The organism is Massilibacteroides vaginae (assembly GCF_900178525.1).
In the GTDB taxonomy this organism is placed as follows: Bacteria; Bacteroidota; Bacteroidia; order Bacteroidales; family Tannerellaceae; genus Massilibacteroides; species Massilibacteroides vaginae.
Genome location: NZ_FXDJ01000007.1, coordinates 346,029 through 403,699 on the forward strand (window position 1 = coordinate 346,029; position 57,671 = coordinate 403,699).

The 57,671-nt window shown below is 39.9% G+C and carries 34 protein-coding genes (2 of these 34 cut by a window edge); 13 read left to right on the forward strand and 21 right to left on the reverse strand.

Annotated features, from left to right (window positions below):
- The 4 genes from B9Y81_RS04460 to B9Y81_RS04475 all read left to right on the forward strand — a co-directional run.
- Window positions 1-2,665, forward strand: the 3' portion of a protein-coding gene (locus B9Y81_RS04460; protein ID WP_085535792.1) for a SusC/RagA family TonB-linked outer membrane protein. The gene continues 545 nt to the left of window position 1, outside the view; the window shows 2,665 of its 3,210 coding nt (coding positions 546-3,210); its start codon lies beyond the left edge, outside the window; its stop codon occupies window positions 2,663-2,665.
- A 13-nt stretch (window positions 2,666-2,678) separates the two neighbouring features.
- Window positions 2,679-4,214 (forward strand): SusD/RagB family nutrient-binding outer membrane lipoprotein, encoded by a 1,536-nt coding sequence (locus B9Y81_RS04465; RefSeq protein WP_085535793.1) that lies wholly within the window; start codon window positions 2,679-2,681, stop codon window positions 4,212-4,214.
- Between the two features lie 408 nt (window positions 4,215-4,622).
- Window positions 4,623-7,814, forward strand: coding sequence for a SusC/RagA family TonB-linked outer membrane protein (locus B9Y81_RS04470; RefSeq protein WP_085535794.1), 3,192 nt, complete (start codon window positions 4,623-4,625; stop codon window positions 7,812-7,814).
- Between the two features lie 15 nt (window positions 7,815-7,829).
- Window positions 7,830-9,434 (forward strand): RagB/SusD family nutrient uptake outer membrane protein, encoded by a 1,605-nt coding sequence (locus B9Y81_RS04475; RefSeq protein WP_085535795.1) that lies wholly within the window; start codon window positions 7,830-7,832, stop codon window positions 9,432-9,434.
- A gap of 79 nt (window positions 9,435-9,513) precedes the next feature.
- Here B9Y81_RS04475 and B9Y81_RS04480 read toward each other — a convergent pair whose 3' ends face one another.
- From B9Y81_RS04480 to B9Y81_RS04490, 3 genes are read right to left on the reverse strand one after another with little or no spacing between them, the layout of a single operon-like run.
- Window positions 9,514-10,974 carry a TolB family protein gene (locus B9Y81_RS04480; RefSeq protein ID WP_085535796.1) on the reverse strand — a complete coding sequence of 487 codons (1,461 nt, stop codon included), beginning with the start codon at window positions 10,972-10,974 and terminating at the stop codon, window positions 9,514-9,516.
- 6 nt (window positions 10,975-10,980) lie between these two features.
- Window positions 10,981-12,738, reverse strand: a complete 1,758-nt coding sequence (locus B9Y81_RS04485; RefSeq protein ID WP_085535797.1) for a DUF6057 family protein — start codon at window positions 12,736-12,738, stop codon at window positions 10,981-10,983.
- Window positions 12,735-14,183 (reverse strand): ATP-binding cassette domain-containing protein, encoded by a 1,449-nt coding sequence (locus tag B9Y81_RS04490; protein ID WP_085535798.1) that lies wholly within the window; start codon window positions 14,181-14,183, stop codon window positions 12,735-12,737. The genes B9Y81_RS04485 and B9Y81_RS04490 overlap by 4 nt, the downstream gene beginning before the upstream one ends.
- Before the next feature lie 801 nt (window positions 14,184-14,984).
- Between B9Y81_RS04490 and B9Y81_RS04500 the strand changes: the two genes are divergently transcribed.
- The gene (locus tag B9Y81_RS04500; protein WP_085535800.1) at window positions 14,985-18,257 is read left to right on the forward strand and encodes a SusC/RagA family TonB-linked outer membrane protein; all 3,273 of its coding nucleotides are present in this window, start codon (window positions 14,985-14,987) and stop codon (window positions 18,255-18,257) included.
- A gap of 11 nt (window positions 18,258-18,268) precedes the next feature.
- Window positions 18,269-19,825, forward strand: a complete 1,557-nt coding sequence (locus B9Y81_RS04505; RefSeq protein WP_085535801.1) for a RagB/SusD family nutrient uptake outer membrane protein — start codon at window positions 18,269-18,271, stop codon at window positions 19,823-19,825.
- A gap of 95 nt (window positions 19,826-19,920) precedes the next feature.
- Here B9Y81_RS04505 and B9Y81_RS04510 read toward each other — a convergent pair whose 3' ends face one another.
- The 6 genes from B9Y81_RS04510 to B9Y81_RS04535 all read right to left on the reverse strand — a co-directional run bounded on the left by B9Y81_RS04510 (window position 19,921) and on the right by B9Y81_RS04535 (window position 32,247).
- Window positions 19,921-23,367: a DUF1080 domain-containing protein gene (locus tag B9Y81_RS04510; RefSeq protein WP_085535802.1), complete on the reverse strand. Its 3,447-nt coding sequence runs from the start codon at window positions 23,365-23,367 to the stop codon at window positions 19,921-19,923.
- Between the two features lie 20 nt (window positions 23,368-23,387).
- Window positions 23,388-24,644, reverse strand: coding sequence for a Gfo/Idh/MocA family oxidoreductase (locus tag B9Y81_RS04515; RefSeq protein WP_085535803.1), 1,257 nt, complete (start codon window positions 24,642-24,644; stop codon window positions 23,388-23,390).
- 153 nt (window positions 24,645-24,797) lie between these two features.
- The gene (locus tag B9Y81_RS04520; RefSeq protein WP_085535804.1) at window positions 24,798-26,567 is read right to left on the reverse strand and encodes a RagB/SusD family nutrient uptake outer membrane protein; all 1,770 of its coding nucleotides are present in this window, start codon (window positions 26,565-26,567) and stop codon (window positions 24,798-24,800) included.
- Between the two features lie 12 nt (window positions 26,568-26,579).
- Entirely contained in the window at window positions 26,580-30,062 is a 3,483-nt protein-coding gene (locus B9Y81_RS04525; protein ID WP_085536002.1) for a SusC/RagA family TonB-linked outer membrane protein, read from the reverse strand.
- 160 nt (window positions 30,063-30,222) lie between these two features.
- Entirely contained in the window at window positions 30,223-31,188 is a 966-nt protein-coding gene (locus B9Y81_RS04530) for a FecR family protein (protein WP_095996244.1), read from the reverse strand.
- 264 nt (window positions 31,189-31,452) lie between these two features.
- Window positions 31,453-32,247, reverse strand: coding sequence for an endonuclease/exonuclease/phosphatase family protein (locus B9Y81_RS04535; RefSeq protein WP_085535805.1), 795 nt, complete (start codon window positions 32,245-32,247; stop codon window positions 31,453-31,455).
- A gap of 505 nt (window positions 32,248-32,752) precedes the next feature.
- On the opposite strand from B9Y81_RS04535, the gene B9Y81_RS04545 reads away from it, so the two are divergent.
- The 3 genes from B9Y81_RS04545 to B9Y81_RS04555 all read left to right on the forward strand — a co-directional run bounded on the left by B9Y81_RS04545 (window position 32,753) and on the right by B9Y81_RS04555 (window position 36,325).
- Window positions 32,753-33,682: a cation diffusion facilitator family transporter gene (locus tag B9Y81_RS04545; protein ID WP_085535807.1), complete on the forward strand. Its 930-nt coding sequence runs from the start codon at window positions 32,753-32,755 to the stop codon at window positions 33,680-33,682.
- Between the two features lie 105 nt (window positions 33,683-33,787).
- On the forward strand, window positions 33,788-36,034 hold the full coding sequence (locus B9Y81_RS04550; protein WP_085535808.1) for a monovalent cation:proton antiporter family protein: 2,247 nt from the start codon (window positions 33,788-33,790) through the stop codon (window positions 36,032-36,034).
- Between the two features lie 114 nt (window positions 36,035-36,148).
- Entirely contained in the window at window positions 36,149-36,325 is a 177-nt protein-coding gene (locus B9Y81_RS04555; protein WP_085535809.1) for a histone H1, read from the forward strand.
- A 77-nt stretch (window positions 36,326-36,402) separates the two neighbouring features.
- Here the strand turns inward: B9Y81_RS04555 and B9Y81_RS04560 are convergent, their stop codons facing one another.
- The 6 genes from B9Y81_RS04560 to cysQ all read right to left on the reverse strand — a co-directional run bounded on the left by B9Y81_RS04560 (window position 36,403) and on the right by cysQ (window position 44,723).
- A complete protein-coding gene (locus B9Y81_RS04560) occupies window positions 36,403-37,404 on the reverse strand; it encodes a M28 family metallopeptidase (protein WP_085535810.1) in 1,002 nt (333 codons plus the stop codon).
- A gap of 209 nt (window positions 37,405-37,613) precedes the next feature.
- Window positions 37,614-37,775 carry a hypothetical protein gene (locus B9Y81_RS15265; RefSeq protein WP_176221444.1) on the reverse strand — a complete coding sequence of 54 codons (162 nt, stop codon included), beginning with the start codon at window positions 37,773-37,775 and terminating at the stop codon, window positions 37,614-37,616.
- 188 nt (window positions 37,776-37,963) lie between these two features.
- On the reverse strand, window positions 37,964-38,740 hold the full coding sequence (locus B9Y81_RS04565) for a Cof-type HAD-IIB family hydrolase (protein WP_085535811.1): 777 nt from the start codon (window positions 38,738-38,740) through the stop codon (window positions 37,964-37,966).
- Window positions 38,741-38,846: 106 nt separating this feature from the next.
- Window positions 38,847-42,407, reverse strand: coding sequence for a pyruvate:ferredoxin (flavodoxin) oxidoreductase (gene nifJ, locus B9Y81_RS04570; protein WP_085535812.1), 3,561 nt, complete (start codon window positions 42,405-42,407; stop codon window positions 38,847-38,849).
- A 33-nt stretch (window positions 42,408-42,440) separates the two neighbouring features.
- Window positions 42,441-43,619, reverse strand: a complete 1,179-nt coding sequence (locus B9Y81_RS04575; protein WP_085535813.1) for an ATP-binding protein — start codon at window positions 43,617-43,619, stop codon at window positions 42,441-42,443.
- A gap of 273 nt (window positions 43,620-43,892) precedes the next feature.
- On the reverse strand, window positions 43,893-44,723 hold the full coding sequence (cysQ, locus tag B9Y81_RS04580) for a 3'(2'),5'-bisphosphate nucleotidase CysQ (RefSeq protein ID WP_085535814.1): 831 nt from the start codon (window positions 44,721-44,723) through the stop codon (window positions 43,893-43,895).
- 143 nt (window positions 44,724-44,866) lie between these two features.
- On the opposite strand from cysQ, the gene glyA reads away from it, so the two are divergent.
- From glyA to B9Y81_RS04600, 4 genes are all read left to right on the forward strand, one after another.
- A complete protein-coding gene (gene glyA / locus B9Y81_RS04585) occupies window positions 44,867-46,147 on the forward strand; it encodes a serine hydroxymethyltransferase (protein WP_085535815.1) in 1,281 nt (426 codons plus the stop codon).
- A gap of 126 nt (window positions 46,148-46,273) precedes the next feature.
- Window positions 46,274-48,625 carry a family 20 glycosylhydrolase gene (locus B9Y81_RS04590; protein ID WP_085535816.1) on the forward strand — a complete coding sequence of 784 codons (2,352 nt, stop codon included), beginning with the start codon at window positions 46,274-46,276 and terminating at the stop codon, window positions 48,623-48,625.
- Between the two features lie 259 nt (window positions 48,626-48,884).
- Window positions 48,885-49,631, forward strand: coding sequence for a 2,3-diphosphoglycerate-dependent phosphoglycerate mutase (gpmA, locus tag B9Y81_RS04595; RefSeq protein WP_085535817.1), 747 nt, complete (start codon window positions 48,885-48,887; stop codon window positions 49,629-49,631).
- A gap of 183 nt (window positions 49,632-49,814) precedes the next feature.
- Complete coding sequence (locus B9Y81_RS04600) at window positions 49,815-52,319, forward strand: glycoside hydrolase family 2 TIM barrel-domain containing protein (RefSeq protein ID WP_085535818.1); 2,505 nt, start codon at window positions 49,815-49,817, stop codon at window positions 52,317-52,319.
- An 84-nt stretch (window positions 52,320-52,403) separates the two neighbouring features.
- Here B9Y81_RS04600 and glmM read toward each other — a convergent pair whose 3' ends face one another.
- The 6 genes from glmM to B9Y81_RS04630 form a co-directional block, all read right to left on the reverse strand.
- Window positions 52,404-53,792 carry a phosphoglucosamine mutase gene (glmM, locus tag B9Y81_RS04605; RefSeq protein ID WP_085535819.1) on the reverse strand — a complete coding sequence of 463 codons (1,389 nt, stop codon included), beginning with the start codon at window positions 53,790-53,792 and terminating at the stop codon, window positions 52,404-52,406.
- An 18-nt stretch (window positions 53,793-53,810) separates the two neighbouring features.
- Window positions 53,811-54,377 carry a BamK family beta-barrel-assembly machinery protein gene (locus B9Y81_RS04610; protein WP_085535820.1) on the reverse strand — a complete coding sequence of 189 codons (567 nt, stop codon included), beginning with the start codon at window positions 54,375-54,377 and terminating at the stop codon, window positions 53,811-53,813.
- Window positions 54,378-54,433: 56 nt separating this feature from the next.
- The gene (locus B9Y81_RS04615; RefSeq protein ID WP_085535821.1) at window positions 54,434-55,483 is read right to left on the reverse strand and encodes a DHH family phosphoesterase; all 1,050 of its coding nucleotides are present in this window, start codon (window positions 55,481-55,483) and stop codon (window positions 54,434-54,436) included.
- A 39-nt stretch (window positions 55,484-55,522) separates the two neighbouring features.
- Complete coding sequence (locus tag B9Y81_RS04620; protein ID WP_085535822.1) at window positions 55,523-56,791, reverse strand: ComEC/Rec2 family competence protein; 1,269 nt, start codon at window positions 56,789-56,791, stop codon at window positions 55,523-55,525.
- 24 nt (window positions 56,792-56,815) lie between these two features.
- Window positions 56,816-57,466, reverse strand: a complete 651-nt coding sequence (rpe, locus tag B9Y81_RS04625) for a ribulose-phosphate 3-epimerase (protein WP_085535823.1) — start codon at window positions 57,464-57,466, stop codon at window positions 56,816-56,818.
- A 72-nt stretch (window positions 57,467-57,538) separates the two neighbouring features.
- A protein-coding gene (locus B9Y81_RS04630; protein WP_085535824.1) for a LysR family transcriptional regulator crosses the window boundary here: on the reverse strand, window positions 57,539-57,671 show its final stretch. Its footprint extends 767 nt past the window's final position; the window shows 133 of its 900 coding nt (coding positions 768-900); its start codon lies off the right edge, out of view; it ends in the stop codon at window positions 57,539-57,541.

The following is a 57,671-nucleotide window of genomic DNA, read 5'->3' on the forward strand; positions in this document are numbered from 1 at the left end:
TGATGGTATGCCAATAGCATCAACACCTGAGTTAGATACAGGTAGTTCTGTAACGGGAGCAGATTATGCAGGTCGTGCTGTTGACATCGACCCGAATGATATTGAAAGTATCAACATCTTAAAAGGTCAAGCAGCCTCTGCGTTATATGGAATGCGTGCATCAAATGGAGTTATTATTATTACAACAAAAAGTGGTAAAGGTGTAAAAGCGGGTAAACCTCAAATAACATTCACCTCTAACATTTCTTTCGACAAGCCATCAACAAAGTTTGAGTATCAAAAAAAATATGCTCAAGGCACCAATAGTGGTGGATTCAATCCAAACGCATCAACCTCATGGGGACCGCTTATTTCAGAATTAGCAAATGACCCAACATACGGGGGAAATACGGATAATAAATACACTCAACAATTTGGAAAGAAAGAAGGACAATACTATGTTCCTCAACGAGAAAAAGCGGGATTAGACCCTTGGGCTACGCCTCAAGCTTATGATAATATTAATGACTTCTTTGACACTGGAGTCACATGGAGTAATAACATTAATATAGCTCAGGCTATGGAAAAAGGACACTACTCTTTTTCCATTGGTAATTCAACACAAAATGGTATAGTACCCAACACTGGCATGGATCGATACAATGCCAGGATAGCTGCAGAAACACAATTGCACCAAAACTGGAAAACAGGATTTTCCGGAAATTTTGTGAGCTCAACAATCAAAAAATCAACCGGAGCAAACAATGGGTTAGTTGCAACATTATATGGAGCACCAGCAAGTTATGATCTGGCAGGAATACCAAACCACATAGAAGGCGACCCATATACTCAAAATACATTTAGAGCGACAAGTGGTTTTAACGGTCCGTATTGGAATGTTGAACATAACAAAAACATAGAAAAAAACCAACGCTTCTTTGGTAATGCTTTCGGTAATTACACAACAAAATTGAATACAGAAAATCATAAATTAGATATTAAGTATCAATTAGGGGTAGATTCATATTCGTCTGGATACAGTGATATTTTCGGATATGGACATGCTAATAAAAAAGGAGAGATTAACGAACGCAACATTTCTGTTGTGGAAGCGAACTCACTGCTAACAGCTATCTATACCTGGAATATTAATTCCGATATGGTTTTAGATGTTATGGTAGGTAACGAATTAGTTCAGAAGAAAAGAAAGATGGTTAGGGCTCAAGGTCTGGACTTCAATTTCCCAGGTTGGAATCATATGGATAATGCAACAACACAAAAAAGTTTTTCAACATTTAAACATAGGAGAACTGTTGGTAATTTCTATAATGTATCTTTTGCTTATGCTAATATGATTTACTTTAACACAACCGGACGTCAAGACGTAGTTTCTTATATGCCTCGTAACAATAGAACTTATTTCTATCCGTCGGTATCCTTAGGTTGGATTCTTACAGAGTTTGAGCCTTTAAAAAACAATATTTTAACTTATGCTAAAATCCGTGGTTCTTTTGCAGAAGTAGGTATGGGTGAAGATTATTATGAGTCATATTATACTCTACCTACTTATAGTGGAGGATTTTTTAGTGGAACTCCAATCATGTATCCGTTAAATGGCATTTCAGCTTATACACAAAGTTTAACTGTTTATGATCCGAAATTAAAGCCTCAAAACACTCGTTCGTGGGAAATTGGTACAGATTTAACATTCTTCAATGGTCTATTTTCCATCAACTACACCTATTCAAGACAAAATACAAGTGATCAAATATTTGCGGTCCCTATTGCCAGATCAACAGGTTCTGCTGAGCTTATCACAAATGGCGGTAAAGTTCATACGGATGCACATGAGGTCACTTTAGCAATTAATCCTATTAGCACCAAAAACTTCAAATGGGATTTTGCCTTCAACTTCTCTAAAATCGATAATTATGTTGATGAATTAGCCGAAGGTGTAGAAAGTATTATGTTAGGAGGTTTCGTTGATCCTCAGGTACGTTTACAAAAAGGAGAAAAATTTCCTATTTTATATGGAACTACTTTTGAACGTAATGATGAAGGTCAAATTGTCGTTGATCAAAATGGATTACCAACTCGTGGTCCAGAAGGTAAAATAGGAGATATCGCTCCTGATTTCAATCTTGGATTCAACACAAATTTTGAGATATTCAAAGTTAAAATAGCTGCAACTTTTGATTGGAAATGTGGCGGGCAAATGTATAACGGTACATATAATACAGCGAATTACTATGGTACAACAAAATATTCACAGGAGCTTCGCGATAAATCACAATTTTTCTTCGATAAACCAGCTGTTAAGCTAAATCCTGATGGATCGTATTCTCCTAACGACATCCCCGTAAAAGCTCCAAAAGAGAACCAGTATAATGAGCATAGTAATGCTTATTATTATCTAGATGCAATGAGCGGCATTTCTGAGGCTGGAGTTTTTGATAATGATTTCATTAAACTTCGTGAAATATCAATCAGCTATCCGGTTTGGAATAAAAACGGCATTAACGTAAACATAAGCACTTTTGCTCGTAATATTCTTATTTGGACAAAACTGAAAGGTGGATTAGATCCGGAATCATCTCAAGGAAATAATAATATGGCTGGAGGATTCGAACGTTTCTCGTTACCGGGAACAGCAAGCTATGGCCTTGGAGTTAATGTAAAATTCTAAATATTTAAGCAAAATGAAAATCAAAAATATAACAAAAAATATTCTTAGTGTTATTGTTGTAGGTTTTCTATCTAGTTCTTGTTCAGAAGATACAATGGACAGAATTAACAAAGATAGAGATCATACAACAGACGTAAGTGCTAGATATATCATCTCAGATGTTATGACAAAAACTGCATTCAGTTCAGTCGGAGGAGATTTCAATGCCTATTTCTCTATTTATATTGAACATGAACTGGGAACGCATAATCAGTTTTTAAGAGCAGATATGAGAAATGGAGAGCCATCAAGTTCAAGCACATTTAATAATACGTGGGGATCTACCTATCAGTCTCTTAAAAATGCAAAAAACGTAATAAGCAAATGTTCTGAAGGTGGTTTAGAAGAAGGTAATAATATAACACTTGGTGTTGGACAGATATTAGCAGCTTATAACCTCGCAATTCTTACTGATATGTATGGAGATGTACCTTGGAAAGAAGCAGGAGATTATACCATCACAAAAAATCCAGTGATTGACAAACAAGAAGTCATTTATCAAGATATTCTAAAATATATTGATGATGCAATTGTAAATCTTCAAAAAAGCGATTTGAAAGGTATGGCGACACAAGACTTGATCTACGGAGGGAAAGCTAATTTATGGTTAAAAACTGCTTACGCTTTGAAAGCACGTTATACAATGCGTTTATTACATAAAAGTTCAAATGTACAGGCTAATATGGAAACGGTTTTAGATTGCGTATCTAAATCTTTTACGTCTTCTTCTGAGCAATGTTCTTTTGACGTCTTTGGAGGTTCACAATACAATCCTGTTTGGGGAATAAACTCAGCTCGTGGAGGACTTGGTGCCAGCAAAAGTATGTTTGACCGCTTAGTGACTTTGGATGACCCAAGAATCGGACGCTGTTTTTGGGATCCAGAAACAGAAGAAATATTCCCATCTGCCACAGCTAAAGGCATTAACATCAAACCGAATGGAGGAGGATTTGAAAGCCAGTTAGGCTTTACAACATCAGTTTTCATTGCTGCGACCTATGCCCCAATTCATTTAATTAGCTATCATGAGATGTTATTCCTAAAAGCAGAAGCTTTAGTGCATCTTAACAGATTAGATGAAGCAAACAAGACACTTAGGGAAGCTGTAATTTCAGGATTTGCAAATATGGAAAATAATGTTCAAGAAGCAATTAATGGAATATGGAAACTTAAATCATCAACAAACCCAGTTACAGCAGAAGATGCGGCTCAATATTATGATGAGAAGATTGCACCTCTATTTTCTGCTAATGCTTTGAAGACGGTTATGATCCAGAAATATATTGCATTTTGGGGTTCTAATGGAGAATCAACAGAAGCATATAATGATGTTCGTCGTATGAAAGCTATGGGTAATGACTTTTATGAATTGCAAAACCCCAATAAATTCCCTTTACGTGCTCCCTACGGAAATGGTGATACAACCACAAATCCGAATGTAGAAGCAGCATATGGGGATGGCAAATATGTGTACACAGAACCTGTTTGGTGGGCTGGTGGAAACCGCTAATCAACAACTACAAAATTAATAAAAGGCTATCTCATCAACACAAATGAGATAGCCTTTTTCACATCTAACAGTTAGATATACATTCCCTCATAAAGACAGCTTCCAACTGGAAGCAAAACTACATTTAGAATAAACTTCGCCCCAAACAAAAACTTTCTGTCACATTTCTATCTATCTTTTGATCAATTTATTTTATCATAGTGTTATCTTTAGTTGTTTTTTTAAATATTATATTTATTTTTGCATTGGAATAAGTTTTAGAAAAGAACTTTTATAGAATAGCACTTATTTTTTGTATTTAGAATTTATTTGACTTCTACGAACTCAGCTAATCTTAGCATTCTGCCCTAGAACTTTATATCGGAACTTTATTTATTACTATAGGTTAAATTAATCAAGTGTGTGTTTATGATGAAAAAGTTGACTTATCTTTTGCTATGCCTCTTTATGAGCATAGGATTAGTTAGCGCTCAAACAACTGCGGTAAGAGGTGTTGTAATCTCTGCAGAAGACAATGAGCCAATTATTGGTGCCTCCATTTTGGCGAAAGGCACAACAGTAGGAACTGTAACAGATCTCGATGGAGCGTTCTCTTTGAATGTGCCAAGTTCCGCTAAAACTCTCGTTATTTCTTATATTGGTATGATTACACAGGAAGTTGCTGTGTCATCGAATGTAAGAGTGTTATTGCAATCGGATACGCAAAATCTGGATGAAGTGGTGGTAACCGCGTATGGTACTACAACCAAAGGTGCTTTCACCGGTTCGGCATCTGTGCTAAAAGCCGAAAAAATCGAAGCTCGCCAGGTTTCCAACTTGTCAAATGCGTTAACCGGTACGGTTGCAGGGGTGCAAGTATTAAGTGATAACGGACAGCCGGGTACTTCTGCCAAAATTCGTATTCGTGGTGTTGGTTCTATTAATGCAGGTATGGACCCATTATATGTAGTGGATGGTATTCCTTTTGACGGAGACCTATCTTCTATTAATACACAAGACATCGAATCTATGACTGTATTGAAAGATGCTGCTTCTACTGCACTTTACGGTGCTCGTGGTGCCAATGGTATTATCATGGTAACAACGAAAAAAGGGAAATCCGGCAAAGCTACGGTTAACTTTGACGCGAAGGTAGGTTCTAACAGTCGTGCAACAAAGAACTACGATGTGATGAGATCTCCACAGATGTATACCGAAGGAATTTATCAGGCTATTTACAATGCCAACATTGGTACAGGCACTCCGGAATCAACCAACGCTAAGGCGAATAACATCTTATTCTCTAAAGGAGGTGGTGGATTTGGTTATCCGATCTACACGGTTCCTACCGGTGAAAAAGTTATCGGCATGGATGGCAAACTAAATCCAAACGCTGTTTTAGGTTATAACGACGGAACTTATTATTACACTCCTGATAACTGGGAAGACGAATCATTTGTTAACAACATGCGTCAGGAATATAATGTCAGCGTATCAGCAAGCTCTGATAAAATGAACTTCTACGGTTCTTTTGGCTACTTAAATGATCAGGGTATTATTCGTAATTCAGGGTTTGAGCGTTATGCAGGTCGTCTGAAGGGTGAATACAAAATCACAGACTGGTTCAAAGTGGGAGGTAACTTTGGTTACACATACTCAAACAGCCGTGCTCCGGGCGATCAGGATGCCTTTGCTACAGCGTCTTCAGGAAACTCATTCTTTATTGCTAATAATATGGCTCCGGTCATTCCAATGTATGTAAGAGGAGCAGACGGAAATATCATGCTTGATAAAGGTCGTCCGGTTTATGATTATGGAGATGGGAAAAGCACTAAAGGCAATCGTAATTTCATGTCTATCTCAAATCCTACGGGAGATTTAGTGTATAATAAAGAAATGTATCTGAGTGACATTATGAATTTCACCTGGTTTGGAGAATTAACGCCTATAGCAGGATTAACCCTAACCGCACGTTATGGTCTAAATATTGACAACACACGTTATAACTCATTAGGAAATTCAAAATACGGACAAAGCGCATCTTATGGAGGTACTGCTTATCAACAGCACGAGCGTCTATATGGATTCAACCAACAATACATTGGTAATTATCAATTCACCATTGAAGATGATCATCATGTAGATGTTACTTTAGGATACGATGGTTATGAGTTTGAAAGCGCTTTAGTAGAAGCTTCCGGACAGAATTTATATAATGCCAATTCATATTATATAAATAACACAATCGACCAACGCAAGTCTTATGGTTCTGCTCAAAGATATTCTACAGAAGGATTCTTGGGTCGTGTAAATTACAACTACAAAGACACCTATTTCGGAAGTGTTTCTTTTCGTCGTGACGGATCTTCCCGTTTCAGCAAAGACAATCGCTGGGGTAGTTTCTATTCCGCAAGTGCTGCATGGATGATCTCGAATGAAGACTTTTTAAAAGAACAGACTTGGTTGAATATGTTAAAGCTTAAAGCATCATTTGGTCAACAAGGTAATGATGACTTACGTTATGACAACGCTCGCCAAACCAGAAACTACTATCCTTACATCGACCAGTTCAGAGTAACAGGTGCAAATGGTATTTTTGCGGACGGTACGTTATATTATAAAGGAAATCCGGACATTACCTGGGAGACATCTACGTCTTACAACATTGGTGCGGACTTCTCAGTATTAAACAATCGCTTGTCCGGTACAATCGAATATTTCGGACGTGAATCTAAAGATATGCTTTATAACAAACCAGTTGCTCCATCTTCAGGTTATTCTGCTATCCCTATGAATATCGGTTCAATGCGTAACACAGGATTAGAAACAGAACTTGTTTATCAGATTGTGAAAAACAAAAATATATCTTGGGACGTAAACCTGAACGCGACATTCATTAAGAATAAGATTTTGGAATTACACCCAGACCTTGGTGGTCAAATGATAACCGGCACTCGCATTTATGAAGAAGGTGAATCAATGTACCGTATGTATCTTGTAAAATACGCAGGGGTTGATCAGGAAACAGGTGAAGCTTTGTACTTTGCAGGCAAAGACGATGAAGGCAAACCTATCACAACAAATAACTGGTCTACTGCCAGCAATTTCAAAGAAGGTACAGATGATTTATTGCCAACAGTATATGGAGGATTCGGTACATCTTTAAATGCTTATGGATTTGATTTCAACATCCAATTCTCTTACCAATTAGGGGGTAAAATCTATGATAGCGGTTATGCGGCATTAATGCACGGAGGTTCTTCTTCTAATAGCGGACGTAACTGGCACATGGATATACAGAATGCCTGGACTCCATTAAACACAAACACAAATGTTCCTCGCTTAAAGACATCAGATCAATATTCAAACAGTCAATCAGACAGATGGATTACAAGTTCTGATTATTTATCTCTTAATAATATTGCTTTAGGATATACACTACCTAAAAGCTTAACGGAGAAAATGACAATAAGCAGAATACGTGTTTATGTTGCAGCAGACAATATTGCTGTATTCTCTGCCCGTCAGGGATTAGATCCACGTCAGAGCTTTACCTCTTCAACAACCTCACTTTATACTCCAATCCGCACTATCTCAGGCGGTGTAAGTGTTACGTTCTAAATTATACAGTGATATATGAAAACATTAAATAAATATATATTAGTCGTAGTATCAGCCTTGATGCTGAATAGTTGTGTCGATATGGACACATTCCCAGAGGGCGACATCATTACCTCTGATCAAAAAGGAGACGTAGTCGCTAACGACCCAAGCAAAGCAGAAGCTGGTGTTACTGCTATTTTTGCCCAATTCAGTTCGTATATGACTGCGATTCCGGCAAGCTCCCGGCATAATGACTTTGGTTATCCGGCGATTATGCTTTTCACAGAATCCAACGGAATCGACTACTTAAGTAGCGACAACGGATACAACTGGACAGGAAACAGCCTCGACTTCAGTGACCGCAACTTTGCAGGAAATGAATCAAAAATTGTATGGAACACTTTATATCAAATGATATATGTAACAAACAACGTAATTGGTAGTATTGATCCTGCAACAGAAGACCCAACAGCTCAATTTTATTTAGGACAAGCTCTTGCTGCCCGCGCGTTCGACTATTGGGTGCTTGCACAACTTTATCAATTTAACTACACAGACCATAAGTCTGCTCTTTGTGTACCTCTCATCACAGAAGAAAACGCACAAACAGCACCGGTTGATGGTGTTAAGCGTTCAACAGTTGAAGAGGTTTACACACAAATCACATCAGACATCAATCAGGCTGTTGAGTTATTAACTAACGCGGAACAAGCCGGTAAAAAACGTAGAGATAAACGTTACATCAACTTAAGCGTTGCTTATGGTCTTCGTGCTCGTATTAATTTAACCATGGAGAAATGGGCAGAAGCGGCAAGTGATGCTAAGCAGGCTATTAGTTTATCAGGAGCAACACCTTACAGTATTAGCCAAGTTTCTGTTCCAACCATGTCTGATTCAAATGATGCTTCTTGGTTATGGGGTATTATTATTGCAGAAACAGACCGTGTTGTTACTTCCGGTATTGTAAACTGGCCTTCACATAATGGTTCTTTAAGCTACGGATACGCTAACTTTAGTGGTAGTCATCAGATTAATAAAAAGCTATGGAATTCTATTCCTGAATCAGACGTACGAAAAGGATGGTGGTTAGACACAGATACACTTTCTAAAAACCTGGACGAAGACTATCAGGCATTCGTTGAAGAAAATGGTTATGCACCTTATACGCATGTTAAATTTGCACCCTATAATAATGAAGTTGGAACTTCAACCAATGCAAATGATATTCCTCTTATGCGTGTAGAAGAAATGTACCTGATCCAGGCTGAAGCTGAGGCAATGAGTGGAACCGGCAATGGAAAGACCACTTTAGAAAACTTCGTGAAAACTTATCGTGATCCGGAATATGTTTGTACAGCATCATCACCGGCCGAAATTCAGGAAGAAGTTCACCGCCAACGCCGTATTGAACTTTGGGGAGAAGGATTAGCTTGGTTTGATATTATGCGTCTGAAGAAATCCATTGATCGTCGTGGTGCAGGTTATCCTGATGCAACAATGGTTTTCAACATCCCGGCAAAATCTGATATTATGCTATGGAGAGTTCCGGAAATAGAGATTAATGCAAATCCGTTATTAAGTCCTTCAGACAATAATCCATCTGCACCATTCCCTACTCCTGTTGCTGATATTGATTGATAGGTAATTCATAAACCTCATACAACCCCAGGGTTATTCTTCTCCTTTACAGCGAAGAGCAACTCCGGGGTTTTTCTTTTTAATGAAGTGATCCTTTAAACTTAACATCAACCCCGGGGTCATTCTTCGCTTTTAAGGCGATGGAGCGGCCTTGGGGTTTTACTTTTCCGGTGATGAGTTCGGGGATATTGTAGGATTTCATGAAACGGTGGTAATAGTCGGGGTCTTTCTGTGGTAGAAGGAAAGGTTTTCCGGCTTGTCCGTTTTCATTGATGTAGGCGAAATAAGGGCGGGTATACAGACCGTCTATGCGGCGACTGCTGAATACGATCCAACGGCTGTTGCTACTCCAGGAATGATAGCTTTCCACATCGTTACTGTTTACTTCGTTCATTGCGCGGGTGGTACCGTTTTTTAAATTGATCAGGTATAAGTCGGCGTCTTTATGCCAGATAGAAAAATTACCGTACCCGGAAAGGGTATAAAGTAAATGGTTCCCGTCCGGAGATACGCGTGGGAAAGACGCACTTCGTCCGTCAGTACCGGCATTGTAAAGCGTATCGACCGTAGAGCCAAACGTTCGATTGTCCGGATCAAAGGATACGGAGCAAAGGCTATATTTTATCTGCTTGAATTCGGTTACGGGATAAGGTTCTGCAGAACAGAAAAACAAGGTTTTGCCGTCAGGTGAAAACGTAGGAAACGTTTCCCAGCGTTCTTTAGCGAAAAGCACAGGTGAAGTAACGATTTCATGCGTTTCCGTATCATAGACTACTACATCCGATTCTTCATCAAACACCTCTACCCTATTCCGGTCGTTCAAATGAAAAGCTTGTTTTGTGGCGTTCACAGAGAAGGCAACGTAACGCCCACCCGGATGCCAGGAAGGGTAAACTAAACTTGAAATCGTTTGATCCGTTTTCGTATTCAGTTTCTCTATTTTGTCTCCGTCTATCAGGATCGTGCCGGGATAAGTTTCACGCATGTGGAAAAGCATTTTATCCGGATTTTGCATACAGAACGAATGGCAGTTCATACAGTTGTCACCGGTCATTTTATTCTCCATAATAGGTGTCTGCGTATGACTTTCCAGGTCTCGCTGATAAATGCCCATCTGATTCCAGAGTTCATAACCCGGCTCAATCAAACGGTAAGCAATATAAGGATCAATCGGTTCATCTGCCACATACATAGCAAAAGGGGCATAGATTTTCCATCCATTTTTCTCGTTCTCATAAACAGTTACATCGATCTTCTTTCCGGCGGATTTTTCTAATAAAGCGCGCCATTTCTTTTTAGGAATAGTTATCTTTCCGTTTGTACCACCAACTATAAGTTCCGCTTCTCCGGATTTGAAAAGTACCCGTAGTTTCTGTTTGCTATCGACCAGTTTAAAGTTGAGCGGAGCAATATTGCGAGGAATCGTAACATCCATATAGTCGGGAAACACAGCTGGCAAGGACTCTACTTTCACACCTTCGGGCAACGAATTTGTACAAGCAGTCAGTATAATAAAAAGAAAGAAAATGACAGTTCTCATAATCAGTTATTTAAACATAAAATAAAACCAATAGGTATTTCCATAATCACGCGCCATCAGTTGCGGCAAAGCCTGGTTGTTCTTATTCGCAAGGATTGATTTGCGGTACTGCCCAAAGCGGTCGATCACAGCTTGTCCAACCCTATACTTAGCCCATTCTTCGGGCATCTTTTCCGAGAGGATAATAACCGCTTCCTGAAATCCGTTTGGCAAAACCGGCAATACGTCAGTGCCGTAATACGTTTCCAACAAAGTCTTAAAGCCTTCCAGATCCTTTGCCAACAGGAGCAGACCGCCCAGGTATTCGATCGGATTCCGATTGGCAGGATAATGTTCAGCCAAATTAATCAAATCCCGATCTAAACCATTTGTATTGGAAAGGTAACTATCCACAAGCAGTCCACGTCGTTTTTCTCCCAGTAAATGATCCTCCTCTACCGCCGCATCGTTATATAAAAACCGACGTTGTTCACGGGCCCATTTCTTATAATAAGCGGTTTGCTCTAATAAATCAATATATTTGCCGGCAACTTTGTATTCGCCATAAATAATATTCGTTTCAACAAGACGTTTCAACATACGCGGATTTCCGCTTCCCAACACGCTGACAGATGCTTCAAAAGCCATCTCTTGTGCCAGGGCGACATTACCAATCGAATAATAAACGTCACTTAATAATACTGAAATAGAAAAAGTCTTATTCCATTTAAGCAACAAGCCGTCAACCCCTCGCTGATCGTAAAGAAACATCCGCTCGGCCAATTGGCCTTTCTCGGCAAGCGCCAAGTTCAGGTAGCAAATATACAGGTAGTTGGTCATGCTTCCCCGGGATTCGTTTATCACTTCATCCCATTGTCCGGTACGAGAAAAATAATCTAATTTTTTCACATGCTGTGCTTTCTCATCACCATATTCCCGTAAACCCCAACCTGCAAAAAGCAATACGAAAACAAACGGCAGAGTAAGTTCAGCGAGTTTAAAAAACAACTTCTTTTCTTTTACGGGCTTTAGCCATAATGCGACAGCATACAATAAGATCAACAGGATATACGAAAAGTAAATCAGACTCTTTGGTTGCAATCGGGTATGGTAAAACATATCCGGCAGAAAGATCAACTTATACTCTCCAATCAAAGCAAACCGCACACTCATCTCGCCCAAAATCCCTGCCAATAACACAAGCAGAAGCGACCAATACCGAAGAGGTTTTCCGGTTCCGAATTCATATAAGACCATCAACAGTGCGTATAAGACAAATACCGAGCCGCAGCACCAGAAAAGACAGGATACAACCACCAGGTTATATGCAAACCGGAAACGGTCATTTTTAATAACCAAACCTCCCCATGCAGCGATCAGCATCAATAGAAAAGCAACGGTTCCCGCCGGTTTATAATTAAAATCGAAATGAAGAAAAAACAGGCTTAACGCCGGTATACAAGCCAGTAGCAACCAGCTATATCCCGAATTGATCTGACGTAAAAGGGCATTTATCAGTAAAGCAACAAGTGCGATCAACGCGGTGGTTATCGCAGCACCTGCATAGGGAAACATATAAAACTGAATCAGAAACTCCCCCACCATATTCGCCAATCCACCCGGAACAGCCAGGTGAGGCATGATATAATCAAGAGAAGACCGAAACATAAAGTTTTGCTCGATAAAAAAGAAATGATAACGATACTCTTGCTGCAGGAAAACAAAAAGAGCGATCACTAACAAAGAAAACAAAGCCCATACAATATATTTCCTCTTTTCTTTCATTGGTTTTTCTTTAGTATAAAATGTTTATCTACACAAGCCGGAAGTTCTTCCGGGTAATGTGTTACAAAAATAAGCGTTTTTCCGGGCTGCGCACAATATTGCTCTATAATACTCACCACTTGTTGCTTACGCGAAGCGTCCAGTCCATGCAGCGGCTCATCGAGCACTAACAGATCCGGATTTTTCACAAAAGCACGTGCCAGCAACACAAGTCGCTGCTCACCGGAAGACAGGGATAAGAACAGGCAGTCGCTCAAATGAGCTATCCGGAATACTTCCATCCATTGTAACGCAACGGCAGACTGTTCATTCGTACACTTGCGGAAAAGTCCCACCGAATCGAAAAAACCGGAGCCTACCACCTGCAAAGCCGGCACATTCTCATTATAATATAAGTGCATTTCGGGCGAAACATAGCCGATTCTTCGCTTAATATCCCAAATACTCTCCCCCGAGCCACGTTTTTTGTCAAACAGGTAAAATGTATTGGCATACGACTGTGGATTATCCGCGCAAACCAAACTCAGCAGGGTGGATTTACCCGCACCATTTACGCCGGACAACGACCACTTTTCGCCGTTTCCGATTTCCCAATTCAGTTCACTTAATATTGTGCGACTGCCATAGCGGATCGAAACATTTTCCATCCGAAGCGTCACTTCGTGATCGGCAGTTTCGTTTATACAGGCCGGGAAAGACCGCAACCCCTCCCCATTGGGAAATAAACGTTCCCTCAATTCACCGTTCGTCAGGAAATCTTCACGACCCACTGACGGAAAACAATTTCTGTCTTTCAGCGGCAGCACATGCGTAATAAAATCCGGCAAATCTTTCGGATCAGACAAAAGCAAAATCACTTGAGTCTGCCTCAGCGCAACCACATCTTTCAACAATTCTGTCAATAAAGAGCGTGACGACACGTCCAGTCCGATATAAGGATTATCCAGTATCAGCAAATCGGGCAATGTTAGCAAAGCCCGTATAACCAACAATTTACGCAACTCTCCACTTGAAAGATAAATAAGCCGTTTTTCCAGCTGCTCCTCAAAACCAAAATAGGCAAGCAATCGCCTTATATCGTTCGATATAGCATCCTTCCCTCCTATCAAATCCGCCACAATCGCGCTTTCTTCCGCTTCAGAAGAATGCCATCTTTGCTGATAAAAAGCATTACGCGTATCGGTAAGCGAATAAATATCTTTAAAAGCAATACATTTAACCGACGTTTCACCCCCATTTTTTCCCGGAAGTTCAATATGCCCGCTCTTCAAGGCATGCTTTCTTTGCAGAAAATCAGCCATCAACGTCTTTCCGGCACCATTCGGACCAACAACAGCCCATTGCTCTCCCGACCGAATCATCCAACTCACCGGATGTTTGAAACTCAACTCCGGCAAACGAGGCACAATCTCACTTAAATTTACAATCAGACCTTGTTCATCCATAAATATCACTTAAATAGAACAAAGTTAACAGATTATTCGGATCAGCGGATTTCCCCCGTTGATAATCCTTCTCCCCGTCATCTCGACCCTCCCCTCCCTGTCATCTCGATCCTTCTCTCTTTGTCATCTCGACCGGAGTGGAGAGATCTCTGCATGGGGCTTCGTTTAATAATAGTCAGACGGGATGAGATCCTTCGACAGGCTCAGGATGACAATGTGTTGGGATGAGATGTTTCGGCAGGCTCAGGATGACATGCAAAACAAGATGATTTTTTGTGCCTTTTTTTACATTACTATATAAAAAAAAGATATCCTTTATTTTTGAAAAGATATCCTTTATTTTTCGAAAAATAACCTTTATGTTTTTCGACGGATACATACCGCTGATTATCAACAACATACAAACACCGCTAAAAAACGAAAAAACAAGCCTTTTTTTCAGCTCAAAATGAAGATAAAACAGCGGTTTTCTACCGGAAATTTCACTTTATTTTCAATTTCTGCTTAAAAGCATATTTTACTAAATATTCACCTACCATAACCTAATATCTGTTAATTTTCATATATTTAAAAAAGTGACATTTAGACACATTTACAGCCTTTTATTGCAAGTTAGAAAGGACTAAAACTATCCTTGTGTTGTTTTATATATATTTTAAATTATATTTGTCAATTCAAGACTCGACAAAACATGAGTTTTAATCATCTTAATATTACAAATTGACTAAATACTGTTATTTTATCACTATACTTTTTTTTTAAATTATGTTACAATATGTCACACTATAAAAACGCCTGTTTATGAAAATGAGAATTATTTTTTTATTTGTTTGTCTTTTCACTAATATACTTTTAATTAGTAGCCAAACAGTAACAGTTAAAGGAGTGGTTATATCCAAAGAGGATAATGAACCAATCATCGGAGCCACAGTTCTGGTCAAAGGAACATTGACAGGAACTACAACAGATAATGACGGAATGTTTTCACTTAACGTTCCGAATAATGAGAAAACTTTAGTTATTTCATACATTGGCATGGTAACCAGGGAGGTAGCGGTAGCGCCAAACTTACAAATCATACTTAATTCTGACACGCAGGCTTTGGATGAGGTTGTAGTCGTAGCCTACGGGCAGCAGCGCAAAGAGGCTATTACCGGTGCGGTGGCTAACATCAAAGCCGAATCGTTCGAAAGACGCCCTATTGCTTCGGCAACGGCGGCATTAGAGGGGCAGGCTCTTGGTGTACAGGTTAACAACGCTTACGGAGAACCGGGTAATGAATCTTCGATTCGTATTCGCGGTTTTAACTCAATCAACGGCAGCAATTCCCCGCTATTCGTGGTCAACGGAGTGCCGATGGGAGGCAACATTGGGGATATTAATCCGGTTGATATTGAATCGATTACTGTATTAAAAGACGCTTCTTCTTCCGCACTCTATGGCAATAAGGCTGCTAACGGAGTAATTCTTATCACAACGAAAAGCGGCAGGTTGGGCGAAGAAAGTGTGCAGATTCAGGCCTCTGTCAACCAAGGGATATATCAGCGCGGAATAAAAGAGTACAAACGATTGTCGCCATCGCAATACATGGAGGCTTACTGGCAAGGCAGACGGAACGCAATCTACACCGAAGGTCTTGCAAAAGGGAAGTACAATAGCTACGACGAAGCCAATGGCGATGTTCTTGAAGCGGTAATCGACGGAATTGGCGAAGATTATAACATATTCAACAAACCCTGGAACGAGTTGTTTGACGCAAAAGGAAAGCTTTCTGCCGGCACGCAGGTACTGGGAGGATATGCCGATGATCTGGACTGGTATGAAGGTTTAGAAAGGAACGGGCAGCGCGGACAATACAACTTAAGTGCTCGTGGTGGTTCAAAAAAAGCCCTCTATTATATGTCATTAGGTTATCTGAATGAGGAAGGATTTCTGAAATATTCGAGTGGTGAGCGAATTACGGGTAACTTAAAATTAGACGTTACCCCAACGAACTGGCTTAAAACGGGATTAGCCATCAACGCGTCCAGTCAGGAGTATAACAAAATGACCGGATCGGCAACAGACAACTCATCGTCTTTCATTAATCCGTTCTATTTTTCACGTAATATCGCCCCTATCTATCCCGTGCATTTGCACAATCCGGAAACAGGAGAATACATCCTCGATGGTAATGGTAATAAAAAATATGACGGAGGTACAAACAGAAAGCAAAGCGGCAACCGCCATATCTTGTGGGAAACTGAATTAAATAAAGACAAAACCTTCAGAAACACAACCGACGGAATTGCTTATGCCGACATTATGTTACCTCAGAACATAACCTTTTCGCTTAAGGGAAACCTGAACAGTCGAAACACATCAAACAAGACATATAACAATTCAGAGATTGGGGATGGTGCCGGCAAAGGACGCATGAAGCAAGTAGAATACCGTTACAGAAACTATCTTATTCAGGAATTGGTGAACTGGAAGCAAACTTTTAATCAACTCCACCATGTTGACGTATTGCTTGGACACGAAAATTATAATTACAAATATCAATATACGTATCTATACAAAACGGATGAGAAATTTGCCAACATCATGGAGTTAAGCAATTTTACAACCATGACTTCAATGGATGGTTATCAGAATGGCTATAAAACAGAAGGCTATTTCGGTAGGGCGGCTTACAATTACGACGATACTTATTTTGCGGAAGTTTCAATCAGACGTGATGGTTCTTCCCGGTTTTACAAAAAGAATAGATGGGGAAACTTTTGGTCGGTAGGAGGAAGCTGGGTGCTTTCTAACGAAAAGTTTATCCAAAAGGCCAACTGGATTAATTACCTGAAATTACGCGCCGCGTACGGAATGGTAGGTCAGGACTCAGGTGTTGGGTATTATGGTTGGATGGCACTTTACGCATCTACACAAAACGGAGGAAATGGAGCCTATTATAAAAGTCAGAATGAAGCTAAAGATATTAGTTGGGAAAAAGCAAAATCGCTGAGTGTAGCGGTAGAAGGTAATTTTTTCAAAAGATTGAATGTTAATCTGGAATATTTTGAAAAAACTTCCGAAGATTTGCTTTTTGATGTTTCATTGCCTTCGTCGATCGGCTCTTTGGGAACCGGAAAAGATCACACAGGAAGACCAACTATTACTAAAAACTTTGGTTCTGTATCGAATACCGGAGTGGAAATAGGGATGGATGTTGATGTTATACGCAACAAAGACTGGAAATGGAACATCGGTGCTAATCTAAACTTAATAAAAAACAAAGTATTAAAACTGCCTGAAGAGTATGGGGAAGACGGATATATTTCCGGAACGAAGAAATACATGAAAGGACATAGCATTTATGATTTCTGGCTATATCAATTTGAAGGAGTAGACCTAAGCAACGGGCGCTCGCTCTATCAGCTGAATGACCTGGACTACTATATCCCGGATGCGGATTATAAAGGTATTGGTGCTAAACAGGCCGACGATACCAGAACAGAATTAACCGGTGATTACACCATTATAGATGGAAAAGCATACGTATATAATACGACTTACAGTAAAAAGGATTGGAGCGGCAGCGCGATTCCGGATGTATACGGCTCTTTTACAACGTCGGTCAGATTTAAAGATTTTCAACTATCAGGTTTGTTTACCTTCCAGGTGGGAGGAAAAATGTTAGATTATTCCTATCAGGGATTAATGGCAATCGGAGCAACTCCATCCGCGCTACATGCCGATTTGTTGAAATCGTGGGTTCCGGAACAAGCCTCTACAGGAATAGATCGCAACGGAATTCCGGCATTAAACACTTCGCATAGCTCGTACAGTAATGCTACTTCAAGCCGCTTCCTGATCAGTTCGGATTATTTCAACGTTAAAAATATAACATTAAGCTATAGTATACCCAAAGTAATTTTAAGCAGATTCGGATTAAAGTCTCTTGTGCTTTCAACGAGTGTTGAGAATCTTGTAATGTTGAACAAACTTCAAGGTTTAAATCCACAGCAATCCTGGAACGGAATAAATGACAACGGCTATGTGCCTGCCCGTGTGTTTACTTTTGGTGCAAATATTAACTTCTAAAAAACAAGAAAATGAAAACTACAATAAAATTAGTAATACTGATGGCGTTAACTCCTTTTCTGTTTTCTGCCTGTGCGGACGACTATCTGAATACTATCCCAACAGCGTCTACTTCAACCGAAACGGTTTTTCAGGATACAAAAGCCGCGAAAATGGCTGTAAACGGTATGGCCAGATTAATGGTTAACCAATACAATGGTTTCAGTCAGGTTTTCTGCGGAGAAGGAACGATTAAGTTTATTTGCGGAGAGTATATGGGTGAAAACTTTTCAAGACCTAATATGTCCAGTGGATCGTATGACCTGATGAACGGTTCATTGTTGGATCGCAACACAAGCAATTACATCAAATTTCCATGGAGCTACTATTATATGCTTATCGGAAACGCGAACATGATAATAGCCAATATCGACAACGCGGCAGGTGAAGAGTCTGAACGTAAATTCATCAAAGCGCAGGCACTAAGTTACAGAGCCTATTGTTACGCTCAGCTTGTTCAGTTTTATTGCTATCGCTGGGCAGACAGTAATGGAGGAACATCGGTAACCAACCTTCAGGATGGATTAATATATCGTACGGAAGAAAACATGGATGTGAAAGACATCGCTTTAGTATCTTCCGGTGAGATATACAAATTAATTTACGCTGATCTGGATCAGGCAATCAATCTGTTTTCCGAAAGCGGAATAAAACGTAATGACGTTTGGGAACCAAACATTAATGTGGCATTTGCTATTTACGCGCGTGCGGCAATCACCAAACAAGATTATAGTAAAGCAAGGGATATGGCAAACAAAGCTCGTGCCGGTTATCCGCTAATGAATAATGCGGAATACACATCCGGTTTCAGCAAAGACAACGAGGAATGGATATGGGGAAGTTATGGAGGAGACGAACAAACACTGCACTTCTACGGATTTCATTCATACATGGCCTACGATGCTAACACAAGTGTTGTTAGAAGTTATCCGGTATGTATGAGCAAAACATTATACGAAAGAATTCCTTCTACAGATATCAGGAAGAATATGTTTCTTGATCCGGGAGACAACAGCTACAGTCAGACCGTAGGGACCGTGAATAAGGAGTTTGCGGAAATTGTTCGCAGCGAGCATCCTACTATGTTAAAATCTCATCAGGTAGCGGCCTATCATAGTTTTAAGTTTAGCATTGGTGGTTCTATCGGGGTAGGTTATATTAATCATTTCCGTTCTTCCGAAATGCTGTTGATCGAAGCAGAAGCAAGTTATTTCAGCGGAGATGAAGCCGAAGCACAAAAGTTATTAAACCAACTTACCCGGGACAGCAAACGGGATGAAGCCTATAATTGCACAGCCACCGGAGAAGATCTGCTAAAAGAAATTAAATTCTATCGTGCCGTAGAATTGTGGGGAGAAGGCTTTGACTGGCTCGACAAGAAGAGATATAATGAACCGATTGTTCGTCTTTCATTCAAGGATGGAGGTAATTTCGGTTCTTCTACCGCGGTTAAACGTGAGGTCGATTATAAAAACAAATGGACTTACGTTACACCTCTTGTAGAAAGTGAAAACAACAACGAGTTATAATTAATTCACAGAACAAGAAAATGTCCTAAAAGCACCAGATAAACAAGGTGCTTTTAGGACATTTTTCTTTCGTTAAGAAGCAAAAGCGGGTTGTTTTACTTCAACTCTTTAATTCGTATATTCCTAAACTTAACCGGAGAACCATGTCCGAGGAAACCGATATGGCCTTTTTTGTTGAAAAGACCGGGATGCTCTTTCTTATCGGCAGTACCGTTTTTCACAGCATCACGGATATTTCCATCAAGGATCACATGTCCGTTCAGGGTAATTTTAATATTATCGCCATTTGCTACCACTTCCTGATAGTTCCATTCGCCAACAGGTTTCAAGTGACCACGTTCGGCAGGGATAATTCCGTAAACAGAACCGTGATATTGATAAATAGCAAGGTCTTTATATACCGGATGCTCACTGTCTAATATCTGAAGTTCCATACCTACATAAGCAGCATCTCCCTCCATCGGTGTACGGATACCTAATCCATTATTTGCAGCCGGTGTCAACTGAAACTCAAAACGGAAAATGAAATTTCCATATTCGTCTTTGGTATACAGGTTACCGCCGAAACTTTTGCTCGGTATCATAGATATCGTACCGTTTTCCAGCGTATAATCTACTGTATTCCCTGTCCAGGAATGCATATTTGTTCCATCAAACAGCACCTTGTATCCTTCTTTCTTTTCTTCAGCAGAAAGTTGGAAAGTTTCCGGACGTTCGAGTTCTTTCACATAAATATTACGGTAATAAACCTTGCTTCCGTGTGCTTGCAATTCGATTTGCTCAACCGGGAAGATAGGCAACTTACGATCCCAGAAGTTTTCCAGAATAATATCGTCGGTTACTAATTCGCCATTCAGGATAACTGTAACACGATCGCCCACCATCTTAATGTACATCGTATTCCATTCGCCTAACTTATTATCAGCAACTTTCAGCGGCTTACTTAAATGCACCTGATTGTTGTATAATCCACCGGAACCAACCTGAGCACCAACGTTTACACGTGCGGTATCCCACATTTGTACCTGAGGAGTTCCACGTAGGTAAATACCGGCATCAGCTTCCGGTCCGGCCGGATCAAGCATCCAGTCTACATACATTTCAAAATCTCCGTATTGTTTTTCAGTACACAAGTTATCGTAACCGGTTCCATCGAATAATAAAAGACCGTTTTCTACTTTCCAATCATTACGCATTTGTTCATCTGCCTTCACCTGAGCTTTTTCAAGTTGAGCAGGTTTCATCTTAGCACGAGCAATCGGATTCTGAACTAAACCTTTCCAACCGGTCAGGTCTTTTCCATTAAATAATGAAACAAACCCAACACCTGCCGGCATTTCAGACAAATGTTTGCGGATAGCTTCCTTTTGATAACCTGCATCCGGATTGTCGAGTACATTAATAACTTTGTTTAATAAGGTCCGGACATTGTCGCCCATATAGTCTTTATTGCCAAGAGCTATGGTCATCACAGCATTAGCTGCTGTTTGTTGCACAGGCTTGTTATCCAAATATTCACCGGCAAATAATAAGCCAAGGAAAGTACCCGTACGTCCTACTTGTCTCAGGATATTATTTTTCTGCTCATCTGTTTTAGCAATCTCCATGGCTTTAGTCAAACCGATCAAACGGTTTTCACCGGACATTGCCGGGTTAGAAACCAAGGAAACATAGGCTTTTAATGCTCTATCAAAATAAGCAGAAGAAGAGGGTTCGTTACAAATCGCGAATAGTTCATCAGCAACTTCTTTGCCTTTCCAGGCAAGCAGCGCATCAAAGGCAGCGTCTTTAGCTTCGCCTCGTCCATTCTTGAATCCATTAACAATAGTGTTCAGTCCTTCCTGATCACCTATTGAAGCCAATACTTTATAATAAAGGTGTTTTTTGCTTTCACCGGCTTGTGTCATACGTGCATTAACAATCGACATCTGTTCCGCTGAAGACTTTCCTTTTAATGTAGCAACAACCGCCTGTTGCAATGGCGAAACCACTGAAGCATCCGAAGATTCCAACATGCCACACACCAATACACGATCTCTGTCTGCCACAACATCTTTCAAGGCCGCATAAGCAGCTGCTTTTACTTCCGGAGAAGTTGATTTTGTTTGTTCCAGAACCGTATTCATGTTTGAGGTAGCTTTCCGTAAAGCCAATACTTCAACTCCGGCCACTTTTCCAGCATCACCGGCAGAAGTAATTACAGAAGCAACAGCAGGTGCAACATTTCCTTTAAATGCGATCAAAGCATCCTGACCAAGCAACACCACTTGCTTATCGTTATCCTTCAATAAGTTTGCTAAAGAAGGTATTACACTTTCATCACCGATTTTAACCAATGCCCATACCGCTGCTTGTTTTACAGCAAAATCATTATCATTTACCTGATTCAGTATAAGCTGGCGAACAGGCATATCGAATCTTATTTCAAGATTCTTGATTACATCATGCTTTTGAGGACATTTACTTTCACGACCGATCCAGTTCAGCACATCAACCTTAACGTCTGATTTTGCCTTAGGAACAATCTTCATAATTTCCACATAATCCTTTTGCTCAGCGTAATCAGAGGCAAAGTCAAGAGCCGCGTTGCGATATTCTTTACAAGGATCTTTTAGCGCCGTCAACACCAATTTAGTGGCGTCGTCTTTCTTTACAGCCAGTAGAATTTGCAATGCTGCAATACGGGTATGCGTAGCTTTCGCTTTAGTCGCGTCTTTCAGTAAAATGGTAGCTGCTTTTTCAGCCGTTTTGGCATCTGTTGTAGCAACACGTTTGATTAATTGGATATAGGCCTCGTTGGCTCCGGTATTCTCCATTCTGAAATCAACCGCTTTTGCAGCAGCTCCTACTTCATTGAGTGAAGCAACTGTTCCAATACGACTTATCGCATAAAAAGCCGCACGTTTCAGATTCTCGTCGGGTGCAGAAAGGAAGGGTCTTACTAAATCGATCATTCCCGTCATTTGAGCATCACCAATTGCCATAACAGCATCACGTTGTGTCACCGGTGTTCCCATACGACGCATTAATGCAGATTTTAATGCAGCTGCAGCATCAGGGGTATTGATTACCGCCAAAGCACGGGCAGCAGGACCACTTAAATCTTCCATATTCAGATAAGAAGACAATGCCTCTACCGCTTCATCTTTTCCGATCATTTGAAGTTGACGGATAATGAATGCTTTCGTTTCACGCTCCTCAACTATCTGAAGAGCTTTAATGTACGCTTTTGCTGTAGCAAATCGAGCACTTTCCTGCCCTTTTGCCATAACATAGTGCGACAAACCGCTTAGTGCATACTCTACTTGAGCATTATTCCCTTTTCCCGGTGCTTGTATCATATCCACAAGAGATTGTACTCCGGTTTCACCTGTTGACACTAATTCAGCGATCAACTTATTGTATTTCTGTTGTGTCTCAGCAGGCATTTGTGCTACTGCATCAGCAATAACAGTCTGCGTAGTTCGATTAGCCGGAAGTTGTGCCAGTAGCATCGTTCCACAAAGCAGAGTAGCTGAAACAGATAAATATATTTTTCTCATTCCGTTCGTCTTTTTAAAGGTTAAATATTCCACGGTGCGCGCATCGGTTGATCCAATAGGCGATTAGCTGCCTCATCATTCACAAACTCAAGTTTCACAGGATCAAAATGCAATGTCCGGTTCAAACGTAAAGCAACAGCACCCAAATTCACTATCGTTGCCGAACGGAATCCGTTTTGTTCATTCAATGCAAATGGCTGACGTGTTTTCACACATTCGATAAAGTCGCTCACCTGAGGTTCTGGCTCCGGATAATCCGCCAGTTTCTTTTCCCAATCCGGAATATCACAAACGAAATTCTTATATACATTTCCATTAGGACCTGAAATATAGGGTGTATTCGGATCACCATAATCACCACCCCAAAGTACGATCTGACAACCATCCTCATAAGTATAAGTAATAGAACGCCATGTGCCAACCGCGTCAGGATGTTGCTGCGGAGCATCCACTTCTATTTTTACAGGGCTTGTATGATCTTTACCCAGGAAATATTGAACAGGGTCAATATAATGCTGCCCCATATCGCCAAGACCACCACCGTCGTAATCCCAATATCCACGGAAAGTAGAATGCACACGATGGGCGTTATAAGGTTTATAAGGAGCCGGACCTAACCACATATCATAATCGAGTTCCTGAGGAACAGGTTGGGGTTCCAGATCTTCACGACCAACCCAATAGAACTTCCAGTCAAATCCGGTATGTTTACTGATCGTTACTTTTAACGGCCAACCCAACATACCACTCTGCACTAATTTCTTCAAAGGTTTAACGGGAGTACCTAAGCCATAAAAAGGATCATTAAAACGGAACCAAGTATTCAATCGGAACATACGTCCGTATTGCTTAACCGCTTCCATTACCCGTTTGCCCTCACCTATCGTACGAGTCATAGGTTTCTCACACCAGATATCTTTACCTGCTTTAGCAGCCTCAACCGACATAATCCCATGCCAATGAGGAGGTGTTGCAATGTGAACAATATCCACATTCTTATCCAGAATCAAGTCACGAAAATCATGATAGGCTGCGATCTTATCACTAACAAGTGCTTTACCAAGTTCCAGATGTTTTTTATCAACATCACAAACCGCAACCAAACGTGTTCCGGCATAATTCACATGACCACGTCCCATTCCACCGGTACCAATGATCCCCTTAGTCAATTGATCACTTGGAGCAATAAAGCCATTACCCATCACATGCCTCGGCACGATGGTAAAGGCTGCAATCCCCCCCAGTGTTTTTAGAAAATCTCTTCTATTTGTTCTCATAGTATATATAATATGTATTTGCTTTCAGATCAACCCCAATAATGGAAGAAACAAAAGTAGGAATTATCCGCGAATTAAAAAGACTTGAAATAGAATTATCCGTATTTACAATAATAAATACGGATAACTCCTTAAAAAAACACAATTAAATACTCAATCAAGAGCAGGATTAAAAGTTCCACCCCAATTGCTATTTTGTTCAATATTACTATTCCTATCAATTACATCTTTCTGAATAGGAAAAAAGTAATAAGAATCTGGCACTGATGTTACTTTAACTCCGGTAATTGGGATCTGCAAAAGACTATATTTAAAATCATATTCTGTAAGTTTCATACTAGCAGCTTTACTCTTTGCTTCTGTCATAGACATTTCTGTACCATCCGGATTGACAGCAATCGCTTCAACTCCATATTTGGTCTTTTTATCTAAACGATCCAACATCCTCAAACGACGAAGATCCCAAAAACGATGTCCTTCAAAGCAAAATTCTATGTTACGCTCTGCTAAGATAGCTTCACGAATATCTTCCCTTGACGAGGCTTTGATTCCGTATAGACCATCCTCTCCCGGCTCAATACCCGCACGTTCTCTTATTTGCTTTAAAATATCTATTGCAACGTCTGATTTACCAGTTTCGTTGGCGGTTTCTGCATAATTCAACATAACTTCAGCAAAACGCATCAAGATAAAGTCAACATCGTACTGCTGTACTTCAGCCTGCTTCAAAGACAAGTCAGATGCTTTACGAATAAAGAAACCAGAGGAACGATCCAAGTTAGTTGAGTTCACTCCTGCCTTTGGATTAACTCCAAAATCATCCATTTCGTGCGCTATACCCAAGCTTGTATATTGACGTTTACCGACTTTGCCCGACACTTCATAAATGCTGCCATTCCAAACAATAGATTTCTCAAAACGAGGATCCCTATTTTCCCAATATCTTTGCAAGAAAACATCGTCAGTCTTATAATATTTACCAGACGGATCATTGTATAATTTACCGTCTTTCATAGGAAAGTCTTGAATAAAATTCCAAGTCGGACACGACGAAGCAGGACCACGACTTTCAGAACCAGGACGTACGCCATTATCCCAGTTTGCCATCTTATTCGGATATGTATTGATTACAGCGAATACAACTTCAAAACCTTTTTCAACAAGAAATATATTTGCATAATCTCCTGTCAGTTTACTTCCATTTGCAACTAATTTAGTATAAGCCTGCTTATTTGCTTCGTATGCCTCTTGCCAATAAACATTATCCCATTTGTTGTTAGGATTAAATTGAGGCGAAGCTTTATATAAAAGAACTTTTGCTTTAAATGCTGAAGCAAAGCAAGCATCAATTTTCCCATAATTACCTGAAGATGGTTGGATCTTTTCCGGCAACATTGAAATAGCTTCATTCAAATCCTTAACAATTAACTCAAAACATTCTTTAGTACTATTTCTTTTCACATAGAGTTCATCTTTATTTTTATCCTGAGGAATTGTCAGATAAGGAATACCTCCATGATAAATTACCATCTGAAAATAAACATAAGCTCTAAGAAAATATGCCTGAGCAATGAACTCATCTTTCTTTGCCTGAGGTAAATCACCATTGGTTGTGTTCTGGATCGCTTCATTAATAAGACGTATGGTTGTATAATTCCATTTTTTATATTCCCCATTTGAGATTGTTATCCTATCTAAGTAGAAATGGATACCTGAAAGTTGTTGCGTTTTTTGATCTAACGAAACATTCCAATTTTCAAAAACTTTCGCATACAAATTCGCCATATAAGAATTTATCAACTTCTCATCATTCCAGACCTTGTTTGCATCATAGCTATAGATATTCTCAATATCTAAAGTGTCACACGCATTGTGCACAACCAATAAGACAAAAAGAGATATTATTGTTATTATCTTTTTCATTTTCGTCATTTTTTAGAATTTAATATTCAAACCGAAAGTAAACGATTTCATAAGCGGATATGAGTCGTAACAATCCTGTTCCGGATCATGAAACTCTGTGACATCCGAAAGAACAAACAGGTTTGTTCCATTAAAGAACAATTGAGCCGAAATCAGATTCAACGGTTGTAACCAGTTCTTAGGCAAATCATAGCCTATATTTAAGTTTTTCAATCGCAGATAGGCACCGTTTCTAATCCAGAAAGATTGGTCATTTGTTCCTGATTCATACCAGTTATTACCAACAACACGAGGATACTTCGCATTCGGGTTTTCAGGTGTCCAAACATCGTCTGTCCAAATCGGATAGTAAGGGCGAACAGTACCACCATGCTGACGCATTCCTCCTCCTTCTTTATTGCTTATCATACGATCATACATACCAACCCCCTGAAAGTGCATATCCACAGTAAAACCTTTCCAGCTTACACTTCCTCCAAAACCATAATTAATCCGAGGAGAAGCATTGTCTGTTAACAGTTGAATATCATTGCTATCAATTTTCCCATCCGGTCCTTTAGAGTATCCATCACCCCGAATATCCTCAAAATAAAGTCCCCCCAAATAAGGATCACGTCCAAATTGTTTAAAGCCTTTAGCTAACAATTCATCTAATTGTTCCTGAGTACGAATCATACCTAATGTTTTATAACCTGTTATTCTATTCAATGGCTTTCCTATTGAAGATAGTTCATATAAATTACCACCTTCTTTATATAGTGCCGTTTCATCCAAAACATCCCATTGGTCTTTAGAAAGGCCAAGATTGCCATAAACAGAATAATTAATAGCTCCATTCAAAGCTTGATCTCTCCACATAGCAGAGACTTCAAAACCTCTCCAAGATCTTTCTGCATAATTTTCAGGAGCCAAAGACTGTCCGTAAGTATCAGGAATTGTTACTATACGCGTTCCTAAAATATCTTTTTCAGTTTTGTAAAAAGCATCAAAAGTTCCACTTAATCTGTTATTTAAAACTGTAAAGTCAAATCCGCCGTTATATGTTGTAGATGTAGCCCATGTTAAATAAGGGTTAGGAGTCGCACCTGGTGTTATACCTTGAACAAGATTATCACCCCAAATATAAGAAGTACCCGTCTCATATTTATTGATATATGAAAATGGAGATATTTTCTGATCATCTTTTTTATTTAAGTCAATATCATTACCAGTTGTTCCATAAGAAGCCCTGATTTTTAGGTCATCTAACCAATTAGAGGTACTCTCCATAAAGCTTTCCTGATTAATTCTCCATGCTGCTGAGAAAGAAGGAAAGAATCCCCATCTTTTTTCCTTGGGAAATAAAGAGTTACCATCATAACGAAAAGAAAATTCCGCAATATACTTCTGATCAAAATTATAATTTACACGTCCAATCCAAGAAAGCCTTCCGCCTGTTACCTCTTCAGCCTCAGCCCATCTGCGCTCAGAATCTGTTGAATAAACAAACATCTGATCATAGTTGGTCAAAGGATCTTCGGCTTTTGAAAGAACTTTTTCACCACCATTTGCTGCTTGTTCCCATACAGCTGTTGCAGCAATTCCATGCTTTCCAAAAGTATTATTATAATTGAGGAACCAGTTCAGCTGCTCACTCCACAAAGTATGTACATTGTAGCTTAAAAACTCCTGATTTTGGGAGAAAGTAAATATATTGATATTATTGGGATCCGGAGGAGCCGGAACAAATCGATTTTCATCGGCATTGGCTGGTGACCAAACATAATTCTTCTGATAGGTCAAATATTTTTTACGCATATAATCGTTACTAATATAGTTCGCCGAAACCTTCGTGCTTAATCCTTTCAAGACACTACTCAAATCAATATCAAAAGAAAGAATAGCGTTCATTTCTCTTTTTCTGGTTTTTATATAACGATCACCAACCACTTGATCAATCACACTCCAAGCCTGCCAGCTACCCATAGGAGTCTGAACCGGATATTTTGTTACTTCATCAGCGGGTGTTCCGTCTTCATATAAATAGAATGGATAGGTTTTCGGCCAGTTAAACGTACAACGATACAAATCGCCTATTGTTTGTTCATCATCATCTGAAAAAGGCCAATAAAAACGTTTTTGGTTTTGCTGATTCGCAGCCAGATTCAGATTCATTTTAATTTTATCAGTAATCTTTGCAGTTACATTTGAACGTAAGTTAAATTTATCATTCTCAAGATTTTTATAAGAACCTTCTTCCCCAATATAGCTTAACAAAGCATAATACGTCACCCTGTCTCCACCTCCGGATACACTTAACGAATGCTTTTGATTCCAGGGAGTTTGCCAAATATAATCATGCACGTTGTAGTTCTTGTCCTTAAAGTAGTCAAATTCCTCATCTCCGTTTGGTAAAGTAAGACCTCTGAATTCGGCCACACGGTTCTGATAAATCAACTCATCAATTGCAGTGGTTTTATCTGACAATAATTCCATTGTTGGCGTCATGAAAGTATACGAGGCTTGATAATTAAATATTGGCTTTTGCTGTTCTCCACCTTTTGTTGTTACAAGTACGACACCATTACCAGCCTGTGATCCATAAATTGAGGCTGTCGCTGCATCCTTCAAGAAACTCAACTGATCAATTTCATTCGCTTCTAATGCATCAAAAGCATCCTTATCACGAACGATTCCATCAATCACAAACAGTGGTTCACCGAATCCACCACGAATACGAATATTTGATGAAGCTCCCATTAAACCGGAATTACCAACAATATTAACACCAGGAGCTCGTCCTGCAAGTGTATTAGAAAGATTTGATGTGGAAATAGTACTCAACTCATCTGCTTTTATGGCAGTAATTGATCCCGTCATATTTACTTTCTTCTGTACACCATAACCAACAATAACAACCTCCTCAAGTTTTTGAGTATCGTCTTTTAGTAGTATATTAAATTCAGTTTTTCCTGCCACACGAACTTCTTGTTCTAAATAACCAATATAAGAGATAAGAAGAATCCCATCTTCCGGTATATCCGACATAGTAAAGTTTCCATCAACATCAGTTATTGTTCCAATTGTAGTACCTTTCAAAACTACATTTGCACCAATTATAGCTTCATCCGTCACATCTTTAATAGTACCTTTAATTATTTTTCCATTTTGTTGAATTTCAGGTTGATTCAGATTAACTCGTTCTCTTCTTTCATCTTTAAGAAAAACTCGATTATTACTAATACGATAACTTATTTCTGCGTTCTTAAAAACTTTATTTAAGACAATCTCTATCTGTTCATCTTTCTCTTCTATTGAAATTTCTTCAATTTTCCTATTTAATAGAGTTTCATCGTATGAAAACTCATATCCGGTCTGTTTATTCAAGTATTGAATAACTGCTCCTACTGTTGTATTTTTCAACATCAATGTAATACTCACATGTTGAGAGTCGAGGGTAACAGCTTTAAGTTGAACAACAAAAAACATTAGCAGAAATACTGTTTTCCATATCATAGTGAAATAACCAGTTGTATTTACTCTGCTTTTTTTTAGGGTTTTTGGGGGTTTATTCATATTAAATTATATCAAATAAATTTAAAAAAATGGTTTATTTACTTTCAAAGGCTAAGCATTTAATATCAATTTCATCATAGGCTATAGATTTACTATTTGTTTATTCATATATGAAAACCTCGTCTCCTTCGATTTTATATTTGATTGGGGCGAGATACGAGAGAATGTCCAGAACTTGTTCGAGTGTTTCGTCCCGGTTGATCACACACCGATATTTTCGATCGGCCAATTTTTTAGATTCCAGATTTATGTTGACATCATAAATTAATGAGAGCTTGTTGACTATTTCACGCAGTGCGGCGTTTTCAAACCGGAGTTGATTGAGGTGCCAGGCTGTACTTACGTTGGTATCCACGGTTTTTACGGTGTATTCATTTCGTTCCGGCGAATAGGTTACTTTTTCACCCGGAAACATTTCATAGGCCGGAATGTTTTTTTCATCCAACAATTGTACTTTTCCGGAAACCAATATCGTTTCAATCAGGCCGCTTTCTTTTCTGTTTTTCAGGTTGAAAGAAGTTCCCAGCACTTTTACTTTCATTGAAGATGCATCTACTAAAAAGGGAGATGATATGTTTTTCTTCACATCGAAATAGGCTTCGCCTTCTAATTCCAACGTTCTTTTTTTGTCTGAAAAGTCATGGGGTATTTTTAATGTGGAATTTTCATTCAACCAAACTACGGTTCCATCCGACAGCGGAAACTTCTTAATCGATTCTCCCGGAGCAACTGTTATTCTTATCGCTGCCGGTTGGCTTGAAAAAAAATTCGCTACGCCATAGGATATAGACAACAGTAGTAGAAAAATAGCGGCGTAACGAGTGAATCGAAGAATGCTATATGACTGCTTTTTCTTCAATTTCTTATTAATAGCACCTAATGCTTTAAGTGTTCTTTCCGGGGTATTAACGTCTCTGTATTTATGACTTAACCTCAACTTCATCAATGCGGTGAAAAGCTCTTTATTGGCAGCAGATTCATTTCTCCACTGGAGCAGCACTTCCATTTCCGCCTCGGTTAAGTCCTCAAACAGATATTTTATGATTAACGTATAGTCCAAATTCATGCTTGTTGTGTGTATATAACAGCTAAACGATTTGGGACGCAAAACTACGGAGCAAAAAACAATTAAATAGTGAAAATCTCTTTTTTTATGCAAAAAAACGGTCAGCTATCACCAAAAGCAACAAGCTTCGCAATCGTTGACAATCAAAATGTAGAAATAATTAAACTTCATTGAACCGCTTCGGAATAAAGGGTATTGGTTAGCTACAAGGCACACGTCAAAAGGCTCTCTCCTTACGTTTTGAGGGCGATTCGTTTTAATTCTTTATTTTTTCTCTACAGCCAGGCGCACGTCGACAAACAAAGGTAGATGATCGGAAGCGACCTGTTCTTCAAACAATACCTGCCGCTTTAGCACGGAATAAGTGTTTCCGTTTTCGTAGCCATAGATATAATCGATGCACCGGTTAGGATTGACCACCGGAATGGTATTTTCCTTATAATTGTTTAGTGTGCTAAACTTCTCGCGCAAACCTACCTGTGTTGGAGAGTCGTAGACAGAGTTCATGTCGCCCGCCAAAAACAAAGGCTTCTTTATGTCTTTTATCGCTTCAAAAATAATGGGGACAGACAATTCCTGATCTTCTTTTGTCAGCGAGAAATGCGAGCAAGCAAAAACATACGTTTCAAATTCAACAATAAGCAACATTCTACTTTCTTCCCTTCCGGGTAGAGCAACCATCTTATGCCCTATTGGTTTCTCTTTTGACAACACGCCTACACCATATTTTCCTCCCTGATAGTCGATAGCCGGTCCGTAAGTGAAATGTTTAAGCGTTCTGTCTGCCAATTCCTTCAACACATACTTACCTCCGCTACGCTCCGTCACACTATCTAACTCCTGAACTGCCACCACATCCGGATTAACACGATTAATAATATCCGCTACACGCTGATAATCTATCACATCATCCATACCTTTACAATTGCGTACATTGTAAGACATTAACCGCAAGGAGTTTGGTTCTTTTGCATCTATTTCATTCGCATACGATTTACTTATCCATGCAAAACACAATATGAATAAAAAGGATATGCTCAGTTTTCCGGCATTTTTCATAATTCCACTTTTTGAGATTAAAAAAGAAATCAAACTTAGTTCATATTTGTCAGATTTAAAAGATGATGATCAGATTATTGCATATCCTTTTACTCCCCAAATTATCCTTCAGCACAAAGAAAGAGCAACTACATCTTATGTAAAACACCGTTTTATTCGTGTTTTTATGTTAAAATTTTGTTAAATACAGCAGCCGGAGATCAAAACCAAAACGAGCTGAATATCAATACATTGTACACCTTAAAATACATAAAGGTTATTTTTGGAAAAATAAAGGATATGTTTGAAAAAATATCCTTTATCTTTTTAAACATAAAGGATTGTTTTTTTTGCGCTGCTGATTAGCCTGTAGAATTGAATTGTTAATTTAGTGACCGGCCTCTTTGTCAGCTACCAAATTGATCTGGTTTTTTTTCAATTGGTTCAAAATTATATCTCACCGAAATCTTGTATATTTGAGTCTTTTAATAGTTCGACAACATTTACAAGCTTAATACAAACCCAAATGAGTTCCAGAGAAAAAGTGTTAATTCACACGTCGTGGATTAGTATCATAGGAAATGCCGTATTATCACTTTCTAAAATCATTATTGGTATATTATCGGGTAGTTTATCTGTTGTTGGAGATGGCATCGATTCTGCCACTGATGTTATTACTTCGATCGTTATTTTATATACTTCACGGGTAATAAATCGCCCGCCTAACACAAAATATGCTTTTGGTTATGAAAAGGCGGATACAGTTGCTACTAAAATTCTTTCGTTTGTTATCTTTTTCGCGGGTATAGAGATGTTTATATCGACGTTGAAAAATCTTATTTATGCGGAAGAACGTGCTTTGCCTGCTGTAATGGCTATTTATGTAACGTTATTTTCAATTATAGGCAAACTTTTATTAGCCGCTTACCAAAATTATCAAGGAAGAAAGACGGGTAGTGCCATGTTGATTGCTAATGCTAAAAACATGAAGATGGACGTATTTATTTCTCTTGGCGTTTTACTCGGACTGTTTTTTACATTCATATTAAATGCGCCATGGCTCGACTCTCTTACCGGGTTATTAATCAGTTTATACATCATAAAGACTTCTATTGAAATTTTTATGGATACGAATGTCGCGCTAATGGACGGTGTGAAGGATACTTCTATCTACCAACAAATTATTCACGCGGTTGAGCTTGTTCCGGGAGCAACCAATCCGCACAGAATTCGTTCCAGACAATTGGGCAATCTTTATATTGTGGGCCTTGATATAGAGGTAGATGGCAATCTGTCACTGCATGAGGCACATCAAATAGCCCAATTGGTCGAAGATAGTATAAAGGAAAACATTGATAATATTTACGACATCATGATTCATATTGAACCGGCAGGCGTTATGCATCCCAAAGAGAAATTCGGTGTTGACAAAAATAATCTGTCAACTTCTATATAGATTTTATCTATGACTCATGGATAGAAAAATTCGATGGTTTTTGTATTTTTGCAATAGAGAGATTATGACTGAATTATGCATCTAAAATAACACCTTAAATAGCCTATGTCACATTTACCAGCATTAGTAATTGACCTTGCACTCATTCTTATTTCGGCCGGTATTATCACTCTTATCTTTAAATGGTTAAAGCAACCCCTTGTGTTGGGATATATAGTTGCCGGATTCCTTGCCGGTCCTTATGTAGATATATTCCCTACTGTTGTAGATACAAATAGCATTAGTACATGGGCGGAAATCGGAGTTATATTTCTTTTGTTCGCGTTAGGGCTTGAGTTTAGTTTTAAAAAACTCATGAATGTGGGGGGCACAGCCGTTATCGCGGCTACTACCGAAGTTATTACGATGCTTGTGATTGGGTATGTGGTCGGTATTTTATTGGGATGGAACCCGATGAACAGTATTTTCCTCGGCGGTATGCTGTCGATGTCGTCTACAACGATTATTATCAAGGCCTTTGACGATTTAGGGCTTCGAAATCAGAAGTTTACACGAATTGTTTTTGGCACACTTGTGGTAGAAGATCTGGTAGCGATCCTGATGATGGTGCTGCTTTCTACCATGGCAGTTTCGCAACAGTTTGCAGGTGAGGAACTGATTGGTAGTATTATTAAGGTTGTTTTCTTTCTTATCCTTTGGTTTTTAATTGGGATTTATCTGCTTCCGGCTTTTTTCCGGAAAGCAAGAAAGATGATGAACGACGAAACTCTACTGGTCATCGTTGTGGGTTTATGCCTTGGGATGGTTTATCTTGCAACTATAACGGGATTTTCGGCTGCCTTAGGCGCATTTATTATGGGATCTATTCTGGCGGAAACTGTCGAAGCAGAACATATTGAACATCTTATAAAGCCTGTAAAAGATTTGTTTGGCGCCATATTTTTCGTTTCGGTAGGTATGTTGGTAGATCCGGCCGTTTTGGTAGAATATGCCTGGCCGGTTGTAATCATTACTTTAGTTACAATTACCGGAAAAGCCATCTTTTCCACATTTGGCGTACTTATCTCCGGTCAACCGATAAAAACATCTATACAATCAGGTTTCAGTTTAGCGCAAATCGGAGAATTCGCTTTTATTATCGCCTCTTTAGGGGTAAGCCTTAAAGTGCTGGATGAATATGTATACCCGATTATTGTTGCTGTATCTGTTATTACAACTTTTACAACGCCGTATTTCATCCGCCTGTCTGAACCTTTTTCTAATTGGATACATAAAATACTGCCGGAAAACACACTTGCTTTCTTTGAACGTTACGCTTCGGGAACAAAAACCATCAATCACGAGAGTGACTGGAAGAAGCTATTAAAAAGCTTCATGGGTAAATTAGTGATTTATTCCGTGTTGTTATCTGCTATATTATTGCTATCGATACATTTCTTATCGCCATTTATCATGGAGCAAATTCCGGATATTTGGGGGAAAATCGCTTCCGCAGCACTAACTATATTGCTCATGGCTCCATTCCTGACCGCCTTGATAGCCAATAAAACCAATCAGCCGGAATTGTTTATGAGTTTATGGAATGACAGTAAATACAACCGTGGTCGATTGGTATTCCTTGTTTTACTCAGAGTATACATCGCATTGACATTTGTTGCTTTGGTTTTAATAAACCTTTTCCATGTACAATATGGCATTGGCATCATTACAGCTGTAGCCGTTCTTGCATTGGTTTTCTTCTTCAGAAGGAACTTTAATCAATACTCGAGGATGGAATCGCAGTTTATAACGAACCTGAATCAACGGGAAGAGGTCGCTAAAAAAGCGGCGTCATCTATTAAAACCAGTTTTACCAGTCAGATGCACAACAAGAATATCCACATCACAGAAATAGAAGTTTCGCCCAACTCGCCCAATGTAGGTAAAACCTTGAGGGAACTAAAATTCAGACATGACTTCGGTGTAAGTGTGGTGAAGATACTCCGGGGAGAACGCAAAATTTACATTCCGGACAGTTCTGAAGTGCTATATCCACAGGATATTATTTCGGTTGTCGGCACAGACGAACAAATTGAACGCTTTTCCGTAACAGTAGAAAATTACAAAAACAACACCATACAGGAAGAAAATCGTGAAATGAGTTTACAATCCTTTACTATCGATGATAATTTCCCTTTCATCGGACAAAGCATCAGTAAATCTCAGATTGGCATGAAGTTTAATTGCATGATTATTGGTGTGGAAAGAGAAAGTGGTTCATTCATGAATCCGGACCCATCTATTGTTTTTGAACAAAACGACTTGGTATGGGTTGTAGGTGAAAAAGAGATACTTAAAAGGATATGTAGCTAATAATGTGCTAAACTTCACTAATTATATTGCATTTCAAACAAAATACACCAAATAAGAGATGTTTATATAAAAATAAATTTATCTTTGTCGAAAATTTTTTAAACAAATAAGATCATGAATGAATTATTAAACAATTTGAATGAACTTTGTGCAAGCTTTGCCAAAGACGCTGCTGCTCAAACTGAAAACGGAAATAAAGCTGCTGGTGCACGTGCCAGAAAAACATCCTTATCTATTGAGAAAGCGCTTAAAGAATTCCGTAAAGTATCTCTTGAGGAATCAAAGAAATAATTTTCCATTAGGGCAAAAAAATAAGGCTGTTTCATGAATGATGAAACAGCCTTATTTTTTTTACTTATTCTCGCCGATCAGTATGTGGGTTCATTAGCCAGGTTCCACAGGTTTAAATAAGCGGCTTTTGTAATGTCTACCACTTTCTCCAAATTGATCTTATCGGTATGATCGCTTGGCAGATGATAATCAGGATGGGCGTCTGTGTGATACCAGATAACAGGAATATCAAATCGTGCGAAAGAAGCATTATCACTACCCCCTATCGGTTTATCCCATGGACGGTAATTTGGTGTCAGGTTCAATTTATAATTGGCTATATCATTCTTCAGCCAATCGCCGAACACAGGATGAGCTTCGGTATAGAAATAAACAACATGTGTAGGATTTGATTCGTTACTATTGCGCCCGATCATATCAAAGTTAAGGTATCCTTTCACCTGCATTATTTCAGGAAAATTCTGCGTAAAGAAACGTGATCCGAGCAGTCCTTTCTCTTCGCCATCCCAAAGCGCAAAAATAACAGTACGCTCAGGTTGTACTCCCGACATAACGAACGCATGGGCTATCTGCAAAACAGCGGAAACTCCGGAAGCATTATCATCAGCTCCGTTATAAATCTGATCACCGTCCAACATAGGATCAATACCTAAATGATCATAATGAGCACCGATAATAACGTATTCATTTTTACGTTTACCCTCTATTTTGGCCAAGATATTTCTCATATCCAGTTTTTGATGAACCTTTTCTGCTTTAATTACCAATACTGAATCACGATCAACCTGAAATCGTTCTCTTCTTTGGCGTTCACGATTGTAGGCTTCAAAAGGTTGATAATAACACGCTCCCAAAGGAGAAATATTCATCTGTTTCAGGCAGGAAACAATATATTCGGCGGCAATTCGTCCTCCGTGAAATCCGGCTTCTCGACCTTCTAATTCATCAGAAGCCAGAAATGCGATATGCGCTTCAGCAGTTGTTTGGTTAATTACTTTCAATCCTTGTTCTTTTGGGGTCTGTGCCTGAATGGCGGCACTCATACTAAGGAATAAAACGAGTAAGCAAGTTGCTTTCATGTACATTTTTTTCAGCGTTTATTTTGGATATAAAGATAGTGGTTTTGCAGAAAACCAAAGTGTCTAAAAAAAGAAAAAGGCCTCTCTTCGCTCCTATTAGCGATGAAAGCCTCTCATTCAACATCTCTTACCATTCCTTTCGGACGGTGGCAAGAGATAACATCTTTGTTTATAACTTTGATTTAATCTATATCAGTTAAAAATTCTCTTCAGTTCTTAACTGCGTCTGCTTCTATTTCGTTCATTAAACGACGAATTTGCATATTAACTTGTTGACACATTGAACCGTTACCTACAAATTGGTATCTGTTCGCCTGATAACGCAACATAGCTAAAGTCCGCAGACTTTCTTCATTCTTTCTTGTCATCATTTTTTTTAAAATTTAATTCTCTCCTCGCTTGGAGAGTTGTTAATACATAAGATAAACTAAACAATTCTTTTTCCCTTTTGCATTACAAAGATACGAAATATGTTTTACAACACATGTTTCAAAGCTGTTACAATATCGGATATTGTTTTTTTTTAACTATTCATGCTTGATTTTATGCCTGATAAACATCAAATAACCCCAAAATACTTTAACGCATTATAAATTCCATCCTCATCTACCGCGTCTGTTGTATAATCCGCAGCCTCTTTAACTTCGTTTTCCGCATTTCCCATTGCAACACCTATTCCTACGTACTTTAACATGCCTATATCATTACCACCATCACCGAAAGCCATCGTTTCTTGCGGAGAAATGCCAAAACTTTCTAAAAGTTTTTCAATACCTACACTCTTATTTCCGCCTTTTGGCACTACATCTGTAAATAACGGAGACCAGCGGGTAGATTCACAACCGGGCAATACTTGCATAATTCTCTCTTCCTGATGCTCCTCAAAGAAAGCGATCAGTTGATAGACATTGTCCGAAGGTACTGTTCTAAGATCACCCAGCGGAGGTTCCGGAAAATTTAATTGCCCAAAAACTTGTTCTACTTTTTCATTCTTATGATTCATGAGCAAACTACTCTCCTGCACTAATATACAAGGGAAAGATTCCTTGTTTTCTAAGTAGTTCAGTAAAGAATTGATATCTGCTGAAGGAATTCTATGCTTGTAAAGGGCTTCACCTTGTTGATTTTCGCAATAACTTCCATTCAAAGTTACGTATCCGTCAAACGTTTCGTTTCCCAGATTATTAATTGCAGAGCGGTGCCTACCTGTCGCGATAAAAATCTTTATACCTTTTTCTCTTACTAAAGCCAAGGCTTTGCTGGTTGATTCCGGGATCTTGTGTGTATTGAAGCTCACCAATGTGCCATCAATATCAAAGAATATTGCTTTAATCATTTTATTTTTCAATCTTATTACCTTACTGCAAAGGTAAGGCTTTCGGCAGAGATAAAAAAAGCGATGATCATTTGACCATCGCTTTTTAATTAATATGTAATACTTATTAAGCTTCTGTTGCTACTTCAACCGCCCATTCTTGCTGAGCTAAACGCTTATAGTTATTGTATCTCCATTGTGCATTCTGCTTCGCGGCGTTAAATAGTTCGGCAGCTTCAGCAGGATACTGTTTCATTACAGATGAATAACGAACTTCACCTTTCAGGAATGTTTCGAAGTTATCCCAGTTCGGTTCTTTACTATCTAAAATGAATGGATTCTTACCTTCTGCTTCTAATGTAGGATTATAGCGCCACAAGTGCCAGTATCCGCATGCAACCGCGTCGGCTTGTTCTTGCTGACTCTTGCCCATTCCTGCTCTCAAGCCGTGGCTGATACATGGAGAATAAGCAATGATCAAAGAAGGTCCGTCATAAGCTTCCGCTTCACGAATTGTCTTCAATGTTTGAGCCTGATCGGCACCCATTGCGATCTGAGCTACGTATACATAACCGTAAGTTGTAGCCATCAGACCAAGGTCTTTCTTACGAACACGTTTTCCTGAAGCGGCGAATTTAGCAATAGCACCAACCGGAGTTGATTTAGATGACTGACCACCCGTGTTTGAATATACTTCGGTATCCAATACAAGGATATTTACATTCTTGCCTGAAGCAATCACGTGGTCAAGACCTCCGAAACCTATATCATAAGAAGCACCGTCACCACCGATGATCCATTGAGACTTCTTGATCAGGTATTTGCTTAAAGAAACAAGTTCTTTACAGATAGCACACTTGTCTGCCGCAGCAGTAACCAAAGCAGTGATCTGAGGAGCAAGTTCTTTTGTCTTCTCTGCGTTATTCTGATTAGCGATCCATTCTTCGAACAGTACTTTTGCTTCATCAGGACATCCGCCTTCGATCGCTTGATTCATTAGCTTTTCGATGCGTTCGCGCATTTTCTCTACAGCCAAAGACATTCCTAATCCAAACTCAGCGAAATCTTCGAACAATGAGTTTGCCCAAGCCGGACCATATCCGTTTTCGTTTTTGGTATAAGGAGTAGAAGGTACTGATCCCGAATAGATAGAAGAACAACCTGTCGCATTTGCTACCATTTCACGGTCGCCAAACAATTGAGTGATCAACTTAACATAAGGCGTTTCACCACAACCTGAACAAGCACCGGAGAATTCAAACAAAGGAGTAGCAAACTGAGAGTTCTTTACATTGGCGTTAATATTAACCAGATGTTGTTTGCTCTTCACTTCTTCTGCACAATAGGTCCAGTTCGGAACTTCATTAAGCTGACTTTCCAGATCTTGCATCTTCAACGCCTTACCTTGCTTATTGCCCGGACATATATCCGCACAGTTACCACAACCAAGACAGTCTAATACAGAAACCTGAATGCGGAACTTCATGCCGTCAAATTGCTTTCCTACCGCCTTCAGCAATCCGTCTTCAAACGGAGCTTTTGCTTGTTCTGTTTCATCCAGCACAAACGGACGAATACAAGCGTGAGGACACACATAAGCACATTTGTTACACTGGATACAGTTTTCCGACGTCCATTCAGGAACGAAAGGAGCAACACCGCGCTTTTCGAATTCGGACGTACCTTGTTGCCATGTTCCGTCTTCAAGACCAACAAATGTAGATACAGGCAGCAAGTCTCCATCCTGTGCATTGATCACGTTTACAACGTTGCTGATGAATTCAGGATATTTCACTGATTCGTTCTTTTCATCTGCCAGATCAGCCCATTCCGGTTTTACCGGTAACACAGCATATTCGCCACCACGATCAACCGCTGCGTAATTCTTATTAACGATATCTTCACCTTTCTTGCCGTAAGACTTCACGATAAATTTCTTCATCTGCTCTACAGCCAGTTCTACAGGTATAACCTGCGTAATACGGAAGAACGCGGATTGAAGAATCGTATTTGTACGGTTACCCAAACCAATTTCTAACGCGATTTGAGTAGCGTTGATATAATAAACAGTAATATTTTTCTTAGCGAAATAACGTTTCACCTTATTCGGAAGATGTTTTTCCAGTTCTTCCGCACTCCATACGGTATTCAGCAGGAACGTTCCATTTTCACGCAGACCACGCGTCACGTCATACATCTTCAAATATGCCTGAACATGACAAGCCACGAAGTTTGGTGTATTAACCAAATAAGTAGAACGGATAGGTGTATCGCCAAAACGAAGGTGAGAACAGGTAAATCCTCCCGACTTCTTAGAGTCATAAGAGAAATAAGCCTGACAATATTTATCGGTATTATCACCAATGATCTTTACAGAGTTCTTGTTCGCTCCCACTGTACCATCAGCACCTAAACCATAGAATTTAGCTTCATACATGCCTTCGCCACCCAACGCAATTTCTTCGCGAGGAGGAAGTGAAGTAAAGGTAACATCATCTACAATACCGATTGTAAAGTTTGTTTTCGGCAATGATAAACCAAGATTTTCATAAACAGAAAGAATCTGTGCAGGAGTAGTATCTTTAGAAGACAAGCCGTAACGTCCGCCTACAATAACGGGAGCATTTTCCTGCCCGTAGAAACAATCTTTCACATCCAGATACAACGGTTCGCCGGTTGCACCCGGTTCTTTTGTACGGTCGAGCACAGCAATTCTTTTCGCTGTTTTAGGAACAGCCGCAAGGAAATGCTTAGCAGAGAACGGACGATACAAGTGAACAGCAACCAAACCTACCTTTTCGCTCTGAGCAACCAAATGGTCGATCGCTTCGCGGATAGCTTCTGTTACAGATCCCATGGCAATGATCACACGGTCGGCATCTTCCGCTCCGTAATAATCAAACAAACCATATTTACGACCGGTAATTGCAGAAATTTCTTTCATATAATCTTCAACAATCGCCGGAACCGCATCGTAATATTTATTAGCAGATTCTCTGTGCTGGAAGAAAACGTCCGGGTTTTCGGCCATACCGCGTGCCACCGGATTTTCAGGATTCAACGCGCGAGCACGGAATTCGGCCAACGCTTCCTGGTCGATCAGATGAGCCAGCTCATCTTGTTCGATCGTTTCAATTTTTTGAATTTCGTGAGAAGTACGGAAACCATCAAAGAAGTTTACGAACGGCACACGAGATTTGATAGTAGCCAGATGAGACACAGCCGATAAGTCCATCACTTCCTGCACGGAACCTTCGGCAAGCATAGCAAAGCCGGTTTGTCTGGCAGCCATCACGTCCTGATGATCTCCGAAGATAGATAGCGCATGCGATGCTATCGTACGGGCAGATACATGGAATACACAAGGCAATAACTCACCGGCAATTTTATACATATTAGGGATCATTAGCAGCAATCCCTGTGAAGCAGTATAAGTTGTGGTTAATGCACCGGCCTGTAACGAACCGTGTAATGCGCCGGCAGCTCCTCCTTCTGATTGCATTTCCTGCACAAGAACAGTTTCACCGAAAATATTTTTTCTTCCGGCGGCTGCCCATTCATCTACATACTCTGCCATAGTAGAAGATGGCGTGATAGGATAAATCGCGGCTACTTCACTGAACATATACGAAATATGAGCAGCGGCCTGATTACCATCACAGGTTAAGAATTTCTTCTGTTTTGTCATTTTGAGATATATTTAAGTAACACTTATTCTTTTTTAATACAAAAATCCGAACAACCACAACGGAAAAATATTGTCGGCACCTACCTCCACTTTTTCAACCGCGTAGTAGATATCCGGATTAGTTTTCCCTTTTAGGCTTTCTTCTATCCTGAACTGATGCTTTCTTTCCACAAGGAAGTGAGCGTTTTTCATGCCGATATTCAGCTTGTTATCCTTGTGCAACGCATTATAAAAAAATGTTTCCCGCAAAGCCTGATGGTTTACAGCCATCGGACGGATAGGATACATCAGATTCGTGTCGTTCATATACACTTTGGCCGGTTTTTTAGGGAAGCTATCTCCTTCCGGATAAAGTATATTCATCAAGCGGGCATCTGTCAGGTACTTTATATAATTCATCACTGTTGCCCTGCTGGTTTCAATGTCTTTACTTAATTGGCTCACATTTGGAGCACAAGGTGCGCTGATCGCTAACAAATATAGCAATTTTCTCAGTTTTGGGAGATAACTTTGCTCAATCTGTTTGATATAAAGTACATCTACTTCCAACATCATATTCATTGTCTTCAGTAAATTTTCGGAAAAGTTCCGTTTTTCCAAAAAAAACGGGTAATAGCCATGATGCATATAGTCATGCAAAAAAGCCATGGGTTTTATTTCCGAACAAATAGATTCGGCAATTTTGGTATGATCGTTAAGCAGTTCATCCAACGTAAACGATGGGAAAGAAGTGCCCACCATCAGATTTATATATTCACGAAACGAAAATCCACGTAGGTTATACGATTTTACACAACCGGACAAATCCGGGTTTTCTTCTTTCAACCGCATAACGGAAGATCCGGAAAACACAATCCTCACATCCGGGTAGTTATCGTAGCAATAACGCAACTCGCGTGACCATTCAGGGTATTTAAAAACCTGATCGATCAGCAATACTTTTCCTCCCTTCGCACGAAATTCGGCAACGAAATCAATCAGCGACCTTTCAGTAAAATAGAAATGGTTCAGATTAATGTACAGACATTCTCTGTTTTCCTTTCCGAAAAACTCACGGGCATACTCCAGCAGAAACGTAGTCTTCCCGACTCCTCTGGAGCCTTTAATACCGATAAGACGATCGTTCCAATCTATTTCGTCCATCAACTGACGACGAACCGGCGAGGTAGTGTGTTCCAATAAATAATTATGTGTCCTGTAAAATGCTTCCACAATGTAAATTATATACCAAATGCAAATATATTAATTTTATCAACATTGTAATACAGAGATAGCAATTTTTAGCATATTTGTGTAATTCTAACTTTACAACAAAGTGGCTAAATCCGGCCTGTTTTTATCCTTGCTTTTTCGTATTACTATATAAAAAAAAACATAAAGGTTATTTTTCAAAAGATATCCTTTATTTTTCGAAAAATAACCTTTATGTTTTTCGACTTATTAAACCTACTGATATTCAGCGTATTAAAAATGTCGATTTTTCGCCTAAAAAGTAGCAGCGTTCGACTTGACGATAAACCAGGGATTCAGGAGGTTTTCCTTGTTGTAAATAAGTGGCGTTTTTTCGTCTACATGAAAAACCACACAACCTGCCGCATGGGCTATTGCCTGCCCTGCCGCCGTATCCCATTCCATCGAAGGGGCAAACCGAGGATATATATCGGCTGTTCCTTCGGCAACCATACATATTTTTAAACTGCTTCCGCTGTTTATCTCGGTTACGGGCTGTCCTTGTTTTTTCAGGTTGGCGATAAAGTCAATACAATATTCTGTTTTATGCGAACGCGATGAAACAACCACAATGCCTTGATGGTGGGGCAAACTCAGCGGTAATCGCTTGGCGTTTTTACGCATTTCGCTATACGAAAATTGGTTATTAAAATCTGCACCTTCCACTTTATAGGCTCCGATGGAATCGGTGGCAAAATAAAGCTCCTTACGAACAGGCACATAAATAACGCCCAACACGGGCACACGATCTTTTATCAGCGCGATGTTTACAGTAAACTCTCCGTTTCTCTTGATAAATTCTTTTGTCCCGTCAAGGGGGTCAACCATCCAGAATGTGCTCCAGGATTTCCGTTTGGCGTATACCGTATGGTCGCCTTCTTCACTGAGTATAGGGAATGAGGTAACAGACAAAGCTTGCGTAATCAGCTCGTTTGCCAATCTGTCGGCAATAGTTAAAGGTGAGTTATCCGCTTTATTTTCAATTTCCATGTCGGCTTCGGTATCAGCATAAATTTTCATAATTTCCTGTCCGGCATCTAAAGCGGCGCGAATGGCTAAATAAAGATAATTGGTATATTCTATCATAGCGTTTTTATTTGTGTCTTTCTACAAAACTAACAATTAATTAATGTATGCCCCCTTATCTTCGTAAAATTTATCGTAAATTTGCGTCAATCACTTTCATAAGTGTAATTCCCATTAATAACAACAGATTTACAGATTAAGAAATGAAAAGAGACGACATCATTTTCGACATCATTGAAAAAGAGCGTCAGCGGCAATTGAAAGGAGTTGAGCTGATTGCTTCCGAAAACTTTGTGAGCGAGCAGGTTATGCAAGCCATGGGTAGTTGTTTAACAAACAAATATGCCGAAGGATATCCGGGGAAACGTTATTATGGCGGGTGCGAGATAGTAGATCAAAGTGAAACAATAGCAATAGAGCGTCTGAAGCAAATTTTCAATGCGGAATGGGCTAATGTTCAGCCTCATTCGGGTGCACAGGCCAACGCCGCGGTGTTTCTGGCTGTACTTAATCCGGGGGATACTTTCCTGGGGTTAAACCTGGCTCATGGCGGTCACTTATCTCATGGTTCTCCCGTAAACAGTTCAGGTATTCTTTATAAGGCTACAGAATATAATGTAATAGAAGAAACCGGGCGTGTAGACTACGACCAAATGGAAGAGGTTGCCCTACGCGAACGTCCTAAATTAATTGTAGGAGGCGGATCGGCCTATTCGCGTGAATGGGATTACAAGCGTATGCGTGAAATCGCAGATAAAGTAGGTGCGTTATTGATGGTAGACATGGCTCATCCTGCCGGATTGATTGCTGCCGGATTATTAGATAATCCGCTTAAACATGCCCACATCGTTACTTCGACTACACATAAAACGTTGCGCGGACCGCGTGGAGGTATTATTTTATTAGGTAAAGACTTTGAAAATCCATGGGGTAAAAAAACGCCTAAAGGTGAGATACGTATGATGTCTCAACTGTTAGACTCCGCGGTATTCCCCGGCATTCAGGGCGGACCTCTTGAACACGTGATTGCCGCTAAGGCCGTTTCGTTTGCAGAGGCATTAGAGCCGGAATACATCACGTATCAGTCTCAGGTAAAGAAAAATGCGGCAACAATGGCACAGGCATTTATCGACAAAGGCTATAAAATCATTTCCGACGGTACAGACAACCACAGTATGCTGATCGACCTGCGTACTAAATTTCCTGAATTAACAGGAAAGGTTGCCGAAAAGGCATTGGTTGCGGCAGATATTACAGTGAATAAGAATATGGTTCCGTTTGACAGCCGTTCTCCATTCCAGACTTCGGGTATTCGTGTGGGTACACCGGCCATTACAACACGTGGCGCGAAAGAAGACCTGATGGCGGAAATCGTTGAATTAATGGATACGGTATTAGCTGCTCCGGAAAACGAGCAAACCATTACTTCTGTTCGCGAAAAGGTGAATAGTATAATGAGGGAATATCCGCTCTTTATATGGTAAATTGAACATTTGAAGGTGTCTCAAAAGTGTGTTGTTTCAGGCTTGACCTGAGCTATACCGTTTTTAAGACACCTTTTTTCTACTTATTTTTTTAATGTAAAAGAACTTAAACTGAACGAAACGCAAATGAAAAAAGTTTTATCACTATGTGCAGTTACGCTGGTTTGTTTCCTGGCCGCGTGTACGCAAGCTCCTACAAAACAAGCGGCATATAATCAGGGAATCAACATCATTCCTCAGCCACTCAGTCTTGTACAACAGGATGGTCACTTTAAATTAAACAACAAAACGGTATTTTTCGCTCCCACGGCAGAAGCAAAGATAATCGCGGAGTTTTTCGCGTCAAAACTTCAGCTTTCCACCGGTTTTTCCTTTGCATTGGCAGAGAAAGAGAGCGGAAACAGTATTTCTTTATTGATCGATGAAAATATTCAGGTTAACGATGAAGGGTATACACTTGCTGTTACGGATAAAAGCGCGGTAATCAAAGCGAAAACTGCTCAGGGTATTTTTTATGGGATGCAATCATTCCTACAACTTTTGCCGGCAGAGGTAGAAAGTACTGCGTTGGTAAATGGCGTTGATTGGGTGGCTCCGGCTGTGAGCATTTCCGACGAACCCCGTTTTAGCTACCGTGGCATTATGTTGGATCCGTGTCGCCACTTTATTCCGGTAGAGAACATCAAAAAACAATTAGACGTATTGTCGTTGTTTAAAATTAACCGGTTTCACTGGCACCTGACTGAAGATCAGGGTTGGCGTATCGAAATAAAGAAATACCCCAAACTAACGGAAATAGGTTCTAAGCGCATTGAAGGCGAAGGTTTTGAATATGGAGGTTTCTATACCCAGGAAGAAATAAAAGAGGTAGTTGCTTATGCTGCCGAACGTTTCATTACCATTATTCCAGAAATCGAAGTACCGGGTCATGAATTGGCTGCAATTTCAGCTTATCCGGAACTTTCCTGTACGGGAGATGCCATCACGCCACGCATTATCTGGGGTGTGGAAGATATAGTGCTTTGTGCCGGTAAAGAGAGTGTATTTGAATTCCTTGAAAATGTAATTGCCGAAGTTGTCGAGCTATTCCCCGGCGAATACGTCCATATCGGTGGTGACGAATGTCCTAAAACAAGCTGGAAAAAATGTCCGCTTTGTCAGAAAAGAATTCGCGAAGAAGGTTTGAAGGGCGACAAAGAACACTCTGCCGAAGAACGTTTGCAAAGTTATTTTATACAACGTATAGAGAAAATGTTGGCTAAACATGGCAAGAAAATAATCGGCTGGGACGAAATTCTGGAAGGTGGTCTTGCTCCTACCGCAACGGTTATGTCTTGGCGTGGTGAAGCCGGTGGTATAGCAGCCGCAAGCATGAATCATGATGTTATTATGACTCCGGGCGCAAACGGTATGTACCTGGATCAATATCAGGGTGATTATAAAATAGAACCGGTAACTATCGGAGGGTATGCTACGCTGGAAAAAACATACAGCTACAACCCCACTCCCGACACATTGATAGCTTTAGGCAAAGCGCATCATATTCAAGGTGTTCAATGCAACATTTGGTCGGAATATATGTATAAGACGGATCTGATGGAATACCGTATTTATCCGCGTATTCTGGCTCTTTCCGAAATTGGTTGGACAAAAGATGAGAACAAAGACTATAAAGATTTCGAACGCAGAATAGACAATGCGTTGGTACGGTTGGACGGACATAAGATCAACTATCATATTCCACAACCGGAACAACCGAATGGCTCATGCAACTTTGTCACGTTTACCGACAAAGCCTCGCTTGAATTCACGACTTCCCGTCCCATCAAGATTGTATATACCACTGATGGCAGCGAACCAACAGCCGAATCCGCAATTTATGAGACTCCTATTGAGTTTACGGAATCCGGTGTACTTAAAATCCGCTCTGTACTTCCTTCCGGAAAAATGAGCAAGACGCGTGAAATCACCGTCGAAAAGCAAACTTTGGCTCCTGCAAAAGAAATAGCTCAAAAGTCACCAGGTCTTGATATGCAAGTAACTTATGGCTATTTCCTTGAATCGTCTCAGCTAAACGGCATTACCGACTGGAAAAACTCAACAATTAAATCTTTAAGAGAAATAAGAAGTGTTGAAAAGACCGACGAGTCTATGCGCAATGTGAAACAATATGCAGCTATCGCAACGGGTTATATTGACCTTCCTGAAGATGGTGTTTATTATTTCTCTTCCGACAATGAAGAAGTTTGGATTGACGGCACTTTGCTTATAAGCAACAAGGGCGAAACCAAACGTTTCTCACGCAATGACAAATCTGTAGCTTTGTGCAAAGGTCTTCATGAATTTAAAGTTGTATTCTTAGGGCACATCATTGGTGGATGGCCTTCAAACTGGAATAACGGTGGGGTAAATATCCGCAAATCGGATGAAGAAAAATTCGCTCCGGTAACTCCTGAAATGCTTTATAGAGGTAAGTAATACCTGACCCTATACTAATTCGAAAACGGCTTCACAAATCAACGTGTGAAGCCGTTTTTGTTTTATATATTATTCATTATTACTGCATTTACCTCAACGATCTGTTAAAATACCAACAAATAGGTAGAACCATACAGGGATGAATATTGTTAATTTTGCAGAGATGTGCATAAAGCATCCTGAAGTTGTAATACTTCTGATTTATTTATCCCAAAATGATTTCTTCAAGTATTAATAATATAAGTAAAATTGATAAACAATGAAAACAATTGTGCTAATCCGCCACGGCGAAAGTGTGTGGAACCAGGAAAACAGATTTACAGGTTGGACAGATGTGGATCTAACAGAAAAGGGCGTAGCTGAAGCAACTAAAGCCGGTAATTTATTGAAAGAAAAAGGTTTTGTTTTTGAGAAAGCCTATACTTCTTACCTGAAACGCGCAGTAAAAACACTTAATGTTGTTCTGGATCGCATGGATTTAGATTGGATCCCTGTTGAAAAAAACTGGCGATTAAATGAAAAGCATTATGGTGATCTTCAAGGATTAAATAAGGCCGAAACAGCAGCGAAGTATGGTGATGAACAAGTTTTGATCTGGCGTAGAAGTTACGATATTGCTCCTAATCCGTTGGCAGAAAGCGATCCTCGTCATCCGGTAAACGAAATTCGATATAAAGACGTAGACAAAGCAGATCTGCCGGCTACCGAATCGCTGAAAGAAACTGTTGACCGTATACTTCCTTACTGGAAAGAAGTTATTTTTCCAACATTAAACACAACAGATCAGGTTTTAGTGGCAGCCCATGGAAACAGTCTTCGTGGTATCATTAAATACCTGAAGAATATTTCTGATGAAGAAATTGTACATCTTAATTTGCCTACAGCCGTTCCATACGTATTCGAATTTGACGACAATCTGAATCTGGTAAAAGATTATTTCCTGGGCGATCCGGAAGAAATCAAAAAACTAATGGATGCAGTAGCCAACCAAGGGAAAAAGAAATAACAGTAAAAGAGACGTTGCGCGCAACGTCTCTTTCTTTTTTCGCACAAAACCGCTGTTTTAATTACTACCGACGTGTTTTGCACGATCTTTAACCCATTTATGAGCTTATATTCCTCCTTTTAATCTATAATGTTGATTATTTTTGTCATTAGATAAAAAATCAAATACCATAATAAAAACAACATGACATCGAAAAAATCATTTATCGCATTACTTATTTTAGTGCTCTCATTGAATATGTATTGTGTTAACGGCCAAGTGTCTTTCGGCAAACCGGAACTGATCAATAAAGATTGGCTCTTTAACCTGAAGCACAAAGAAGATAAACCGGTCGACGCATTTAATCAAAAAGAATGGAAAAAAGTAAATCTTCCGCACGATTGGAGTGTAAAACAACAATTGAGTCCGTCTCTGGCAAGTGCAACCGGCTATCTTCCCGGAGGGATAGGCTGGTACAGTAAAGTATTGGATATCCCAAACGAAAAGCAAGGAGAAAAGGTTTATCTCTATTTTGAAGGAGTATATAACCGCAGCGAAGTATTCATTAATGGACAATCTTTAGGAAAACGTCCGAACGGATATGTTTCATTTATGTACGATGCGACTCCTTATATAAAATATGGAGAAAACAACATAGTTAATGTCCGCGTAGATCATTCGCAGGATGCGGATTCCCGCTGGTACACAGGTTCCGGTATTTTCCGGAATGTATGGTTGGTTTACGCAAATCCGGTACATATTGCTCAATGGGGTGTGTTTGCTTATCCTGAAGTGAATAAAAACCGGGGTGTTCTGAAGGTGGAAGTTGAAGTTAGTAATGATTCTGATAAACAAGCGACTCTAACAGTTGTCAACGAATTAGTGGCTCCGGACGGAAGAACAGTTGGTAAATCAAATCGCAAACTTTCATTAGCGGCTAAACAAAACAGTAAAATAAATACTGAAATAAATGTAAGCAACCCGGCGTTATGGAGCCTTACCAGTCCGTCTTTATATACACTAAAAACAACCGTATTACAAAATGGTAAAACAGTTGATCAGACGAACACAAACACAGGATTCAGAACGTTTACATTCGATGCCAATAAAGGTTTTGCGCTGAATGGTGAATGGATGAAAGTAAAAGGAGTTTGTCTTCATCACGATGCAGGCGTATTAGGTTCTGCTGTTCCGCGTGATGTTTGGAAAAGACGACTGCTGACTTTAAAAGAGATAGGTTGCAACGCGATACGTACCAGTCATAATCCACAAGCTCCGGATTTGTACGAGCTATGTGATGAATTAGGGCTCTTAGTCATGAACGAAGCATTTGACGAATGGGAGTTTCCAAAACGGAAATGGCTTGAAGGTTGGAACGTAGGCACCCCCGGATTTCAGGGAAACTATGATTTCTTTGAAGAATGGGGAGAGAAAGATTTAGCAGATATGGTTCGCCGTGATCGCAATCACCTGTCTGTTTTTGCTTGGAGCATAGGAAATGAAGTAGATTATCCGAACGATCCGTATTCTCATCCGGTATTAGACGGAGGAAAAGACACAGGTTTTACGCAAGCAATATTCGGAGGGCACAAAAAGGATGCTCCCGACGCGATGAGATTAGGAGCTATTGCCAAGCGATTAGTTGCTGTTGTTAAACAATACGATCCTTCCCGCCCCACTACTGCAGGACTTGCAGGCGTTGCCATGTCAAACCAAACCGAATATCCCGGAGCGTTGGATATTGCAGGATATAATTATACAGAGAGCTTTTACCATACAGATCATGAAAAGTACCCGAACCGGGTTATCTTCGGTAGTGAAAACAGACATGAATTGTCTGCCTGGAAAGCAGTAAGTGATAATGAGCATATTTTCGGACAATTTTTATGGACAGGCATTGACTATCTTGGAGAATCGGGTTCATGGCCTTCTCGTGGTTTTTATTCCGGCTTACTTGATTTCGGCGGTTTTATTAAACCTCGTGGTTATTTCCGCCAGGCATTGTGGTCCGACAATCCAACGGCTTATCTGGGAACCTACCCAACACCGGGCAAAGGCAGCAAAAGCCAGATGAAAGACGTATGGTCACAACTTGACGCTGAGAATGAAGCAGGCGGTTACGAAGAAAAAACGCCTTCAATGGATGCCTGGTCAATCTGGAATTATGAAGAAGGACAGTCTATTCGCGTTGTTTGTTACACAAATGCTGCTAAAGCAAAGTTATTACTCAACGGTCAGACCGTTGGCGAGACAAAGCCATACGATGACAACACAGGTATTATTTACTGGGATATTCCTTATAAGCCGGGTAAGTTAGAGGTAGTGGGATTGGATAACGGAAACAATGACGTAAGTCGTTATGCTATTCAAACGTCAGGCCGTCCGTATGCGTTGAAGGTCGTTGCCGCAGAGAAAACAATCCCAACAAATGGATTAGCGCAAGTAGTGCTACAGGTAATTGATGAAAACGGTCTGCCGGTTATGCTTTCGGATGATGAAATAACTTGCCGAATTGCAGGACCTGCCCAATTATTAGGACTGGAAGCCAGTAATAATCAAGATATGACAGACTATACCGACAACCATCATCGTGCTTTTCACGGACGTATTCTGGCATACATTCAATCAACCGGCAAGGGTGGTGAGATAAACATTCACTTTTCTGCTCCCTGGTTGAAAGAAGCAACCGTTAAAATTATCGCAGAATAATAAATTACTGCACAAAACCGAAAAAGCTCCGGCTGATCTTACGATCTACCGGAGCTTTTTTCTATACTGTTCTTTCAATGACGATCAGGGACACATATCCTTAATAATCCGGATTAGTTGACCACCTAATTCTTCAGCTTCTTCCATCGTGTGGGCTTCTGAATAAATACGAATGATTGGTTCGGTATTGCTTTTACGCAAGTGTACCCATTTGTCCGGGAAATCTATTTTCACACCGTCTATATCCGTTATATCGTATTGAGCGAATTGCGATTTTACTTTCAGTAATATACCGTCAACATCTATTTCGGGAGTAAGTTCTACTTTTTGTTTAGAGATGAAATAAGGAGGATAAGTAGCACGTAGCTCACTCACCTTCATTTTTTTCTTCGCCAAATGCGTCAGGAATAAAGCGATACCAACAAGTGCATCACGTCCGTAGTGACTTGCCGGATAGATTACACCACCATTTCCTTCACCACCGATAACTGCGTTTGTTTCTTTCATCTTTGTTACCACATTGACCTCTCCTACTGCAGCAGCATTATATTCACAACCGTAAGAACGGGTTACATCTCTTAATGCGCGACTTGAGCTTAGGTTGCTTACCGTATTACCCGGCGTATTACTCAGTACATAATCACTTACAGCAACTAATGTATATTCTTCGCCAAACATCGCTCCGTTTTCGCAAATAATAGCGAGGCGATCTACATCCGGATCAACAACAAAACCGACATCAGCCTTTGCTTGTGGCATAAGTGCGGATATTTCAGTCAGATGTTCGGGTAAAGGCTCGGGATTATGAGAAAAATTACCGTGTGGAGCACAATGGAGTTTGAATATTTCTTTCACACCAAGCGCATACAGTAAATCAGGAAGCACTATACCTCCTACAGAATTCACACAGTCGATGGCAACACGAAAGCCTGCTGATTTAATAGCGTTTACATCAACAAGATCCAACGCTAAAACGCTCTCAATATGTTTCTGTTTATATGTATTATCCGGCGTAACTTTCCCTAAGCCATCAACAGGAGCATAAGAAAACTCTTCTGCTTCTGCTAAACGAAGCACTTCAGCGCCTTCTTCAGCGTTAAGGAACTCACCACGCTCGTTAAGCAATTTGAGTGCATTCCATTGTTTGGGATTATGGCTGGCTGTAAGTATTATTCCTCCGCAAGCCTTCTCTTGAATAACCGCAAACTCAGTTGTAGGAGTAGTGGCCATATCCAGATCAACCACATCAAATCCCATTCCGGTCAGTGTACCTAAAACTATTTGTTTTACCATAGGTCCTGATATACGGGCGTCACGTCCTACTACGATCTTATTTGTTACCGATTGCGTGTGTTTTCTGATAAAAGTGGCATAAGCTGATACAAACTTTACGATTGCCAACGGACTAAGCCCGTCTTCCGGTGCACCGCCGATTGTTCCTCTAATGCCGGAAATAGATTTAATTAACGTCATAGTTATAGTTGAATTTACTTAATCAAAAAGATATCTAAGTTTTTTGTAATAGATAGGATCACCACCGGTCTGTTGAGATTGTCCACCAACTTTAAACGGAACAATAAGCTTTACGTAGGAGCTATCTCCAACAAAACTTAATGGCTCAACGATTCCTTGTCCGTAAAAGCCTGAAAAAACACTTTTGGAACCTTCAAGTACAGAGGAATATCCAAATTTAAATTCCAAAGGGTGATATTCATTATCAAAGCCATTCACAGTCTCAGAAGTTCCAGATTTACCATTAAAATAATCAAATTCAAAACGGCATGAAATTATCTGATTAGCAACCGCCCTATTACCATTACCCGAATCAATTACATTAATATATAATCCGCTGGGTAGCTGAAAAAATTCATTCTCGGCAAAAACACCATTCTCCGGATAGTCATCAAGTAATTTTATATCCAAACTATCAATTAGTTTTTTAATAATTTTACGTTCATCCTTAAGCATTTCCGTATATGTCCGCTGGCTTTCACTACAAGAAGACACAACAATCACTGCCGCGACGATCATCATCAATATGCTAAAACCCTTCTTCATCTAAATTTCTTTATTTGTTTATCTATGAGGCAAATGTATGTAATATCTGCCATTTTTCATGTATTTGTAATTATTTCTTCTGTTTTATTAGGATTAAATAAGGCTAATCCTTGTTCAAACACAGCTATTGCGTCTTCCAGATTACCATAAAACTCTCCTCCTGAGGCATTTTTATGTCCGCCTCCGTTAAAGTGCTTCTGTGCAAAAACATTACACGGAAAATCACCTACGGAGCGAAGTGAAATTTTCATATAATCTTTGTCTTCACGAATAAAAACACTAAACCGAACACCTTCAATGCTCAGCGGTAGATTAACAAAACCTTCCGTATCTCCGGTCACATAATTAAACTTATCCAGTTCATCCTGCGAAAGCGTGATCAGAGCGGCGTCACAATCCGGATAGATCTTCATTTTTTCATATAGAACATACCCCATCAACCGAAGGCGTGATTCTGAATAAACCTGATTCACCTTACGGTATATCAGATCCTTATCAATGCCTTTCTTCAACAGTTCACTTACGATCACATAAATTTCAGGTTTATTCGAATTATAGGTAAATGAACCTGTATCCGTCATCATTCCCGTATAGATACATTCGGCTGCTTCCTTGTTTAACAGATCAAAGAAACCCATGCGACAAATAAAACGGAACACCATCTCACTCGTTGACGACATTTCCGGGTAAGAGATCGTTACCCGACAGAAATCAGCGGGATCCAAGTGGTGGTCTATCATCACCTTTCGAGCTTCAGACGCCACAACGGGACCTCCCAGCTTTTCAATCCGCTTCGGGTCGTTAAAGTCCAGACAGAAAATAACATCCGCGTTCTGAATCAGTTCCTCCGCAAACTCAGGATATTTTTCATGTATAATAATGTCTTTCGCACCACGCATCCACCTGTAAAAAAGCGGAAAATCATTAGGCACAATAACAGTCACATTTTCTTTACCGTATTCCAGCAAGAAATGATACAACCCAAGAGCAGAGCCTAAAGCATCTCCATCCGGGGTTACATGCGTAACAATCACGAAACTTTCCCCTTTTTCAACGTATTTTTTCGCTTTTTGAATCTTTTCTTCCGCTATTATTTTTGTAATCATAAAGTACGCTTTGATTTATCATCACAAAGGTACGTTTTTTTATATTGTGGGGAGCCATAGCGGCTCAATAAGAAGTTTGACAAACAATATTGCAAGAAAAAAACAGGAGAGAATCAGATACAATGGTTGTTTTCTATAGACAAAAGAAACCAAAAGGAAAAGAAACACATACGCTAAAATAAGATCGAAAAAATCAAACGGAATGATAAAGGTTGCCCAGGGGAAAACACTGAACGACTCTACAATATACAACAGAAAGTTCATCATCTGTGCCAGTCCCCAACCCAAAAGTTCCACTCCGGGAAATGCGGCAGGAAGCAACATGTAAATAAGTCCGGCCGGTATCAACAGCATACTTACCAACGAGAAAGGAAGGTTAGTAAGTAAGAATAAAACGGGAAACTGATTAAAGTAATACAAACAAAGAAACGAAGTGCCGGCTTGTGCAGCCACGGATACAACGATCCATCCATAAGGCTCGGAGAGTAAAGGATTACGTATTTCGAGCAAACGCTCTAAGGGAGAGTACAGTAACAGAATAAACCAAACAGCGATATAACTAAGTTGAAACCCGATATCAAACAAGTAAAACGGATTATATACCAACATGATAAAGGCCGATGCAGCCAATGTATTATAACCGTCTGTAGAGCGATTGATTACTTGTCCCGTAAGGAAAAACGACAACATCAAGGCAGCACGAACCGAAGGTGGCGCCAATCCGGAGATCAGCGTAAAGCTCCACAAAAGCAACATTGTTGCTGTATATTTTATCCATCTGAACACACCTGTGGAAGGCAACGGTTTAAGCAAAAAAGAGAAGAATCCGCAAACAACAGCCACATGAAAACCGCTGACGGATAAGATATGAGCTACCCCGGTTACGGAAAACTGCAATCGCACCTCTCTGTCAAGCATCGTGGTATCCCCTAAAAGCATAGCACCCAACACATCACGGTCTTTTTCGGCCAACGGCAAAGTTTCAAGTCGGCTCAATAAAGACTCCCTTAACAAAGCAGCATCGTGTAGTAGTAATGACAGCCAAGCTCTCTCGCCCTCACGCATATCATTCCACGCGGCAAAAAGGATGGACAGCGAAACCAACAAAACAGCGAAAACGATACCCCAATCCCTACGATTGCTATAAGCAGGCGGCTCTTCCTTTTTCGAGAACAGCATTAACAGCAACAAGGCGGCTAACAAGAACAGCATTATGCATTGAAAAGGAAGAAAAACGTAAAATAAGATACCCGAAATCCATAATAAAAGCGGCCTTGCGAAAGGACGCTTTCGTAATTCATTTATCATGTAGGCTTTGGTTGGTCAGGTAAATCAGAGTTTCTTCAAATCAGCTATTACCTGTTTAGGATCAGGCGATTTAAAAACAAAACTACCGGCAACGAGCACATCGGCTCCGGCTTCCAACAAACGCTTTCCTGTTTCAAAATTAACCCCGCCATCTACCTCTATCAGTGTATTTAGCCCTTTTCGGGTAATCATATCTTTCAGGGCTTTCGTTTTAGCAACAGAATGATCAATGAATTTTTGTCCGCCATAGCCGGGATTCACCGACATAAGCAATACCATATCCACATCCTGAATGATATCTTCTAATAAATGTACGGGCGTATGAGGATTTAACGTTACCCCGGCTTTCATACCGGCTTCTTTAATCGCCGAAATTGTTCGATGAAGGTGCGTACACGCTTCATAATGAACATTCATCAAATAAGCTCCTGTAGCAGCAATCTCCTGAATAAATTTCTGAGGCTCTACAATCATCAGGTGAACATCCAACGGTTTCCGGGAAACCGTTTTCAACACTTCCAGAATCGGAAACCCGAAAGAAATGTTCGGCACAAAAACACCATCCATAATGTCCAGATGTATCCAATCGGCAGCACTTTCATTAAGCATTTCCACTTCTTTCTGCAAATGCAGGAAATCGGCAGCCAGCAAAGAGGGGGCAATTAAATGTTTCATTATATACGTATTATATTACAAATGTAGAAAAAAATTTGATTCTATTTAAACCATCAGCACCGGAAGCCAAAACTAAGACTCAATAGGCATATCCATCATTAGCCTCATTTCCTGAATCTGAATCTCGTCTACACAGCGCGGATCATACGCGAGCCAGAGTTGGTTTTTGGCCTTTTCATTTCCTTTCCAAAGAATTTTCAATTGT

Excerpts from the sequence above, each read along its gene's own strand:
- B9Y81_RS04465 (WP_085535793.1), top strand. The coding sequence starts at position 2,679 with ATGAAAATCAAAAATATAACAAAAAATATTCTTAGTGTTATTGTTGTA.
- B9Y81_RS04470 (WP_085535794.1), top strand. The coding sequence starts at position 4,623 with ATGATGAAAAAGTTGACTTATCTTTTGCTATGCCTCTTTATGAGCATA.
- B9Y81_RS04475 (WP_085535795.1), top strand. The coding sequence starts at position 7,830 with ATGAAAACATTAAATAAATATATATTAGTCGTAGTATCAGCCTTGATG.
- B9Y81_RS04480 (WP_085535796.1), bottom strand. The coding sequence starts at position 10,974 with ATGAGAACTGTCATTTTCTTTCTTTTTATTATACTGACTGCTTGTACA.
- B9Y81_RS04485 (WP_085535797.1), bottom strand. The coding sequence starts at position 12,738 with ATGAAAGAAAAGAGGAAATATATTGTATGGGCTTTGTTTTCTTTGTTA.
- B9Y81_RS04490 (WP_085535798.1), bottom strand. The coding sequence starts at position 14,183 with ATGGATGAACAAGGTCTGATTGTAAATTTAAGTGAGATTGTGCCTCGT.
- B9Y81_RS04500 (WP_085535800.1), top strand. The coding sequence starts at position 14,985 with ATGAAAATGAGAATTATTTTTTTATTTGTTTGTCTTTTCACTAATATA.
- B9Y81_RS04505 (WP_085535801.1), top strand. The coding sequence starts at position 18,269 with ATGAAAACTACAATAAAATTAGTAATACTGATGGCGTTAACTCCTTTT.
- B9Y81_RS04510 (WP_085535802.1), bottom strand. The coding sequence starts at position 23,367 with ATGAGAAAAATATATTTATCTGTTTCAGCTACTCTGCTTTGTGGAACG.
- B9Y81_RS04515 (WP_085535803.1), bottom strand. The coding sequence starts at position 24,644 with ATGAGAACAAATAGAAGAGATTTTCTAAAAACACTGGGGGGGATTGCA.
- B9Y81_RS04520 (WP_085535804.1), bottom strand. The coding sequence starts at position 26,567 with ATGAAAAAGATAATAACAATAATATCTCTTTTTGTCTTATTGGTTGTG.
- B9Y81_RS04525 (WP_085536002.1), bottom strand. The coding sequence starts at position 30,062 with ATGATATGGAAAACAGTATTTCTGCTAATGTTTTTTGTTGTTCAACTT.
- B9Y81_RS04530 (WP_095996244.1), bottom strand. The coding sequence starts at position 31,188 with ATGAATTTGGACTATACGTTAATCATAAAATATCTGTTTGAGGACTTA.
- B9Y81_RS04535 (WP_085535805.1), bottom strand. The coding sequence starts at position 32,247 with ATGAAAAATGCCGGAAAACTGAGCATATCCTTTTTATTCATATTGTGT.
- B9Y81_RS04545 (WP_085535807.1), top strand. The coding sequence starts at position 32,753 with ATGAGTTCCAGAGAAAAAGTGTTAATTCACACGTCGTGGATTAGTATC.
- B9Y81_RS04550 (WP_085535808.1), top strand. The coding sequence starts at position 33,788 with ATGTCACATTTACCAGCATTAGTAATTGACCTTGCACTCATTCTTATT.
- B9Y81_RS04555 (WP_085535809.1), top strand. The coding sequence starts at position 36,149 with ATGAATGAATTATTAAACAATTTGAATGAACTTTGTGCAAGCTTTGCC.
- B9Y81_RS04560 (WP_085535810.1), bottom strand. The coding sequence starts at position 37,404 with ATGAAAGCAACTTGCTTACTCGTTTTATTCCTTAGTATGAGTGCCGCC.
- B9Y81_RS15265 (WP_176221444.1), bottom strand. The coding sequence starts at position 37,775 with ATGATGACAAGAAAGAATGAAGAAAGTCTGCGGACTTTAGCTATGTTG.
- B9Y81_RS04565 (WP_085535811.1), bottom strand. The coding sequence starts at position 38,740 with ATGATTAAAGCAATATTCTTTGATATTGATGGCACATTGGTGAGCTTC.
- nifJ (WP_085535812.1), bottom strand. The coding sequence starts at position 42,407 with ATGACAAAACAGAAGAAATTCTTAACCTGTGATGGTAATCAGGCCGCT.
- cysQ (WP_085535814.1), bottom strand. The coding sequence starts at position 44,723 with ATGATAGAATATACCAATTATCTTTATTTAGCCATTCGCGCCGCTTTA.
- glyA (WP_085535815.1), top strand. The coding sequence starts at position 44,867 with ATGAAAAGAGACGACATCATTTTCGACATCATTGAAAAAGAGCGTCAG.
- B9Y81_RS04590 (WP_085535816.1), top strand. The coding sequence starts at position 46,274 with ATGAAAAAAGTTTTATCACTATGTGCAGTTACGCTGGTTTGTTTCCTG.
- gpmA (WP_085535817.1), top strand. The coding sequence starts at position 48,885 with ATGAAAACAATTGTGCTAATCCGCCACGGCGAAAGTGTGTGGAACCAG.
- B9Y81_RS04600 (WP_085535818.1), top strand. The coding sequence starts at position 49,815 with ATGACATCGAAAAAATCATTTATCGCATTACTTATTTTAGTGCTCTCA.
- glmM (WP_085535819.1), bottom strand. The coding sequence starts at position 53,792 with ATGACGTTAATTAAATCTATTTCCGGCATTAGAGGAACAATCGGCGGT.
- B9Y81_RS04610 (WP_085535820.1), bottom strand. The coding sequence starts at position 54,377 with ATGAAGAAGGGTTTTAGCATATTGATGATGATCGTCGCGGCAGTGATT.
- B9Y81_RS04615 (WP_085535821.1), bottom strand. The coding sequence starts at position 55,483 with ATGATTACAAAAATAATAGCGGAAGAAAAGATTCAAAAAGCGAAAAAA.
- B9Y81_RS04620 (WP_085535822.1), bottom strand. The coding sequence starts at position 56,791 with ATGATAAATGAATTACGAAAGCGTCCTTTCGCAAGGCCGCTTTTATTA.
- rpe (WP_085535823.1), bottom strand. The coding sequence starts at position 57,466 with ATGAAACATTTAATTGCCCCCTCTTTGCTGGCTGCCGATTTCCTGCAT.